Origin of the sequence: Halorubrum sp. Ea1, from assembly GCF_002252965.1 — an archaeon.
Taxonomy (GTDB): Archaea; Halobacteriota; Halobacteria; order Halobacteriales; family Haloferacaceae; genus Halorubrum.
Genome location: NZ_NHPG01000146.1, coordinates 1 through 40,870 on the forward strand (window position 1 = coordinate 1; position 40,870 = coordinate 40,870).

At 69.9% G+C, this 40,870-nt stretch carries 33 protein-coding genes; 24 read left to right on the top strand and 9 right to left on the bottom strand.

Annotated features, from left to right (window positions below):
* Window positions 1–234: 234 nt before the first annotated feature.
* Window positions 235–1,125 (top strand): ATP phosphoribosyltransferase, encoded by an 891-nt coding sequence (hisG, locus tag DJ73_RS18390; RefSeq protein ID WP_094558697.1) that lies wholly within the window; start codon window positions 235–237, stop codon window positions 1,123–1,125.
* 50 nt (window positions 1,126–1,175) lie between these two features.
* On the opposite strand, the gene DJ73_RS18395 is transcribed toward hisG, so the two are convergent.
* The 3 genes from DJ73_RS18395 to larB form a co-directional block, all read right to left on the bottom strand.
* Complete coding sequence (locus tag DJ73_RS18395; protein ID WP_094522858.1) at window positions 1,176–1,448, bottom strand: GIY-YIG nuclease family protein; 273 nt, start codon at window positions 1,446–1,448, stop codon at window positions 1,176–1,178.
* A gap of 117 nt (window positions 1,449–1,565) precedes the next feature.
* Complete coding sequence (locus DJ73_RS20515; protein ID WP_170938278.1) at window positions 1,566–1,718, bottom strand: hypothetical protein; 153 nt, start codon at window positions 1,716–1,718, stop codon at window positions 1,566–1,568.
* A gap of 125 nt (window positions 1,719–1,843) precedes the next feature.
* On the bottom strand, window positions 1,844–2,629 hold the full coding sequence (gene larB / locus DJ73_RS18400; protein ID WP_094522856.1) for a nickel pincer cofactor biosynthesis protein LarB: 786 nt from the start codon (window positions 2,627–2,629) through the stop codon (window positions 1,844–1,846).
* Window positions 2,630–2,817: 188 nt separating this feature from the next.
* Between larB and DJ73_RS18405 the strand changes: the two genes are divergently transcribed.
* Window positions 2,818–2,985: a DUF1931 family protein gene (locus tag DJ73_RS18405; RefSeq protein ID WP_004047560.1), complete on the top strand. Its 168-nt coding sequence runs from the start codon at window positions 2,818–2,820 to the stop codon at window positions 2,983–2,985.
* 94 nt (window positions 2,986–3,079) lie between these two features.
* On the opposite strand, the gene rpiA is transcribed toward DJ73_RS18405, so the two are convergent.
* From rpiA to DJ73_RS18420, 3 genes are all read right to left on the bottom strand, one after another.
* Window positions 3,080–3,802 carry a ribose-5-phosphate isomerase RpiA gene (rpiA, locus tag DJ73_RS18410; RefSeq protein ID WP_094558698.1) on the bottom strand — a complete coding sequence of 241 codons (723 nt, stop codon included), beginning with the start codon at window positions 3,800–3,802 and terminating at the stop codon, window positions 3,080–3,082.
* 43 nt (window positions 3,803–3,845) lie between these two features.
* Window positions 3,846–4,973, bottom strand: coding sequence for an ORC1-type DNA replication protein (locus DJ73_RS18415; RefSeq protein WP_094522852.1), 1,128 nt, complete (start codon window positions 4,971–4,973; stop codon window positions 3,846–3,848).
* 168 nt (window positions 4,974–5,141) lie between these two features.
* Window positions 5,142–6,254, bottom strand: a complete 1,113-nt coding sequence (locus DJ73_RS18420) for a methyltransferase domain-containing protein (RefSeq protein ID WP_094558699.1) — start codon at window positions 6,252–6,254, stop codon at window positions 5,142–5,144.
* Window positions 6,255–6,341: 87 nt separating this feature from the next.
* On the opposite strand from DJ73_RS18420, the gene DJ73_RS18425 reads away from it, so the two are divergent.
* Window positions 6,342–6,899 (top strand): TATA-box-binding protein, encoded by a 558-nt coding sequence (locus DJ73_RS18425; RefSeq protein ID WP_094522848.1) that lies wholly within the window; start codon window positions 6,342–6,344, stop codon window positions 6,897–6,899.
* A gap of 72 nt (window positions 6,900–6,971) precedes the next feature.
* The gene (locus tag DJ73_RS18430) at window positions 6,972–7,331 is read left to right on the top strand and encodes a hypothetical protein (protein WP_094527294.1); all 360 of its coding nucleotides are present in this window, start codon (window positions 6,972–6,974) and stop codon (window positions 7,329–7,331) included.
* Between the two features lie 104 nt (window positions 7,332–7,435).
* Here DJ73_RS18430 and DJ73_RS18435 read toward each other — a convergent pair whose 3' ends face one another.
* A complete protein-coding gene (locus DJ73_RS18435; protein ID WP_094558700.1) occupies window positions 7,436–9,661 on the bottom strand; it encodes an ATP-dependent DNA helicase in 2,226 nt (741 codons plus the stop codon).
* Between the two features lie 201 nt (window positions 9,662–9,862).
* On the opposite strand from DJ73_RS18435, the gene DJ73_RS18440 reads away from it, so the two are divergent.
* The 15 genes from DJ73_RS18440 (at window position 9,863) to DJ73_RS18510 (ending at window position 29,266) form a co-directional block, all read left to right on the top strand.
* On the top strand, window positions 9,863–10,342 hold the full coding sequence (locus DJ73_RS18440) for a histidine kinase (RefSeq protein WP_094522842.1): 480 nt from the start codon (window positions 9,863–9,865) through the stop codon (window positions 10,340–10,342).
* 86 nt (window positions 10,343–10,428) lie between these two features.
* Window positions 10,429–10,929 carry an ACT domain-containing protein gene (locus DJ73_RS18445; protein WP_094522840.1) on the top strand — a complete coding sequence of 167 codons (501 nt, stop codon included), beginning with the start codon at window positions 10,429–10,431 and terminating at the stop codon, window positions 10,927–10,929.
* A 200-nt stretch (window positions 10,930–11,129) separates the two neighbouring features.
* Window positions 11,130–12,161 carry a DNA repair and recombination protein RadA gene (gene radA / locus DJ73_RS18450; RefSeq protein ID WP_094522838.1) on the top strand — a complete coding sequence of 344 codons (1,032 nt, stop codon included), beginning with the start codon at window positions 11,130–11,132 and terminating at the stop codon, window positions 12,159–12,161.
* A 505-nt stretch (window positions 12,162–12,666) separates the two neighbouring features.
* Window positions 12,667–14,385, top strand: a complete 1,719-nt coding sequence (locus tag DJ73_RS18455; protein ID WP_176451168.1) for an ammonium transporter — start codon at window positions 12,667–12,669, stop codon at window positions 14,383–14,385.
* Between the two features lie 184 nt (window positions 14,386–14,569).
* Entirely contained in the window at window positions 14,570–15,907 is a 1,338-nt protein-coding gene (locus DJ73_RS18460) for a glutamate-1-semialdehyde 2,1-aminomutase (RefSeq protein ID WP_094558701.1), read from the top strand.
* Window positions 15,908–16,288: 381 nt separating this feature from the next.
* Window positions 16,289–17,518, top strand: a complete 1,230-nt coding sequence (locus DJ73_RS18465; protein ID WP_094527290.1) for an argininosuccinate synthase — start codon at window positions 16,289–16,291, stop codon at window positions 17,516–17,518.
* Window positions 17,519–18,991 carry an argininosuccinate lyase gene (gene argH / locus DJ73_RS18470; protein WP_094558702.1) on the top strand — a complete coding sequence of 491 codons (1,473 nt, stop codon included), beginning with the start codon at window positions 17,519–17,521 and terminating at the stop codon, window positions 18,989–18,991.
* A 223-nt stretch (window positions 18,992–19,214) separates the two neighbouring features.
* Complete coding sequence (lysW, locus tag DJ73_RS18475) at window positions 19,215–19,403, top strand: lysine biosynthesis protein LysW (RefSeq protein WP_094522830.1); 189 nt, start codon at window positions 19,215–19,217, stop codon at window positions 19,401–19,403.
* 41 nt (window positions 19,404–19,444) lie between these two features.
* Window positions 19,445–20,353, top strand: a complete 909-nt coding sequence (gene lysX / locus DJ73_RS18480) for a lysine biosynthesis protein LysX (RefSeq protein ID WP_094522874.1) — start codon at window positions 19,445–19,447, stop codon at window positions 20,351–20,353.
* Complete coding sequence (gene argC, locus DJ73_RS18485; RefSeq protein WP_094558703.1) at window positions 20,350–21,438, top strand: N-acetyl-gamma-glutamyl-phosphate reductase; 1,089 nt, start codon at window positions 20,350–20,352, stop codon at window positions 21,436–21,438. Before lysX ends, argC begins: the two co-directional genes overlap by 4 nt.
* The gene (locus DJ73_RS18490; RefSeq protein WP_094558704.1) at window positions 21,435–22,361 is read left to right on the top strand and encodes an acetylglutamate/acetylaminoadipate kinase; all 927 of its coding nucleotides are present in this window, start codon (window positions 21,435–21,437) and stop codon (window positions 22,359–22,361) included. The genes argC and DJ73_RS18490 overlap by 4 nt, the downstream gene beginning before the upstream one ends.
* Window positions 22,358–23,485, top strand: coding sequence for an aspartate aminotransferase family protein (locus tag DJ73_RS18495; RefSeq protein WP_094558705.1), 1,128 nt, complete (start codon window positions 22,358–22,360; stop codon window positions 23,483–23,485). Before DJ73_RS18490 ends, DJ73_RS18495 begins: the two co-directional genes overlap by 4 nt.
* On the top strand, window positions 23,485–24,678 hold the full coding sequence (locus tag DJ73_RS18500; protein WP_094558706.1) for a [LysW]-lysine hydrolase: 1,194 nt from the start codon (window positions 23,485–23,487) through the stop codon (window positions 24,676–24,678). The genes DJ73_RS18495 and DJ73_RS18500 overlap by 1 nt, the downstream gene beginning before the upstream one ends.
* Before the next feature lie 75 nt (window positions 24,679–24,753).
* Window positions 24,754–25,653, top strand: a complete 900-nt coding sequence (gene argF, locus DJ73_RS18505) for an ornithine carbamoyltransferase (protein WP_094522820.1) — start codon at window positions 24,754–24,756, stop codon at window positions 25,651–25,653.
* Between the two features lie 532 nt (window positions 25,654–26,185).
* The gene (locus DJ73_RS18510) at window positions 26,186–29,266 is read left to right on the top strand and encodes a hypothetical protein (RefSeq protein ID WP_254921712.1); all 3,081 of its coding nucleotides are present in this window, start codon (window positions 26,186–26,188) and stop codon (window positions 29,264–29,266) included.
* A 382-nt stretch (window positions 29,267–29,648) separates the two neighbouring features.
* Here DJ73_RS18510 and DJ73_RS18515 read toward each other — a convergent pair whose 3' ends face one another.
* Window positions 29,649–30,863, bottom strand: a complete 1,215-nt coding sequence (locus DJ73_RS18515) for a twin-arginine translocase subunit TatC (RefSeq protein ID WP_094558708.1) — start codon at window positions 30,861–30,863, stop codon at window positions 29,649–29,651.
* A gap of 124 nt (window positions 30,864–30,987) precedes the next feature.
* On the opposite strand from DJ73_RS18515, the gene DJ73_RS18520 reads away from it, so the two are divergent.
* The 4 genes from DJ73_RS18520 (at window position 30,988) to DJ73_RS18535 (ending at window position 37,833) form a co-directional block, all read left to right on the top strand.
* On the top strand, window positions 30,988–33,234 hold the full coding sequence (locus tag DJ73_RS18520) for a twin-arginine translocase subunit TatC (RefSeq protein ID WP_094558709.1): 2,247 nt from the start codon (window positions 30,988–30,990) through the stop codon (window positions 33,232–33,234).
* A gap of 179 nt (window positions 33,235–33,413) precedes the next feature.
* Window positions 33,414–36,365 (top strand): excinuclease ABC subunit UvrA, encoded by a 2,952-nt coding sequence (gene uvrA, locus DJ73_RS18525; RefSeq protein WP_094558710.1) that lies wholly within the window; start codon window positions 33,414–33,416, stop codon window positions 36,363–36,365.
* 97 nt (window positions 36,366–36,462) lie between these two features.
* Window positions 36,463–37,335 carry a hypothetical protein gene (locus DJ73_RS18530; protein WP_094558711.1) on the top strand — a complete coding sequence of 291 codons (873 nt, stop codon included), beginning with the start codon at window positions 36,463–36,465 and terminating at the stop codon, window positions 37,333–37,335.
* A 117-nt stretch (window positions 37,336–37,452) separates the two neighbouring features.
* Window positions 37,453–37,833, top strand: a complete 381-nt coding sequence (locus tag DJ73_RS18535) for a RidA family protein (protein ID WP_094522808.1) — start codon at window positions 37,453–37,455, stop codon at window positions 37,831–37,833.
* Between the two features lie 17 nt (window positions 37,834–37,850).
* On the opposite strand, the gene DJ73_RS18540 is transcribed toward DJ73_RS18535, so the two are convergent.
* On the bottom strand, window positions 37,851–39,860 hold the full coding sequence (locus tag DJ73_RS18540) for a helix-hairpin-helix domain-containing protein (RefSeq protein WP_094558712.1): 2,010 nt from the start codon (window positions 39,858–39,860) through the stop codon (window positions 37,851–37,853).
* A 104-nt stretch (window positions 39,861–39,964) separates the two neighbouring features.
* Here DJ73_RS18540 and larE point away from each other — a divergent pair.
* Window positions 39,965–40,870: ATP-dependent sacrificial sulfur transferase LarE (larE, locus tag DJ73_RS18545; RefSeq protein ID WP_094558713.1), on the top strand; the 906-nt coding region annotated here is incomplete at its 3' end.

The following is a 40,870-nucleotide window of genomic DNA, read 5'->3' on the forward strand; positions in this document are numbered from 1 at the left end:
CCTCCCCAGCCTCGTCACCGGCGCTACGCGCCGGTTGCAAGCGAGAGCTTTGCTCTCGCCCTGTCGCTGGCGCGTCCCACGCCAGCGACTCCCTCGCGCGCGCTGACTCACGGCCTGTCGGCCGCTCGTCGGCACGCGCCGCCGCCACGGTGTCTAATTAGTCGGCTGCGCATGGATCCCGTCCGCCGCTCACCGGACGAAAACGTTTCCCCGTCGCCCCGCGACGCTATCCGTATGCGCATCGCCGTCCCCAACAAGGGCCGCCTGCACGACCCGACGCTCTCGCTGTTGGAGCGCGCGGGGCTCCACGTCGAGGAGACCGCCGACCGTCAGCTGTACGCCGACACCGTCGACCCCGACGTGACGGTGCTGTTCGCGCGCGCGGCCGACATCCCCGAGTACGTCCGGGACGGCGCGGCCGACCTCGGGATCACGGGGCTCGATCAGGCGGCGGAGTCCGGCGGCGTGGCGGACGGCGCCGCGTCCGCGGCCGACGGCGACCTCGTCGACCTGCTCGATCTGGGGTACGGCTCCTGTAAGCTCGTCCTCGCGGCCCCGGAGGACGGCGCGGTCGAGACCGTCGGCGACCTCGCCGGCGGGACCGTCGCCACCGAGTTCCCGGCGGTCACCCACGACTACCTCGATCGGGTGGGCGTCGACGCCGACGTGGTCACCGTGACGGGCGCGACGGAGCTGACGCCCCACGTCGACATGGCCGACGCCATCGTCGACATCACCTCGACGGGGACGACGCTGAAGGTGAACCGCTTGGCCGTGATCGACGACGTGCTCGACTCCTCGGTGCGGCTGTTCGCGCGCCCCGACGTGGTCGACGACCCGAAGGTCGAACAGGTGTTGACCGCGTTCGAGTCCGTGCTCGCGGCCGACGGCCGGCGCTACCTGATGATGAACGCGCCGACGGAGCGGCTCGACGAGGTCAAAGACGTGATCCCCGGGCTCGGCGGCCCGACGGTGATGGACGTCGAGGCCGACGAGGACGGGAACGGGATGGTGGCGGTCCACGCCGTCGTCGAGGAGCGCGACGTGTTCGCGACGATCTCGGAGCTGAAGGCTGTCGGCGCGAGCGGCATCCTGGTCACCGAAATCGAACGGCTCGTGGAGTAGCCGGGAGCCGACCGACACCGGCCGAGCCCCCGCGGATCGGCCGCCGTGACTCAGTCGTTCTCCGCCCCGATCAGCGCCTCCTTCTGCGCGCGGGTGAGCGACTTGATCTCGTGTTCCCGCGACATCGCCGCCGACTTCGAGTCGAACGACTCAACGTGCCGTAAGGTCACGGGCGTCCGTCCCCTGGTGTACTTCGCGCCCTCTCCGGCGTCGTGCTCGGCAACGCGCCGCTCCACGTCGGTGGTGTAGCCGGTGTACAGCGTCCCGTCCGCGCACTCGATCACGTAGACGTGGTGCGGCGCGTCCTGACTCGGCGTCGACACGGCGCCCGGTCGGCGCGGGCGCGAGGAATACCTGTCGGTCTCGGCGCGGTCGGGGAAGCCGGACGCGCGGGCGGCGCGAACGCGGTCGGGTGCGGTGTCGCGGCGGGATCGACCGGGTCAGTCCCCAGTACGAGCGCGTTCTCGGGAGACTTCGGCGATCCCGGCGTTCGCGGAACAGTCCGGACAGGCGTTCAGGTCGCCGTACTCGTCCGCGAAGACGCGTGCGAAGCGGTCCGAGACGTGCGACCCGCAGTGGTCACAGAGTGGCATTCGGTACCGGTGGTTGCCGGCGATAGATCGTAAGGTTTCGACGGACAAATACCCTTTCTCACCCCCGCCAGCTTCCGGAAATCTACATATAAAGCCCCGTCATGAGACGGGTGGGGAGCCGGCGGTCAGTCGCGCCGCGCCGCGTCGACCGCGCGCGCTATCAGCCCCGCCTGCGCCCCGGCGACGAAGCCGGCGTCGACGTTCACCGTCGTGAGCACCGAACAGGACTGGAGCGCACCGTGGAGCGCGGCGACGCCCTCGCCGCCGACGCCGTATCCCGTCGACACCGGGAGCGCGATCACCGGCGCCGCGACGAGTCCCGCGACGACCGTGGGGAGCGCCCCCTCGCGGCCCGCCGCGACCACGACGACGTCGGCCTCGCGGACCCGGTCGCGCTGGTCCAGGATCCGGTCGAGGTTCGCGACGCCGACGTCGTCCACGCGGTCGACGGTCGCGCCGATCTCGCCGGCGACCACCGCCGCCTCGCCCGCGGCCGCCGCGTCGGCGGTGCCCGCCGCGACGACCGAGAGCGTCGCGTCGAGCGCGGGCGGGTCGAAGTCGGCGGCGTGGACGACGACGGTCCCGGCCCGCTCGTCGTGGTCGACGGTGGGGTCGAGCGACGCCGCGGTCTCGAGATCGAGGTCCGCCATCGCCGTCCGGATCGCCGCCGCGTCCTCGGCGTCGGCCCGGGTGACGAGCGCGCGGCCGGTCGTCTCGACCGCGGTCGCCGTCAGCGCCGCGACCTCCGCCGGCGTCTTCCCCTCCGCGAGGATCGCCTCGGGGATCCCTCGTCGGTGCTCGCGGGCGGCGTCGAACCGGCCGGCCGCCGTCGTCGCGTAGCCCGCGAGCCGCGATTCCGCCTCCGCGACGCCGATATCGCCGGCGTCGAGCGCCTTGAGCGTGTCGCGCATGCGTCCCCGTCAGGGGCCGAACGGGTCGAACCTATCGGTCCGCGGCGGGCGAGCGGCCCCGCTCGCCGAGCGGTCTCACAAAGCTTATAAGGAAGCATTCCGGCACCCCCTCGCGAACGGGCCGCAGGGCGCCCCTCGCGGTCGAATTCAGGAACTCTTATTAACTGTCGATGGATATCACCGATCGCATGGCAGACCTTATTGTCAAAGCGGCCGTCAAGGAAGCGCTGGACGACAAGAACGTCGCTTCGGACTTCTACGACGCGCTCGACGACGAAGTGGACGAGCTGCTCGAAGACGCCGCGCGCCGCGCCGAGGCCAACGACCGGAAGACGGTCCAGCCGCGCGACCTCTAAGGCGGACGCGACTCTCGACCCGATTTTTTGACCGCGCGCCGACCGCAGAGCGGCGCGACCGCCGCGCACGTCGGTAGCGACCGCGTCCCGGAGATCAGCGCGTGAGCACCCGAACCCCGGAGTCCGTTCCGACGTGGACCTCGTCGGCGAGGCCGACGAAGAGGCCGTGTTCGACGACGCCCGGCGTCGCGGAGAGGGTCGTCGCGAGCGCCGAGGGCTCCGCGATTTCGCCGAACGAACAGTCGAGCACGAGGTTCCCGTTGTCGGTGACGACCGGGCCGTCCTTCCGCTCCGCGCGGCGGAGGGTCGGCTCGCCGCCCGCCGCGCGGACCGCCTCGGCCACCGCGGATCGGCCGGCGGGAAGCACCTCTACCGGAACGGGGCGGTCGAGAGCCGCGGCCTCCTTCGACGGATCGGCGACGACGAGGAAGCGGTCGGCCGCGGCGTCGACCAGCTTCTCGCGGGCGTGCGCGGCGCCGCCGCCCTTTATGAGCGGGCCCGCGGTCGGCCCGCCGTCGCCGACCGCGACCTGATCGGCGCCGTCGATCGCGACGTCGATCCCGGGCGCGTCGGGCCCCGTCGCCTCGTCGAGGTCGAGCAGCGGGATCCCGCGGTCGGCGGCGAGCTCGCGGCTCGCGAACGAGGTCGGAACCCCGCGGACGCCCAGCCCGGCGTCGACTCGCTCGCCCAGTCGCCGGATCGCGTGGGCCGCGGTCGAGCCCGTCCCGAGGCCGACGACGTCGCCGTCGTCGACCGCCGCCGCCGCCGACTCGCCGGCGCGTCGCTTCGCCGCGTCGCTCCCGCCGCTCGTCTTCATACCACCGACTCGACGGGGAGGACCGAAAAGGCGTCGGCGCCGATCACTCCAGCCGGTCCAGCACCGCCTCCGCGTCGTAGGCCAGGGAGAGCTCGCGGGAGCGGCCGCGACCCTCGACGTCGGCGTACTCGGCCTCGATCACGCCGAGCTGGTCGAGCTTGTTGATGATCTCGGAGTAGCGGGTGTAGCCGAGGTCGGTCTCGTCGCGGAACGCCTCGTACACCGTCCCGGCGCGCTCGCCGTCGTTCTCCGCGAGCACGCGGACGAGGGCGCGCTCTGATTCCGAGAGCCCGCGGAGCGACCGCGAGAGGTGGACGTGCTTCGACTTGTCGTACGCCGACTCCACATCCTCGTCGGCGATCGTCTTCGAGGCGCGCATCTCGGCGTTCAACCCGGCGCGGCGGAGCAGGTCGATCCCGACCCGGAGGTCGCCGCTCTCGGCGGTGAGGTCGGCGACGCGCTCCAGCTCGGCGTCGGCGATGACGCCGTCGTGGAAGCCGCGCTTCGCGCGCTCGAAGAGGATGTCGTAGATCTCGGTGGCGTCGTAGACGGGGAAGTACACCTCCTCCGGGCGGAACACCGACTGCACGCGGGTGTCGAGGTCGTCGATCACGTCGAGGCCGAGGTCCGAGGAGACGACGATGACGCCGATCTTCGCGCCCGAGTGCGCCTCGTGGGCGCGCAGCAGCGAGTAGAGGGTGTCCGACGCCTCGTTCTCGTAGAAGAGGTAGTTCACGTCGTCTAAGGCGACGACGAGCACGTCGTCCTCCTCGACGAGCCGGTCGGTGATCTGACCGAACAGCTTCTTGAAGGAGATCCCCGAGGAGGGCGGCTCGTAGTCGAATATCCCCTCGAACAGCCGCGAGAAGACGGCGTACCGCGTCGAGTCGACTTGGCAGTTGACGCGGACCGTCCGGACGTCGGTGCGGGCGCCGAGCTCGCCGAACAGCTTCTGGACCGCGGTCGTCTTGCCGGTGCCGGGCGGGCCGCGCACCATCGTGTTGAGGGGGCGAGAGCCGCGCACCGCGGGGCGGAGCGCGTACTTCAGGCTCTCCAGCTGGCTCTCGCGGTGGCGGAACGTCTCGGGGACGTGGTCGATCTCGAACACCGACTCGTCGCGGAACACCGACTCGTCCCACGAGAGCATGTCGCCGCCGGCGTCCCCGGTCATATGCACACCACGAGAGGCCGTCCACTTAACCGTTGCCCGGAGGGAGAGTGAAACTGAAACTTGTCGGCTGCGACGCTCAGCTGCCGAGTATCACCGACCGGTCGTTCACTCTCGGGACGGTCCAAACGCGGCGTGATCGCGTCGGTCGCGGTCCGGGATCGGACGCGCTCACGCCCGATCGAGCACCAGCACGTGTCGGGTGAGCGACCGGTGGACGCGGCGCTCGAAGGCGGCGTCGACCGTCCAGCCCGCCGCGCGGGCCGACCCGCGCCAGTCCCGGTCGGCGACGACGACGGCGCGGGGCGCGACCCGGGCCGCCTCCGCGAGCGCGCCCGAGACGAGGTCGGCGAGGTCGTGGGTGGCGACCTTCGACTGGCGGCCGTACGGCGCGTCGAAGGCGACGCCGTCGACGGCGTCGTCGCGGAGCGGGAGGGCCGTGGCGTCGCCGCGGGCGACGTGCCAGCTCGGGTGCTCCGGGGAGTCACCCACGTACTCGCGGAGGTTCTCCCGCGTCCCGCGGACCATCTTCCGCTGGGCGTCGCAGGCGACGACGTCGGCGCCGACGAGCCCGGCCTCCAGCGGGAGCCCGCCGGTCCCGCACATCGGGTCGAGCAGGGTCCGGCCGGGCGCGGCGCCCGCGAGGTTGGCGTACGCGCGGGCGTCGGCCGGCGCCATGCTCCCCGGCTGGAAGAACGGGCGGTCGGTCGGTTTGGGGGCGAAGTCGCGAGCGGCCTCCGCGGCGACCCAGCCGAGCGCGCAGACGGACGCGTCGCCGCCGTCGGCGCCGGGGATCGCGTCGTGAGCGGCGCGCTCGCCCGCCGCGAACAGCGCGCGCAGGACGTGGTCGGGGTCGTCGAGGTCGACGTCGAAGCCGCGGTCGACGAGGACGCCGCCGAGGGCGCGCTCGGCGTCGCTCGTCGAGACGGTCGCCGTGTTCCGGACGTTCCGGGCCCGCACCGCGACCGTCCCCGAGCGGTCGAGCGGCGCCGCGTCGAGCGCGGCGACGGCGGCGGCGAGGTCGGCGTCCGTGCGGGCGACCGCCTCGTGGGCGGCGCGGGTGTAGGCGAGCCGGCGCACTCCGGCGCGATCGGTCGCGGCACTCGCGGCGCCCGGGGCGTCGCCGCCGGCGCGTGGGTCGTCGCCCGCCGCGTCGCTACGGGTGAGTCCGACGCTGCCGGCGGCGGCGACCCCGGGCGCGAGCAGCTCCACGCCGGTCGCGGCGGTGGCGGCCTCGCGGGCGGCGAAGGCGTCCGTCTCCCCGGCGAGTTCGAGCCAGTACACGCCCCGGAGTCGGGGAGCCGCTCGCAAGAGGATAGCGGTTCCGACCACGCACCTTTTTAAATGAATCAACCGATCGTGTTAGTAGTAATGGCCGATCCGAAGGAGACGATCACGATAGAGAACGTCGTTGCCTCCACGGGGATCGGGCAGGAGCTCGATCTCCAGAGCGTCGCGATGGACCTGGAGGGCGCCGACTACGACCCCGAGCAGTTCCCCGGGCTCGTGTACCGCACCACGGACCCGAAATCGGCCGCTCTGATCTTCCGGTCCGGGAAGATCGTGTGCACGGGCGCGAACTCGATCGACGCCGTCCACGAGAGCCTCGCCATCGTGTTCGACGAGCTCCGCGCGCTCCAGATCCCGATCGAGGAACCCGAGATCACGGTCCAGAACATCGTCACGTCCGCCGACCTCGGCGAGAGCCTCAACCTCAACGCGATCGCGATCGGGCTCGGGCTCGAACACATCGAGTACGAGCCGGAGCAGTTCCCCGGGCTCGTCTACCGGCTGGACGAACCGGACGTCGTGGCGCTGTTGTTCGGCAGCGGGAAGCTCGTCGTCACGGGCGGGACGAGCCCGGACGACGCGGCGGCCGCCGTCGACGTGATCGTCGAGGAGCTGGACGGCCTCGGGCTGTTGGCGTAGGCGGGCGACGCCGCGCCGCTCGCGACGGACCGATCCCGCGACCACTTTTACCCGCCGTCCCGTAGGTCGGGTATGCTTCTTCAGACGGTGACGCCGATCACGGTGCTGGGGACGACCATCCTGTTCGCGCTGTTCCTCTCCGTGACCGCACACCTCGCCGCCCGGAACGTCCTCGGCGACGTCGACCCGCGCCGCGCCCTCTACGTCGGTCCGCTCCCCGCGGTGATCGGCGTCGTCGGTGGGGCGTTCGCCGTCTCCGAGGCGCTCCTCGTCCCGGCCGCGCTCCTCGTCGACGGCGCGATGTTCGCGTGGAGCTACGACCAGCCCCGGCGGGTCGTGGCCGGGATGACCGTGATCCACGCCGTGATCACGACGCTGCTGTCGATCGTGCTGTTCGGGATCACGGCGCTGCTCGCGACGATGCCGGGGTAGCCGACGTCCGGTGCGGATCCGGCACGGCCGCGGCCCCACAGCCTCACCCCCGGCGCGGCGGCGGCCCCACAGCCCATCCCCTGCTCGGCGGCGGCCCCACAGCGTCACGGCTCCGGTGGCGACCCGTCGTACGCGTCGTGGTCACCGTAGAAGTTGAGCATCGCGAACTTCAGCTTCTCGGGGTCGACGTCGAGCAGCTCCTCCCGCTCCTCCGGCGGGAACGCGCTCCGGACCGAGTACTTGCCCATGTCCGCCGTCGTGTACCGGCGGTCGGCGAGGATCCGGACGCCGAAGTCGTCGGGACCGCGGACCACGCGGCCGAGCGCCTGTCTGGTCTTGCGGATCGTCGGGATCTCGACGGCGTACGCCCAGCCGGGGTCGCGGGCGCGGTCGCGATCGGCGAACGCCCGGTCATAGGCGTCCTGAACCGCCTCCATCCGGTCGGAGAGGTACGGGTAGGGAACGCCGACGACCACCACCGTCCGGGCGTCGTCGGCGTCGAAGCTCACTCCCTCCGCGAGCGTTCCCCACAGCGAGGTGAACAGCGCGGCGTCGTCGCTGTCGACGAACGTCCGGCGCAGGTCCTCCTCGTCCTGATCGGGCCCGTCGAGGTAGAGGGAGCCGAGGTCGGCGCCCGCGAGTCCGGCTCCGGCCCCGACGTCGCCTCCGGCACCGGTCCCCGCCGAGCCGCCGAGCCGCTCGTAGTACCGTTCGGCCTCGGCGTACGAGGGGAAGAAGGCGAGCGTGTTGCCCGGAGTGAAACGGATCGCGTCGCGCAGCAGCGACGACACCGCCTCCTGGGTCTCCGGGTCGTTGCGCTCGGAGGCGAACAGCGGCGGGGCGTCGACCGCGAACGTCCGACGGTTCTCCTCCGGGTACCCCATCTCGTACGCGAGCGACACCGCGTCCTCCAGCCCGAGCACGTCCTCGGTGACATCGAAGGGGCGGAGCGTCGCGCTCATCAGCACCGAGGCGGCGACCTCGTCGAACAGCGCCTCGGTCACTCGACGGGGGATGCAGGTGTACAGCTCGGCGCGGCCGTACACCTCGTCGGTGGCGCCGTCGCGACGCACGGAGACGACCGGGTACTGACCGAGCTCGGTTCCCTCCTCCATCCACGTCGAGACGAACCGAGCGACCTGCAGGGTCTGACACTCGGTCCGGGTCGTCGTCTCGCCGTCCCGGTAGCGCCGCTCGTACTCCTCGTCTAACGCCTGCCCGAGCTGGACGGCGAGCTCCGTCTCCGTGTCGATCCCCTTCCCCTCGTAGTTCCGGAGGAACGCCAGCGTCAGGTCGTCGCGGCGGTCGTCGTTGGCGACGGAGAGGTCCTCCCAGTTCTCGCCGACCGACTCGCGCTCGCCGAACCCGAGCGCGTCGTCGTACGTCTCGACCACGGCGTCGCGGAACGCGTGGACGACGTTCTCGGCGGCCTCGGCGCGGGAGTCGTCGCTGTCGGCGAGCTCCTCCAAGGCGGCGTCGAGGGTGGTCTCCGTGAGCGTGCGGGTGGCGTGGTCGCGGGCGGCGTCCTCGACGTTGTGCGCCTCGTCGAAGACGGTGATTATCTCCGACGGGTCGCGGTCGATCCACCGGAAGAACTGCTCGCGGATGTTCGGATCGAGCAGGTGGTGGTAGTTGCAGACGACCAGGTCCACTCCCTCCATTCCCTCCTTGAGCAGCTCGTAGCCGCAGAGCTCGCGCTCGTCCGCGTACGCGTACACGTCCTCTGGGGTGCGGACGTCGTCGAACAGCCACCCGAAGAACTCGTCGGTGTCCTCGACGAGGTTGTTCCGGTAGTGCGCGCAGACGTTCGCGGCCTCGTACTCGTCGATCGCCGTCTCCAGCTCGTCGAGCTCGTCCATGATCGCCTCGCGGGCCTCGGCCGCGCCGGCGTCGCCCTCGCGGCTCTCGGCGAGCAGCTCGCGCTGGCGGGTCTCCAGCTCGCGGACTTCGCTCTCCGTTTCGACCAGTTCGCGGGTGGTGTCGCGGAGGGTCTGACACTCCTGGTAGTCGACGTCGATGTGGCACATCGACGACTTCCCCTTGAACACGACCGCGCGGATGGGCTCTTCGCCGGTGATCGCGCGGGCGTCCTCGACGAACTGCCGCATCTGCTGGTGGACGTTAGTCGTGATCACGACCGTGCGGTCGTGCTCGCGGGCGTGCTCTAAGGCGGGCACGAGCGCGGAGAGGGTCTTGCCCGTTCCGGGCGCCCCCTCGAACAGCACGTCCTGTCCCCGGTCCAGCGCGTTGGCGATCCTGTCCATCGCCTCGCGCTGGTTCGGATACGGCTCCTCGTACGGGAAGAACCGCAGATGCGGCGACTCTGACACGGGCCGAGGTTCGTCGCCATCGGCTAAAAGGGGTGGGGTGCCGCGGCGGAAGTGGTCGAGGGACGATCGGCGTCGCTGACGGGGTATCGGAGTATTAATTTACTAACGAAAACCTAACGAAGATATAAGTTTGGGTCGAGTGTACGGCGAACGCATTTTACCAGCACGTATTACCGGTTCTTTCGCGAGGTAGGAGACGACATGGCGACTGAAACCGCGACAGCGACGAGCGAAGTATCGACCGAGGCCGGTAACTGGAAGGCGGGCGTGGCGAGCGGGCTCGTCGGCAGCGTCGTCTTCGGACTCGTGATGACGTACGTGATCCCCGCGCCGCTGTTGGAGGTCGTGATCCCGTCGATGTACGGGCTCGCGCCGCCGGCGGCGCCGTTCCTCGGCTGGGTGGTCCACATGTCCCACGGTGCGGTCATCGGCGTCGGCTTCGCCGCGCTCGTCGGGGTGCGGCCCTCGATCGGCGAGAGCACCGGAGCGTCGCTCGGCGCCGGCGCGGCGTACGGGCTCGCGGTCTGGGTCGCGCTCGCCGTGCTGGTGATGCCGGTCTGGCTCTCCGCGGTCGGTTCCCCGGCGAATCCCCCGCTTCCCAACGTCAGCGCGCTGAGCGCGATCGGTCACCTCGTGTACGGCGTCGCGCTCGGCGGCGCGTACGCCGGGCTGGTCGACTGAGGCCGGTCGTCGCTCCCGCGACGCGAGCCGACGGGCGCGACGCACCGTCATTTATACCGGCGCGCCGCGACCGCCCGTAGTAACGAATGTTCGACGAGATCCTCGAGAAGTTCGAGGGGTCACCGAGCCAGCAGGCGGTCATCCGGCTGTTCTTAGAGCGCGGTTTCTCCGTCAACGAGGAGGGCCGCGTCGTCTCGGGCGGAATCGAGATCCCGTACACCGGGATCGCGCGCGAGCTCGACGTCGACCGGCGGGTGGTCGACTCGACGACCGACGCCATCCTGGACGACCCCGAACTGAAGCGCATCTTCACCAACATCTCCTCGGTGCCGAGCCTGATGGACCTGGCGCCGGTCCTCGACCTCACGGTCCTCACCATCGAGGTCGCCGCCGCCGACGAGGCCGGGATCGTCGCCGAGGTGACCGGCATCCTCGCCGACCACGGGGTCTCGATCCGGCAGGTGCTGAGCGAGGACCCCGAGTTCACCGACGACCCGAAGCTGTACGTGATCACCGACGCGGAGCTGCCCGGCGAGCTGCTCGTCGAGATCCGCGAGCTCGGGTACGTCCGACGCGTGGGCTTCTGACCGGCCGGCGGCGCGTCGCCGACCGCGACCGGCGGTGCCGGGTGCGAAACGATCAGTTTCGCCCGCCGGGAACCGACTCGTTTCGGCGCGGACGCTTATGTACGGAGCCGACGCATTCCGGAGTGCGTCCCGGCCGTCTTTTCACTTTCACTCAGGTGTAAACCAGTCTTTATACGGGATGGCGAACAAGAGTCGTGTACATGCCAGAAGACGAACTCGAGGACCTCCCCGGAGTCGGCCCAGCGACCGCGGACAAGCTCGTCGAGAACGGGTTCGAGAGCTACCAGTCGATCGCCGTCGCCAGCCCCGGCGAGATGTCGAACACCGCGGACATCGGCGAGTCGTCCGCCAGCGACATCATCAACGCCGCCCGCGACGCCGCCGACGTCGGCGGCTTCGAGACGGGCGCGACCGTGCTCGAACGCCGCGAGGAGATCGGGAAGCTCTCCTGGCAGATCGACGAGGTGGACGAACTGCTCGGGGGCGGCATCGAGACGCAGTCGATCACCGAGGTGTACGGCGAGTTCGGGTCCGGGAAGTCGCAGGTGACCCACCAGATGGCCGTCAACGTCCAGCTCCCGCCCGAGCACGGCGGCCTCAGCGGCGGCTGTATCTTCGTCGACTCCGAGGACACGTTCCGGCCGGAGCGGATCGACGACATGGTCCGCGGACTTGACGACGAGATCCTCGCCGACGAGATGGAGCGGCGCGAGATCGAGGGCACGCCGAGCGACGAGGAGGCGATGGAGGAGCTGATCGGGGCGTTCCTCGACCAGATCCACGTCGCCAAGGCGTTCAACTCCAACCACCAGATCCTGCTCGCGGAGAAGGCCAAGGAGCTCGCCGGGGAACACGAGGAGAGCGAGTGGCCCATCCGGATCGTCTGTGTGGACTCGCTGACCGCCCACTTCCGCGCCGAGTACGTCGGCCGAGGCGAACTCGCCGACCGCCAGCAGAAGCTCAACAAGCACCTCCACGACCTGATGCGGATCGGCGACCTGTTCAACACCGCCATCCTCGTCACCAACCAGGTCGCGTCGAATCCAGACTCTTACTTCGGTGACCCGACGCAGGCGATCGGCGGCAACATCCTCGGTCACGCCTCCACGTTCCGGATGTACCTCCGCAAGTCGAAGGGCGACAAGCGGATCGTCCGCCTCGTCGACGCGCCGAACCTCGCCGACGGCGAGGCCGTGATGCGCGTGCAGGGCGAGGGGCTGAAGCCGGAATAGCGGAACCCGATCCCGGTCCGGCGCCGTCTGTACCCGATTCGAACGCGAACGTGCGGCCCTGCTCCCGGATCCGGAATTCGAATGCGGATCCGGTTGACAAACGTAAACTTCCTTTCGGAACGCCCGAACTGCTCGAAATCGGGGGTCTGACACCCCCACGACGGTAACGGCGGAGATCCCGCGTGGCAAAAATCGCCAGAAGCGGCCGCGCCCGGCGCCACGCACCCCGATATCGCCCGATCCGTCGCTTATTGCCAATAATTTTACAAAACGTCCGTCCGATTCGATCGCAAGGATTGCAATAGATCCGCCGAGAATATAACCTTATACACCATGTATCCGTCCTTATATCTGACATCCGCCGTATTATCAAAGCGGTTTTTTGTGAAACCCAACTCAAACGTTTATATATCCCTGTTACTCCATGCCAGAACGTGATTCAGCACATGAACACGGACGAAACGCGCAGTTCGAAGGACGTATGTTCAGTTGAGGTGGTCAAATCGTGACGACCAGCGTACTCGCGACGATCGATCCGAGCACGTTCGCGTCCGCGATGAACGGGACGTGGATCCTCATGGTGACGTTCCTGATTTTCTTCATGCACGCGGGCTTCGCCATGCTCGAGGCCGGGCAGGTTCGCTCGAAGAACGTCGCCAACCAGCTGACGAAGAACCTCCTGACGTGGAGCGTCGGAGTGGCGGTGTTCTTCCTGATCGGGACCGCGTTCACGAGCGTCATGAGCGGCTCCGGCGGCCCGGTCTCCGCCGCGGGGACGCTGTTCTCCGGGGGCGAGCTCGCCGTCGAGTCCGGCGCGGTCGGACCGTACGTCAACTGGCTCTACGGCGCGGTGTTCGCCATGACCGCCGCGACGATCGTGTCCGGCGCGGTCGCCGGTCGCGCGAAGCTCCGCGCGTACGTCACGTACACGTTCCTGCTGGCCGCGGTCATCTACCCAATGGTCATCGCGTTCACCTGGTCGGCGTCGGGCGACGGGCTCGTCGCGCAGCTGACCGGTGTCGCGTTCCACGACTTCGCCGGCGGCATGATCGTCCACGGCATGGGCGGTATCGCGGGTCTCACCGCCGCCGCCGTGCTCGGTCCGCGGATGGACCGCTACGCCAAGGACGGCTCGACGAACGTCATCCCCGGCCACTCGCTGACGTTCGCCGTGCTCGGGACGCTCATCCTCGCGTTCGGCTGGTACGGCTTCAACGTCGGGACGGCCTCCGTGGTCAGCGGCGGCGTGTTCAACACGCTGACCGTCAACCTCGTCGCGATGGGCACGACGATCGCGATGGCGGCCGGCGGAATCGGCGCCGCCCTCGTCGTGTGGCTCCGCACCGGGAAGGTCGACACGCTGTACGTCGCCAACGGCCTGCTGGCCGGGCTCGTCGGCATCACCGCCATCCCCGACACCACGGCGTGGTGGGGCGCGCTGGTCGTCGGTCTCCTGGCGGGCGGACAGCTCCCCCTCGTCTTCGAGTTCGTCTCGGACACGCTCAAGATCGACGACGTCTGCGCGGTGTTCCCGGTCCACGGCAGCGCCGGCGTGCTCGGGACCCTGCTGTTCCCGTTCGTCGCCGCGCCCGGCGCCCTCAGCGCCGGCGTCGGCGCCCACTTCGTCGCCCAGCTGACCGGCGTCGTCATCATCGGCGGCTGGACGCTCACCGCGACCGCGGCCGTCTGGTACGCTCTCAAGCTGAGCGGCGAGGCCCGCGTCACGCCCGAACACGAACAGGAGGGGCTCGACATCTCCGAGCACGGCGTCGAGACCTACCCCGAGTTCGGCGGCGACCGCGTCGCGACCGACGGCGGCCCCGCCGTGGTCGACACCACGGACGACTCCCCGCGCGCCGACGGCGGCGAGGAGGCGGGCTCCCAGATCAAGATGGTCACCGCGGTCGTCCGCCCGGACAAGCTCGGGGCCATCAAGCAGTCGCTCGCGGAGGTCAACGCGCCCTCGCTCACCGTGACGAACGTCTCCGGCCGCGGCAGCCAGCCCGCCAAGAAGGGCCAGTGGCGCGGCGAGGAGTTCACGGTCGACCTCCACCAGAAGGTGAAGGTCGAGGTCGTCGTCGCCGACATCCCGGCCGACGAGGTCGCGGACGCGATCGCGGACGCCGCGAAGACCGGCGAGCCCGGCGACGGGAAGGTGTTCATCATGCCGGTCGAGGACGCGCTGCAGGTCCGCACCGGCGCGACCGGCCCGGAGGCGGTGTAGTCTGGTAGCGGCGCGACCGGCCCGGAAGCGGTTCGGAGCGGCGAACGAGCGGTTTCGACGCGCGCTTTTTCGACGACGCCACGGCGCCGAGCCGCGGCGCCCTTCAACGCGGGGTCCGACGGCGCGTCGCCGATCTCGGGGGCGGTCGGCAACTACTTTCATCCCGCCGTCCCAACCGATCGGTATGAACCACGAGCGCTCCCGCGGGCTGTACGACCGCGCGCTGTCGGTCATGCCGGGCGGGGTCAACTCCTCCGTTCGAGCGACGATGCCGCACCCGTTCTTCATCGAGCGCGGGGACGGCGGGCACGTGATCGACGCCGACGGGAACCGGTACGTCGACTGGGTGATGGGGTACGGCCCGCTCCTGTACGGCCACGACCTGCCCGGCCCCGTCGAAGCGGCGATCCAGTCGCACGTCGCGGAGGGGCCGATGTACGGCGCGCCCACGGAGATCGAGGTCGAGCACGCCGAGTTCGTGGCGCGGCACGTCCCGAGCGTCGAGTCGATCCGGTTCGTCAACTCGGGGACGGAGGCGACCGTGTCGGCGGTGCGGCTCGCGCGGGGCCACACCGACCGCGACAAGATCGTCGTCATGCGGGGCGGCTACCACGGCGCGCAGGAGTCGACGCTCGTCGAGGGGTCGCCGGGGGACGCGCACCCGTCGACGGCGGGCATCCCCGAGGAGTTCGCGCGGCACACGCTCCCGATCCCGTTCAACGACCCGGAGGCCGCCAAGGAGGTGTTCGCAGAGCACGGCGACGAGATCGCCGCCGTCCTCGTCGAGCCGATCCTCGCCAACACGGGGATCGTGATGCCCGTCGACGGCTACCACGAGACGCTCCGGGAGCTGTGCGACGGCCACGATTCGCTGCTGATCTTCGACGAGGTGATCACCGGGTTCCGCGTCGGCGGCCTCGGCTGCGCGCAGTCGAAGTTCGGCGTCACGCCGGACGTGACCACCTTCGGTAAAATCATCGGCGGCGGGTTCCCGGTGGGCGCGATCGGCGGGCGCGCCGACGTGATCGAGGGGTTCACGCCCGCGGGCGACGTGTTCCAGTCCGGCACCTTCTCCGGGCACCCGGTGACGATGGCCGCCGGGAAGGCGAACCTGGAGTACGCCGCCGAGAACGACGTGTACGAGCACGTCGACCGGCTCGGCCGGAAGCTCCGCGAGGGGATCGCCGAGATCTGCGCGGAGCGCGCGCCCGAGTACACCGTCGTCGGCACCGACTCGATGTTCAAGACGATCTTCACCCGCGAGGCGCCCGACGACCCGGACGCCTGCTGCGCGGGCGGCTGTCGGCAGGACCCCGACTGCGCCCGGTACGACAGCTGTCCGAAGACCGGCGCCGACGTCGCCAGCGCCGCGACCGACCGCTGGGAGCGCGTGTTCTGGCAGGAGATGAAAGAGCGCGGCGTGTTCCTCACCGCCAACCAGTTCGAGTGCCAGTTCACCTCCTACGCGCACACGGAGGAGGACGTCGAGCGGACGCTGGAGGCGTATCGGGAGGCCTTGTAGGCGCGGTCGGTCCGCTCGTCGACCGACGCGGCCGGACCTCGCCGCGGGCGGCAAGGCTTGCGATCGGGCCGCCGGTGCGGAACGTTTTTATCTCGGAACGAAACTAAGTACTGGTGATGACCGCGGAGGCTCGTCTCGACGCCGCCCTCTTCCGAGGCCGACGAGCCCCGCGACCGCGACGAGGCGTCCGACCGCCGCGACCGGCTTCCGGCGCGGCGCGACGACGGGCCCCCTCGGGCCAGTAATCTTCATCCCTCGTCGCGTTCGCGCCGTTTCGTCCCGTAGAGTGACAGCTGTGTCCGCCGATAGCGTCGCCGCTGCCTTTTTCTTACTATATCTAAAGCGGTGAATTTAAGAGTGTGAACCCAGTGTACTCCTGTAATGGCAACCGTTGCACTCGCGTTCAGTGGGGGACTCGACACCACAGTCTGCGTGCCGCTGTTGAAAGAGGAGTACGGCTACGACGAGGTCATCGGCGTCAACGTCGACGTCGGGCAGCCGACCGAGGAGTTCGACGAGGCCGAGGAGACCGCCGAGGCGCTGGGGCTCGACCTCCACGTCGTCGACGCGAAAGCGGAGTTCGCGGACCTGTGTTTCGACGCGGTGAAGACGAACGCGACGTACCAGGGCTACCCGCTCGGGACCGCCCTCGCGCGCCCCGTCATCGCCGAGGCGATCCTGGGCGTCGCCGAGGATCAGGGCTGTGACGCCATCGCGCACGGCTGCACGGGGAAGGGGAACGACCAGCTCCGGTTCGAGGCCGTCTGGCGCGGCTCGGATCTGGAGGTCATCGCGCCCGTCCGCGAGCTCGGGCTCACCCGCGAGTGGGAGATCGACTACGCGGCCGAGAAGGACCTGCCCGTCGAGGCCGGCGACGGCGGCGTCTGGTCCATCGACGAGAACATCTGGTCGCGCGCGGTCGAGGGCGGCAAGCTGGAGGACCCGGACTACGAGCCGCCGGAGGACATCTACGAGTGGACCGCCGAGCCGGAGGGCGAGACCACCATCGAGGTGACGTTCGAGGAGGGCGTCCCCGTCGCCGTCGACGGCGAGGCGATGGACCCGGTGCCGCTCATCCAGCACCTCAACGAGTACGCCGGCGGCTACGGCATCGGCCGCACCGACGTGATGGAGGACCGCATGCTCGGGCTGAAGGTGCGCGAGAACTACGAGCACCCGGCCGCGACCGTCCTGCTGACGGCCCACCAGGCGCTGGAGGACCTCGTGCTCACGAAGAACGAGCGCTCGTTCAAGAAGGGGATCGAGCAGGAGTGGTCCGAGAAGGCGTACCAGGGCCTCGTGTTCGCGCCCGTCGTCGACGCCCTGAACGCCTTCGTCGACGAGACGCAGGACGTGGTGACCGGCACGGCCACGGTGAAGGTGTCGGGCGGGAACTGCCGCGTCGTCGCCCGCGACTCCGAGTACGCCGTCTACTCCGAGGAGATGGCCTCGTTCAACACCGAGGACGTCGCCGGCATCGCGCAGGCCGACGCCACGGGCGTCGCGAAGTACCACGGGCTCCAGGAGCGCCTCGCAAACGACGTGAAGAAAGCGGTCTCGAAGCCCGAACTGGCGACGGACGGGAGCGGAACCGACGACGAGTCCGAATAGATGACCGACGACGATCCTGGCACCGCCGTCCGGCGCGACCGCTTCAGCGGCGGCCCCGCCCGCGAGTTCCTGTCGAGCCTCGCGGCCGACGCGGCCATCTTCGAGGCGGACCTCGCGGTCGACCGCGCGCACACGGTGATGCTCGCCGAGCGGGCGATCGTCGACGACGCGGTCGCCGGCGAGATCCTCGGCGCGCTCGACGACGTGGAGGCCGCCGGTCACGGCGACCTCCCGGACGGCGAGGACGTTCACGAGGCGATCGAGACGGCCGTCATCGACCGCGTCGGGCCGGACGGCGGGCGGATGCACACCGCCCGCTCGCGCAACGACGAGGTGGCGACCTGCATCCGGTACCGGCTCCGTGAGGACCTGCTCGCGGCCGCCGAGGCCACGGTCGCGCTCCGCGAGGCGCTCGTCGAGGTGGCGAGCGAGCACGCCGAGACCGTGATGCCCGGCTACACGCACCTCCAGCCGGCCCAGCCGACGACGGTCGCGCACTACCTGCTGTCGTACGAGGGCGGGGTCGCGCGCGACACCGAGCGCCTGCTCGACGCGTACGACCGGGTCAACCGGTCGCCGCTCGGCGCGGCCGCCTTCGCCGGGACGCCGTTCGATATCGACCGCGACCGCACCGCCGAGCTGCTCGGGTTCGACGGTCAGGTCCGGAACTCCACGGACGCGGCGTCGGCCCGCGACTTCCTCGCGGAGGGCGCGACCGCCTGCGCCACGCTCGCGACGACGCTGTCGGGGCTCGCGGAGGACCTCATCCTCTTCTCGAACAAGGGGTTCGTGGAGCTGTCGGACGCGTATTCGTCCACGTCGTCAATCATGCCGCAGAAGAAGAACCCCGACACGCTGGAGCTGACCCGCGGCGTCGCCGGCGACGCGATCGGGGAGGCGACGGGGACGCTGAGCCTGCTCAAGGGGCTCCCGCGCGCGTACAACCGCGATCTCCAGCGCGCCCACGCGGGCGTGTTCGAGATCGCCGACGACGTGCGGGAGGCGACCGAGGTCGCGGCGGGCGCGGTCGCGACGGCCGACTGGGACGCGGCGGCGCTCGCGGGCGCCGCGGGCGACGGCTTCTCGACGGCGACGGGGGTCGCCGACCTGCTCGCGATGAGCGGGCTGCCGTTCCGGACGGCCCACGAGATCGTCGCGACGGCCGCGGAGACGGTGGGTGACGACGACTCGCCAGACGCGGCGGCCGCAAAAGTTGACGAGGCCACTCGAAACGTGACCGGTGAGCCCCTCTCGGCGTACGTGAGCCGCGAGGAGTTGGAGTCGGCGCTCGACCCCGCGGCCAGCGTGGCGAGCCGCGACTCCGCCGGGGGACCGGCCCCCGAGGCGGTCGCCGAGGAACTCGCCGTCGTCGAGTCCGGGATCGAGGCGGACCGCGACGCGCTGGCGGCGGAGCGCGACGCGCTCGCCGCCGCGAGCGAGGCGCTGGGCGCGGAGGTCGATCGCTATGTCTGAGCCGCGACGACCGCTCGGCGTTCGTCGCCTCGGTCGGCGCCCCCCCGACCGACGTCGACGACCGTCCCCGTAAGGGGAACACATTTACTACCGAGATCTGACATCCGATCTCGATACGGCCCGATTTCGCCGAACTGCTTCCGTTAGCGGCCGATCCATTTTATGTAAACTATCCAATAAGTTCGAAGCCTTTATCACCGTTCGCAGTCGAGTGTCTGCCACGATGACGACCGACACCGACACGCTGCTGGCAGAGGACCCGATCACGGGCGAGGAGATCGAGCTTCCGGCCGACGTCGAGGTCGGCGAGATCATCGACAGCCCGGTCACCGGGACCGAGCTGGAGGTCATCTCGCTGGACCCCGTCGTGTTAGAGGAGGCCCCCGAACTCGAGGAGGACTGGGGCGAGTAGATGGCGACGATCGCCGCGACCGCGACTCCCGAGTGGTCGACATGCGCGTAGGGATCCTCTACTCCCGGATCCGGAAGGACGAGAAGCTCCTGCTCAACGAGCTCCGCGACCGGGACCACGACGTCGAGAAGATCGACGTACGCAAGGAGCGGTTCGGCCTGGAGTCGACGACCGCGAACGTCGACGGCCTCGATCTGGTCGTCGACCGCTGCCTGTCGACGAGCCGCTCGCTGTACGCGGCGCGGTTCCTCGACAGCTACGGCGTCCCGGTCGTGAACGGCCCGGAGACGGGCGACGTCTGCGCCGACAAGGCGAAGAACTCGCTCGCGCTCGCCGAGGCGGACGTCCCGACCCCGGCGACCGAGGTCGCGTTCACGAAGGAGGCCGCGCTGGAGGCGATCGAGTCGTTCGGCTACCCCTGCGTGCTCAAGCCCGTCGTCGGCTCGTGGGGCCGGCTGATGGCGAAGATCGACACCCGGGACGCGGCCGAGGCGATCTTAGAGCACAAGGAGACGCTCGGCCACTACGAGCACAAGGTGTTCTACGTGCAGGAGTTCGTCGACAAGCCCGGCCGCGACATCCGCGTGCTGGCGGTCGACAGCGAGCCGATAGCCGCGATGACTCGGTCGTCTGACCACTGGCTCACGAACGCCGCGAAGGGCGGCGAGACGGCGTCGTTCGACCTCGACGACCGCGCGCTGGAACTGGTCGAGCGCGCGAGCGAGGCGGTCGGCGGCGGGATGCTCGGTGTCGACCTGATGGAGGTCGGCGGGACCGACTCCGGCGAGTACACCGTCCACGAGGTGAACCACACCGTCGAGTTCAAGGCGCTCGACGCGGCCACCGACGTCGACGTCCCCGCGGAAGTCGTCGACTGGCTGGAGGCGAAGGCCGCCGCGGCCGCCGACGGCGACGCCGCGGACGACGACGCCACGGAGGCGACCGCATGACGGCGGAGTCCGGAGCGACCGCCGCGGACGACGCGACGCCCGACGAGACGTACACCGCGAGCGTCGTCGGCGGCACCGGGTTCACCGGCGGCGAGCTGCTGCGGCTCCTCGCCGGCCACCCCGCGTTCGACGTGGTGCAGGCCACGTCGCGGTCGGCGGACAACATGACCGTCGGCCGGTCGCATCCGAACCTGCGCGGACTCGACCTGCGCTTCTCGGACCCGGGCGACCTCGAGTCGGTCGACGTCCTCTTCTCGGCGACGCCGCACGGCGTCTCGATGGGGCGGATCGACGAGTACTTCGAGGTCGCCGACACCGTCGTCGACCTCTCGGCCGACTTCCGGCTGCCCGAGGCCGACGCCTACGACGAGTGGTACGACGGCCACGAGTCGCCGGAGTACCTGGAGCGCGCGGAGTACGCGCTCCCCGAGATCAACCGCGAGAACCTCCCCGGCGCCGACCTGATCGCCGGCGGGGGCTGCAACGCGACGGCGACGATCCTCGGGCTGAAGCCGCTCGTGGACGCCGGCGCGCTCGGCCCGGACGCGGGCGAGGTCGTCGTCGACGTGAAGGTCGGCTCCTCGGAGGGCGGCGCCGGCGGCGGCGCGGCCTCCTCGCACCCGGAGCGCTCCGGCGTGGTCCGCCCGTACGCCCCGACCGGACACCGCCACGAGGCGGAGATCGAGGCGTACCTCGGACTCGACGTCTCCTTCACCGTCCACGCGGTCGACATGGTGCGCGGCGCGAGCGCGACCTGCCACGTCTTCCCCGACGAGCCGGTCTCGAAGGGGGACCTGTGGACGGCGTACCGCGGCGCGTACGCCGACGAGCCGTTCATGCGGATCGTCTCCGGCGGGGGCGGCGTCTACCGTTACCCAGAGCCGAAGTCGGTCGCGGGCACGAACCACGGCGAGGTCGGCTTCGAGCTCGACCCCGGCAACCGGCGCGTCGTCGTCTTCTCGGCGATCGACAACATGACCAAGGGGTCGGCGGGCCAGGCGGTCCACGCGGCGAACGTCGCGCTCGGACTGCCGGAGACCGCCGGTCTCGAGTTCGGGGGACTCCACCCGGTGGGATCGCCATGAGGGGCGGGCGCGACGCGACGGTCGCGGTCGCCGACGGCGGGGGCGACCCCGCCGACGAGCCCCCCGTCGTCGTCAAGATCGGCGGCGCGAAGGCGGTCGACCCGGCCGGCGCGGTCGGCGACGTCGCCCGCCTCGCCGCCGACGGGCGGCGGATCGTCGTCGTCCACGGCGGCTCCACGGTCGTCGACGAGACGATCGAGCGGCTCGGCATGGAGCCGGAGTACGTCGAGTCCGCCTCCGGCGTCACGGGCCGGTTCACCGACGCGGACGCGATGGAGGCGTTCACGATGGCGATGGCCGGGAAGCTCAACACGGAGCTGACCGCCCGGTTCCGCGAGGCCGGCGTCGACGCGGTCGGCCTCTCGGGCGTCGACGGCGGGCTCCTCTCTGGGCCTCGCAAGTCGGCGGTCCGCGTGGTCGAGGACGGCAAGAAGAAGATCCGCCGCGGCGAGCACTCCGGGCGGATCGAGTCGGTGAACGCCGGTCTCCTCTCGGGACTGCTCGGCGACGGCTACACTCCCGTCGTCTCGCCCCCGATGGAGGGGAGAGAGAGCGACGGCGGCGTCACGCCGGTCAACGCCGACGCCGACCGGGCGGCCGCCGCGGTCGCCGGCGCGCTCGGCGCCGACCTCGTCCTGCTGACGGACGTGGCGGGCGTGTACGCGGACCCCGACGATCCCGACACGCTGATCGAGTCGGCGTCGACGCCCGACGAGCTGGCGGCGGTCGAGGACGCCGCCGAGGGGTTCATGGGCAAGAAGGTGATGGCCGCGACGGAGGCGCTCTCCGGCGGCGCCGGGCGCGTCGTCGTCGCCGACGCCAACGTCAACGACCCGATCGTCGCCGCGCTCGGCGGCGAGGGGACGGCGATCGAGCGGTCGGCGGTCGCAGATCAGGCCGAGAGCGGAGGTGAGACCGCGTGAGCGGCTTCGTCTTCTCGGAGAAGCCGATCGAGATCGCCTCGGGCGACGAGGTGTACGTCACGGACACCAACGGCACCGAGTACCTCGACTTCGGGGCGAGCTACGCCTGCACGCCGGTCGGTCACTGCCACCCCGAGGTCGTCGACGCCGCGACGAGCCAGCTGGAAGAGCTCATGTACGTGCAGGCGTCGTACCCGCACGCGGCGCGGACGGCGCTGTACGAGCGGCTCGCCGAGACTGGGCCGGTCGACGTCGACAACGTCTGGCTCTGTAACTCCGGCACGGAGGCCAACGAGGCCGCGCTGAAGTTCGCCCGGCACGCGACGGGCCGCGAGAAGATCGTCGCGACGACCCAGGGGTTCCACGGTCGGACGATGGGCGCGCTCGCGACCACCTGGAAACAGAAGTATAAGAACGGGTTCGAGCCGCTCGCGGGCGGCGTCGAGTTCGTCGAGTACGGCGACGCCGAGGCGATGCGCGAGGCCGTCGACGACGAGACCGCCGCGGTGATCCTGGAACCCCTCCAGGGCGAAGGCGGGATCAACCCCGCCGACACCGAGTACCTGCAGGCGGTCCGCGTCGCGACGGCGACGTCGGGCGCGGCGATGATCCTCGACGAGATCCAGACCGGGCTCGGCCGCACGGGGTCGCTATGGGCGGCCGATAAGCACGACGTCGTCCCGGACGTCCTCACGACCGCGAAGGGGCTCGGCAGCGGGCTCCCGATCGGCGCGACGCTGTGCCGCGACTGGATCGCCGAGAACGCCGGGAACCACGGCTCGACGTTCTCGGGCGGGCCCGTGGTGTCGGCGGCGGCAGGCGCCACGCTCGACGTCATCGAGCGCGAGGGGCTCCCGGACCACGCCGCCGAGGTCGGCGCGTACCTCCGCGGGCAGGTCGAGGAGCGCCTCGGCGACGAGGTCCGCGACGTGCGCGGCGACGGCCTGATGATCGGCATCGAGGTGAAGCGCGGCTCGAACCGCCTGCTTCGCGACCTCGCGATCGACCACCAGATCCTCGCGCTGCCGGCGGGCCGGACCGTGTTGCGCCTGCTCCCGCCGCTGACGATCGAGCGCGAGCACGCCGACGCGGTCGTCGACGCCCTCGCGGAGGTGATCGGGTGATGGCGACCGGGAAGGGACGCGAGAGCGGCGCGGAGTCGGACGCCGAGGACGCGGCGGCCGAGTCGTCCGCGGCCGGGACCGACGTCGTCGCCGGCGGGGGCTACCCCGCCGCCTGCGACACGCCGGCCCGGAAGCTGCTGTACGACATGGTGTCGATCCCCTCGCCCTCGGGCGAAGAGGAGCGGGCCGCGGAGCGGCTCGTCGACTTCTTCGAGGCGAACGGTCGGGACGCGTGGGTCGACGACGGCGGGAACGTCCGGGCGCCCGCCGACGACGCCGTCCTCCTGACCTCGCACGTCGACACGGTCCCGGGCGACATCCCGGTCGAGGTGCGGGCGGCGCCCCCCGAAGGCGAACTGCCCGAACCGTCCGACGTCCGCGTCGGCAAGCCCGGCGAGCCCGTGCTGTGGGGTCGCGGGGCGGTCGACGCGACGGGACCGCTGGTCTCGATGGCGGTCGCGGCGGTGAAGACGGGCGTCTCGTTCGCGGGCGTCGTCCGCGAGGAGGTCGACTCCGGCGGCGCGAGACACCTCATCGACGACCGCGACGCGCCGGAGGCGGTGATCAACGGCGAGCCCTCCGGCTGGGCCGGGATCACACTCGGCTACCGCGGCCTGCTTGAGGGGACGTACGTGAACACGAGCGAGTCGGGCCACTCCTCGCGGCCGGAGCCGAACGCGATCCAGCACGCGATCGACTGGTGGCACGGCGTCGAGGAGGCGTTCACCCCCGAGGACCCGGAGACCGCGGTGTTCGATCAGGTGACGACCAAGCCCATCTCGATCGACGGCGGGCTGAGCGACGACGGGCTCGCGGTGGAGACGACGATGGACGTCCAACTGCGGGTGCCGCCCTCCCGACCGGTCGACGAGATCCACGAGCTCGCGGAGGCGGAGCTGTCGACCGGGTCGGTCCACTGGGGCGACCCGATGCCGCCCGTGATGGAGAGCCCGCGGACCGGCCTGGCGCGGGCGTTCCGCGTCGCGATCCGGGGCGCCGGCGGCGACGTGCGCCTGCTCCGGAAGACCGGGACGAGCGACATGAACCTCTTCGCGGCGGCGTGGGACTGCCCGATGGTCACCTACGGCCCCGGGAACTCGGACCTGGACCACGCGCCGGACGAGCGGCTCCCGCTCTCCGAGCTGGACCGCGCCGTGACCGTCCTGACCGACGTCTGTCGGAAGCGACTGTAACCCGACGCCTCGCGAGCACCGACACGCGACCGTTTTCGAACGACACCACGGACCACACGCACCACACACCACACGATGCCACTCGCCACCGACGACTTCCTCGACATCGACGACGTGACGCCCGCCGAACTGGACGCCCTGCTCGACCGCGCCGCCGCGATGAAGGCGGGCGAGACCGACCCCCGACTGGGCGACGCGACGCTCGGGATGATCTTCGAGAAGCCCTCGACGCGCACGCGGGTCTCCTTCGAGACGGGGATGACCCGGCTCGGCGGCCACGCGATGTTCCTCGGGCCGGACGACATCCAGCTCGGCCACGGTGAGCCGCTGAAGGACACCGCGCGCGTGCTCGGCCGGTACGTCGACGGCGTGATGGCCCGGCTGTTCGACCACGAGGACGTCGAGACGCTCGCCGAGTACGCCGACTGCCCCGTGATCAACGGGCTCACCGACGAGGCGCACCCCTGCCAGACGCTCGCCGACCTGCTCACCATCCGCGAGACGGTCGGAGAGGACGCCACCGTCGCGTGGGTCGGCGACGGCAACAACGTCGGGCAGTCGTTCGTCGTCGGCGCCGCGATGGCCGGCGTCGACGTCTCCGTCGCCACCCCAGCCGACTACGGGATGGACCCCGACGTCTTCGACCGCGCCGCCGAGTTCGGGGCGGACGTGGAGCCGACCACGGACCCCGAGGCCGCGATCGACGGCGCCGACGTCGTCTACACCGACGTGTGGATCTCGATGGGGCAGGAGGACCTGCGCGAGGAGAAGCTCGCCGCCTTCGACGGGTTCCAGCTGAACGCGGACCTGCTGGCGGGCACCGACGCGAAGGTGATGCACTGCCTGCCCGCGCACCGCGGCGAGGAGGTCACCGACGACGTGCTGGAGTCAGACCGCGCCCTCGTCTGGGACCAGGCCGAGAACCGGATGCACGCGCAGAACGCGCTGCTCGTCGAACTGCTCGGCGGGGAGTGAGGAGGAGCGGAAGCCGAGCGTGGCACAGGACTATTGATAAGTGATGTGCGGTGGCGCGTGCCTGCGAGCGCCCCACGGCCGCGAGCAGCACGCACGAGGGAGGCGGCGAACGTAGTGAGCCGCGGGGTAGGGGGGCGTGAGGTACGGGGCGGTGCAGTCGGGTGAGACTCAAGGAGACAGCGGCGAGGACGAGGCGCAACGAATGAGATTGCTGGCGGTCAAACCAAGAGATCAGCCACTGGTTTCTCGCCATTGCGCTGGTCGAACCCGGTTGCCAGAGCCGGTCTGTGCAGCCGAAAATTCGTTAAGCGATTTACCAAACGCTCCTCTATCACCGAATCGGGTGAAAGCCGGGTATCCACCGGTTAGCACGTTTCTAACAGCGGGCGTTCTCTGAACGCTCCGATTAGCTTAAGACGGATAGGTGCACAATTGAGGTTCTTATCACATGAATTATCTGATGAAGTGTCAAATAATTATATAATGTGCGACAGTGTCGTTTGTTAACATGGTAGAACAGCTATCAGGGCGAGTGCCAGCTTCGCACGAATGGGGCGAACTCGAGCTACCGTCGGCAGCATCCGACCGGGTCGTGCTCGCGTCGATCGACACGTACGCCGGCCACAACACCGCCGACGTCCGCATGCGGAACGCCGAGTCCGAGACGATGGAGCTGTTCGTCGAGGAGGAGCGGTCGGCGGACGACGAGATCAGACACAACGTCGAAGAGATCGGCTTCTTCGCGACCGAGGCCGGCCCGATTACTGACCAATCGGGGACGACCATCGGCGAGGCCGGAGTCGTCACGACCGACCAGACCGACGAGGGCGAGTGGCACACCGTTAGCCTAGAACGGGAATTCACGAGCCCGGTCGCGTTCGCGCAGGTGATGAGCTACAACGGCTCGGACCCGTGTCACGTCCGGCTCCGATCGGTCAGCGGCGGCTACGGTTCCGAGTTCGAGTTCCAGATTGAGGAGTGGAATTACCTCGACGGCCAGCACACCACCGAGCGGATCGGGTACGTCGTGCTGGAGTGGGGGACCCACCAGCTCGACGGCGGCGTCCCGCTCGTGGTCGGGACGAGGTCCGAGACGGATGCCTGGTCGGACGCCCTCTTCGGCGAGGACCTCGGAACAGACCCGGTACTCATTACGCGGTGTCAGACCCGCAACGGAAGCCACGAGGTCGTCACGCGGAACCGCCGCGTCTCCGGGTCCGGTGCGGCGGTCCGGCTGCAGGAGGAGGAGGCACGCGGCGGCGCCCACGTGAGCGAGACGGTCGGCTACCTCGCGATGCCGCAGCTCCGCTCGGCGATGCCCGCCGAGCACGTCGCCACTACGCACGAGAGAGCGGGTGTCCGTTTCTCCGGGTCCAGACCGTCCGACCCCGTCGTGCTCGCGTCGATCGACACGTACAACGGGACCGACACCGCCGACGTTCGGCTGCGAAACGTCCACCGCGGCGGGATGGAGCTGTTCATCGAGGAGGAGGCCTCGAAGGACGACGAGATGAACCACAACGAGGAGGCGATCGGCTACCTCAGGACCGGGACCGGACCGCTGTACGACGACGCCGGCTCCCGGATCGGCGAAGCGGGCGTGCTCAGAACCGACCAGCCGGGGCGCGGAGAGTGGCATGCGGTCGATCTCGAGGGGAGCTACGCGAACCCGGTCGCGTTCGTGCAGGTGATGAGCCACAACGGTTCGAACCCGTGTCACGGCCGCATCCGAAACGTCTCCGCGGACCGGTTCGAGTTCCAGATCGAGGAGTGGGATTACCTCGACGGCCGACACGACGAAGAGGAGATCGGGTACGTCGTGCTCGAGGAAGGCGTCCACGACCTCGCCGGCGGTGAGACCGTCGAGGTCGGGACGACACGGGGCGACGACGGCTGGACGAACGTCGGCTTCAGCGGCCCGGTCGGACACAGCCCGGTCTTGGTGTCGCGATCGCAGACGTATAACGGGACGAACGAGATCGTCACGCGACACCGGAACGTGTCGGCGAGCGGCGCGGAGATCCGCGTGCAAGAAGAACAGGGTCGTGACGATGAACACAAAACCGAGACGATAGGATACGTCGCCGCACCGCGGAGCACGCCCCCTGTCACGACGGGGCTCGTGGAGGCGACCGAGGAATGGGTCGACAGCAGCCTAGCCGGCGTGCCGTCGACCGACCCGGTAGCGCTCGCATCGGTCGAGACGTTCAACGGCGGTAATCCTGTGGGGGTTCGGATGCGCAACGTCGGTTCCAGCGGGTTCGAACTGTTCCTCGAGGAGGAGCAGTCCGCTGACGACGACATGGCTCACACGATCGAGGACGTCGCGATCTTCGCGACAGCCAGTGGGCGGATCCACGACGACGCCGACACGCTCATCGGCGAGGCCGGCGTACTCGCGACAGACCAACCCGATCGTGAGACGTGGCACACCGTGTCTCTCGATGGCAGTTACGCGAACCCGGTCGCGTTCGCGCAACTCATGACGTACAACGGGGAGAACCCGTCGCACACCCGCATACGGAACGTCGACTCGGGCTCGTTCGACGTCAAGATCGAGGAGTGGAACTACCTCGACGGCAGCCACGATCGAGAGGAGATCGGGTACGTCGTACTCGAGGAAGGCGTCCACGAGCTCGAGGGCGAGCTCCCGATCGAGGCCGGCACCACGGTCGCGGACCACGAGTTCGACGACGACGAGGACAACAACGACTACTCGTACGCCGAGACGTTCGAGTGCAACCCGGTCCTCGTCAGTCACTGCCAGACGTACAACGGATGGCACGAAATCGTCACGCGAAATCGCAATGTGAACAGGCGCGGCGCCGATGTCCGGGTTCAAGAGGAGGAGAACCGCGACGGCGCCCACAACGACGAGACGATCGGCTACTTAGTCGCGCCGCAGCTCGTGCTCGGCAATCGCCGCCCGATCGACGAGTTCCGGCCGAGCTGTCACGGCTTCGAATTCGGCAACTCGTTCAACGAGATGCCGAACATCCCGGATCTGCCGGCGAACATCGACAACCAGATCGAGAACATCGACCGAGAGTACGGGCTGTGCGGCGGAATGGCGCTGGCCGCCAAGGACTTCTTCATGCACGACCGGGCGATTCCGGAGGGAGTAAGGACGCCCCAGTCCGGTCGGCTGTTCAACTACCTCTGGGAGCGCCAGCTCGATACGTTCGACCACGCCAGCGGATGGAACGACCTCGCGAAGTTCCTCAAGTTCTACCTCCCGTCGACGTTCACACGCGCCAAGTCCGTCTCGGAGTTCCGCCGGGTGAAGGACGCGCTCGACACCGGCCGGCCCGTCGTGGTCGGACTCGTGTACGTCCGCGCGGGTGACGGCCAACTCTGGGACAACCACCAGGTGCTCGCGTACGACTACACGGAGTCGGGCGGCAAGACGTATATCAATATCTACGACCCGAATCACCCCGGCGCTAACGACGTCGTCATCCGCGTCGACGTCGAGGACCAGAACTGGTACGACCCGGCGCCCGGCGGTGCCAAGATCAGCGCCGAACAGCGGCGCGGTAACACCAAACAGCACAACGTCATCGGGATGATCTACATGGACAAGCCGGCACAGAACCCGCCACAGAGCCTGTGAGATCGAGCCGCACGGGGCGGCGGCAAACCGACTGAACCGGATCTCAAGGGGCATCGGGCCCCACCGGTCACGGCTCCGTAAGCGACGGGAGCTCACCGACGTATCCCAGCCTCTCCCCCTTCGTCGATCGCGAATCAGCCATCGGAGAGCACGTCGACCGTGTCGTTTGGCGCCTCCAAGGCGATACCGACGAGGAGCGACCGCGTCCAGAGATAGGCGACGTCCGGGACTTATCTTCGGACTTATTTGCCTGATCGAACTTGCGAGTGATTCCGTCTGACACGCGCGCACCGTGTTCGCGTTCGACCGACACTAGGGATTCAGTACCGAAACCGATCCACCGTATGGGGGTACTAACGAGGCCAGAAATTCGAACCGCGATCTAGTTCCCGGTCCAGCGCAGTATCGCGAGCGTCCCCTCGTACAGGGCGATCATCGTGAGCGTCACGATGATCGGCGCCATCCCGGTCGGGTCGGGGCTGAACAGGAACGCGATCCCGAGGAACGCCCCCCAGAACAGCAGCCGCTTGGCCTCCAGCCACTGCCGGGTGACGAGGTTCATCATGATCGCGAGCATGATGAACAGCGGGATCTGGAAGACGATCGCCATGAACGCGAGCATGATGACGATGAGGTTGAACGTCTCCGCGAGCCCGAACGCGATCGTCGCGGCGTCGGAGGTGTAGGTGGTGAAATACGAGAAGATGGCGGGCAACACGAGGAAGTGCGCGAACGCGATGCCGATCCCGCCGAGAATGAGGCTCGTCGGGACCGCCGCGAGGTAGTAGCGCCGCTCGTTCTCGTAGAGGCCGGGCTTCATGAACCGGTAGGTCTGGTAGACGAACGCCGGGAGCCCGACGACGACGCCCGCGAGCCCGGCGACCTTCAGCCGCGTGAGCGGGAGTTCGAGGGGGCCGTACAGCCGCGGGCGGTTCTCCAGCGGCGCGGGGATGTGGTAGCTCCAGAAGTAGTTGATGAGCTCCGTCGACTCCGTCACCACGACGAGCGTCGCGAGCCCGCCGAAGAGGAAGACGACGGCGAGCCGCCGCATCATCTCCTCGATGTGGGCCGCCAGCGGCATCTCCTCGTCCGACTCCGGCGCCTCTAACCCCTCGAAGGAGTCGTCGGCGCCGTCGTCCACGATCGTCGCGTCCTCGACCGCACCGGCCGCGGCCGCGTCCTCGGCCGTCGCCGGCGTCCCGCCGTCGCCGAGGCTCTCCGCGGTCGCGGCGTCGTCGTCGGGGACGAAGGACGGATCGTCGGGGTCCTCGCTCTCGTCTCGCTCGCCCGTCTCACCGGTGGCGTCGTCAGCGCCGTCGGTCCCGCTCCCGTCTTCGTCGTCGGTCGCATCGGCGTCCTCGGCCGCGTCGTCGGTCGCATCGGCGTCCTCGGCCGCGTCGCCGGCCTCGTCCGTGTCCGAGGCGCCGTCGACTTCGGGCGTGACTTCCGGGGACACCTCGGGCTCGACGGAGTCCGTCCCGACGGAGTCCGGCTCGTCTCCGCCCGCGTCGGTGCCGCCGCCGTCGCTGGTGGCGTCGTCGACCGAGCCGTCCTCGGGGGCCGATGGCTCGTCGCGCGACCGGTCCGAGTCGTCCATTCACTTCACCTACGCGACCGGGCGACTATAGGCCTTTTCGGATGGAGCCGAGCGCGACCCCGCGGCTCGCGGCGCGCGGGGCGGGTCGAAAAGGTTGATAACGGGGACGGACATCCCCTTTCGTATGGCGAGTGCCCTCGACGAGGATACCCAGCAGTCGCTCGCGCAGGGACGCGAGTCGGCGAAGGCGTTCCTGCGGTCGATCCAGAAGGACCTTCAGAAGGTGTTCGTCGTCTTCCTGCTGGGTTTCCTCGCGACGTTCTGGGCGCTCCGCACGTACATCTGGGAGTTCCTGTACACCGTCACCAAGTCGAACATGTCGCCCGCGGTCGCCGCCGAGGCCGACGTCATCGCGACCACCCCGTTCGAGGTGATCCTCCTCCAGGCGAAGATCGGACTGATCGTCGGCGCTATCGTCGCGATCCCGCCGCTGATCTACGTCTCCCGCGACGAGCTCCGCGCCCGCGGCGCGTGGCCGCAGTCGCCGATCCCGCGCTGGAAGCTCGCGGGGATCGGCCTCCTCGGCGTCGGACTGTTCAGCGTCGGCGTCGGCTACGGGGTGTACGCGTTCTTCCCGATCATGTTCTCCTTCCTGGCCGGCTTCGGGCTGGAGGCGGGGATCCAGCCGACGTACTCCATCGTCATGTGGACGGAGTTCATCGTCTTCCTCTCGCTGTCGTTCGGCCTCGCCGGTCAGATGCCGCTCCTGATCACCGGGCTCTCGTACTCGGGGATCGTCCAGTACGAGACGTTCCGCGACAAGTGGCGCTACGCGGTCGTCGCCATCTTCGTCTTCGGCGCGGTGTTCTCGCCGCCGGACCCGTTCACGCAGCTGATGTGGGCGTTCCCGCTGATCGCCCTCTACGGCTTCAGCCTCTACCTCGCGAAGCTCGTCGTGACGGCCCAGCGGAGCTCCGACCGCATCGACGTGCTCGGCGCGGCCCGGAACCACTGGAACGTCGTCGGCGGCGCGGCCGTCCTCGGCGGCGGGCTCGTGTACGCCTTCTACGAGTACGGCGGTCGGACCGCGGTCAACGACCTCCTCCGGCTGGTCAACAGCGACTGGCGGTTCCTCGAACCGGGCGCCGGCCTCGGCGTCGACACCGCGACCGCCGCGGGGATCTACGCCGCCGTCTGGGCGCTGGTGTTCGTCGCCGTCGCGACGCTGTGGGCCGTCTACGCCGACCTCGACACGACGAGCGCGGGGTACCAGTACGGCGATCCGGCCGCGATCGACGTGGGCGAACTCGACGCCGCGGGCGTCCGGGCCGCGCCCGCCGCCGCCTTCGCGGAGATGGACGAAGAGGAGTCGCTCGCGCTCGCGCAGGCCGCCATCGACGACGACGACCCGACGAAGGCGCAGGCGATCCTCGACCGCTTCGACGAGGTGAACGGGGACGGCGACGGCGGAGACGAGAGCGCCGACGGCGACGAGAGCGGCGACGCCGACGCGACCGGGTCGGGCGGGACCGGCGGCGCGGGCGGCGGCGACCAAGGCGGGCTGATGGGGACGATGCAGGACCGGACCTCGCGCGCGAGTTCGACGTTCCTCTCCGAGCTCACCGACGGCGAGGAGGAGGAGGCCGAAGACGACATCGGGGGGTACTACACCGACCTCAAGTTCATCTTCGACTCGCTGCGCTCGCGGTCGTTCCGGCTCGTCGCCGTCTTCGGTTCGGTGATGGCGGCGGCGTTCACGTGGCTGTACCTCGGCGGGCTCGAGACGGTGCGCAACGACCTCGAACGGCGCGTCCCGGCCGAGGTCGAGGGCGGGATCAACATCATCACGCTCCACCCCGTCGAGGCGCTGATCTTCATGGTGAAGTTCTCGATACTGCTGGGGATCGTCGCGGTGTTCCCGGTCGCGCTCTACTACGCGTGGCCGTCCCTCCGCGAGCGCGGCTTCGTCGCCGGACGGATCTGGAAGGTGTACCTCTGGGCGGGCGCACTGCTCGGCGGACTCCTCGGCGGCTTCGCGCTCGGGTACGCCTACATCGCGCCGGGGCTCATCGGCTGGCTCGTGACCGACGCGCGGCTCGCGGACATGGTGATAACCTACCAGGTGAGCGACTTCCTCTGGCTCGTCGTCTACACGACGATCGGGATCGGCTTCCTCGCCGACATCCCCATCGCCATGATCCTGCTGAACAACGCCGGCGTCCCCTACCGCGTCTTCCGGAGCCGCTGGCGCGAGGTCACCGTCGGGATCATGCTGTTCGCGGCGGTGTTCACCCCCGCGGACGTGATCACGATGATCCTCGCGACGCTCCCGCTGATGGCGGCGTACGGGGTCGGCGTCGGCCTGCTGTTCCTCGTCACGTTCGGCGGGCGCCGGAACCTCTCGCCGCCCTCGCGGGTCATCGAGCCCTGACCGGCGCTGGCGTCGGGGGTAGCTGAGCGCGGGCGTCGGGTAGCTGGGCGCGGGCGTCAAGGGTAGCTGAGCGCGGCCGTCGAGGCCGACCGAGCGCGGGTACCGCGGCCCGCGAGACCGAGCGAGGCGCCGCCGCGACCGACGAGTATTCCCGCGCGCGCACGCTATGAGCGGACGAAATGAGTAAGGACTACATCGAGGTCCGCGGCGCCGAGGAACACAACCTCAAGGACCTCGACGTCCGGATCCCGCGCGAGGAGTTCACCGTCGTCACCGGGCTCTCCGGGTCGGGGAAGTCGTCGCTCGCGTTCGACACGGTGTACGCCGAGGGACAGCGCCGCTACATCGAGTCGCTGTCGGCGTACGCCCGTAACTTCCTCGGGCAGATGGACAAGCCGCAGGTGGAAGCCGTCGAGGGGCTCTCGCCCGCGATCTCCATCGACCAGAAGAACGCCGCGAACAACCCCCGCTCGACCGTGGGAACCGTCACCGAGCTGCACGACTACCTCCGACTGCTGTACGCCCGGATCGGGACCCAGTACGACCCCGTCACCGGCGAAGAGGTCGGCGAGCAGTCCGCGCAGGATATGGTGAGCCAGATCCTCGAACTGCCCGAGGGGACCCGCGCGAAGATCGCCGCGCCGGTCGTCCGCGACCAGAAGGGCGCCTTCGAGGAGCTGTTCGAGGAGCTGGTCTCTGACGGGTACGCCCGCGTCGAGGTCGACGGCGAGCCCGCCGACCTGACGCTCGACGACCCCGAGCTCGACCAGAACTACGACCACACGATCGACGTGATCGTCGACCGCGTGACCGTCTCGCCAGACGCTCGCTCGCGGATCACCGACTCCGTGGAGACCGCCCTCGAGGAGGCCGGCGGCGCGCTCAAGCTGATCGTCCCGGAGCCGCCGGCGGACGTCCCCTTCGCCTCCAACACGCGCTCGACCGGGTCGCTCGCCGAGGACGCCGACGGCGACGACCGACTGGTCGTCGAGTTCTCCGAGGAGCTCGGCAACCCCAACTCCGACTTCCAGTTCTCCGAGATCGAGACGCGCTCGTTCTCCTTTAACAGCCCGTACGGTGCCTGTCCCGAGTGCGAGGGGATCGGCTCCACGAAGGAGGTCGACGAGGACCTCGTAATCGACGACCCCTCGAAGCCGCTCAAACACGTCTTCGAGCCGTGGAGCTACGACCGCACCTACTACTCCCGGCAGCTCGACAACGTCGCCGACCACTTCGGCGTCTCGCTTGAGACGCCCTTCGAGGCGCTCGACGAGGCGATCCGGCGGCAGTTCCTCTACGGCACCGACGGCCTCGTCCACTTCGAGTGGAGAACGAAGAACGGCACCCGCGAGAAGACCGAGCGGTTCGAGGGCGTCATCCCGAACTTAGAGCGACGCCACGTCGAGACCGACTCCGAGCGCGCCCGCGACCACATCGAGGAGTTCATGGCCGTGACGACGTGCCCGGAGTGCGAGGGCACCCGTCTGAAAGAGCAGTCGCGCCACGTGCTCGTCGACGGCACGCCGATCACCGAAGTGAACCAAATGTCGATCGCCGACGCCCGGGCGCACTTCGAGGGGATGGAAGACCGGCTCGGCGAGCGCGACACGACGATCGCCGAGGAGATCTTAAAAGAGATCCGCGCGCGTCTCGGCTTCATGGAGGAAGTCGGCTTGGAGTACCTCACGCTCGACCGCGAGGCGTCGACGCTCTCCGGCGGCGAGAGCCAGCGCATCCGGCTCGCGACGCAGGTCGGCTCCGGGCTCGTCGGGGTGCTGTACGTCCTCGACGAGCCGTCGATCGGGCTCCACCAGCGCGACAACGACCGTCTGCTCGACACGCTCACCGGGCTCCGCGACCTCGGGAACACCCTCGTCGTCGTCGAGCACGACGAGGAGACGATGCGCCGCGCGGACGAGATCATCGACATGGGGCCCGGCCCCGGTAAGCGCGGCGGCGAGGTGGTCGCGCAGGGCGACTTCGACGACATCGTCGCGGCCGACGAGTCGGTCACCGCCGACTACCTCGCGGGCCGAGAAGAGATCCCAGTGCCCGAGGAGCGCCGCGAGCCGGACGGCGAACTGACCGTGCGGGGCGCCCGCCAGCACAACCTCACGGACCTCGACGTATCGATCCCGCTGGGCACGCTGACGACCGTCACGGGCGTCTCCGGCTCCGGGAAGTCGACGCTGGTCCACGACGTCCTTTATAAGGGGCTCGCCCGCGAGATGAACGACAACACTTCGGTCGACCCCGGCGAGCACGACGCGATCGAGGGGATCGAGAACGTCGAGACGGTGCGGCTCATCGACCAGTCGCCCATCGGGCGGACGCCGCGCTCGAACCCCGCGACGTACACCGACGTGTTCGACTACGTCCGCGAGCTGTTCGCGGAGACGAAGCTCTCCAAGCGCCGCGGCTACGAGAAGGGTCGCTTCTCGTTCAACGTGAAGGGCGGGCGCTGCGAGGAGTGCGGCGGCCAGGGGACCGTGAAGATCGAGATGAACTTCCTCTCGGACGTGTACGTCCCCTGCGAGCAGTGCGGGGGGGCGCGCTACAACGACGAGACGCTCGACGTCACGTATAAGGGCGCGACCATCTCCGACGTGCTCGACATGAGCGTCGAGGAGGCGTACGACTTCTTCGAGAGCCACCAGGGGCTCCAGCGCCGCCTGAAACTGCTGAAAGACGTCGGGCTCGGCTACATGGAGCTCGGTCAGCCCTCCACCACGCTCTCGGGCGGGGAGGCCCAACGCGTGAAGCTCGCCGAGGAGCTCGGCAAGAAGGCGACGGGGGACACCCTCTACCTCCTCGACGAGCCGACGACGGGGCTCCACAAGGAAGACGAGCGCAAGCTGATCGACGTGCTCCACCGCCTCGTCGACGGCGGCAACACCGTGGTCGTCATCGAGCACGAGCTCGACTTGGTGAAGAACGCCGACCGCATCGTCGACCTCGGGCCCGAGGGCGGCGAGGGCGGCGGCGAACTCGTCGCCAGCGGGACCCCGGAGGCCGTGGCCCGCGAGGACGACTCTCACACGGGGCGGTACCTCCGGGATCTGCTCCCCGACGTCGACATCGCCGGGCCGCGCGACGACCGTCGGAAGCCCGCGGCCGCGGACGACGACTGAGCGTCGGAGCGCCGAAGGGCGCGCGGGCGTCTCTGCGGTGAGATTCCGGGCGAAATTGGGAAAATCGTTTTGTTTCAACTATCCGTGGTGTCCCGGTATGGAACGACGTTCGTTCCTCTCTGCGGGCGGCGTAGCGGTCCTCGCGCTCGCGGCCGGACGCACCTCCATCGCCGGCGGCGTCGACACCGACGGTCCCACGACGGTCGTCGAGGAGTACTACCGGCGGGCGAGCGCGGCCGGAGACACCGAGGCCTTCGCGGACGACATCCGCGACCTCGCGCACGGCGCGTCTCCGCTCTCGCGTCTCGCCGAGGACGTGCCGATGGCGTGCGACGCCACTCTCCGCCAGGAGCTCGCGGACGCGGCGGTCGTCGCGGAGGACGTCTCGGCCGACCGGATCCGGTCGATCTCCGACTTCCTCGCCGCGTCGCTCGACGATACGGAGGTCGAATCGATCGCGGCGGAGAACGCCGTCGTCTCGGCGATCGTCGCGGACGACGGGGTCGACGGCGGCGAGTTCGAGCTCCGGTGGCTGGTCGCGACCGACGACGACGAGTGGCGGCTCGTGTGGCCCGGCGAACCCGAGGGGCCGGCGGCGGTCGTCAGGGAGTTCTACCGTCGGGCCGAGGCGGCCGAGAGCGCCGAGGCGTTCGCGGACGACGTCGACGAGCTCTCCCACCCCGTCTCACCGCTGTCCGACGTGGCGGCGGACGTTCCGGGCTTCTTCGACGGGGCTCGGCGACAGGACCTCGCCGACGCCGAGGTCATCTCGAGGGACGTCGGCGCCGAGCGAATCAGGGGCGTCTCCGACTTCTTCAACGCCTGGGTGGACGACGAGGCCGTCGAGGCGATCGCCGCGGAGAACGCCGTCGTTGCGGTGACCCTCGACGGCGACCGGAGCGCGAACGGCACCGAGTTGGAGTGGCTCGTCGCGACCGCCGGCGACGAGTGGCGCCTCGTCTGGCTCTGAACGGTCCCGCCGAGTCGGTCGCGGGTCGTCGGCCGGCGCCGGCGATACCGGTCATCGGGCGACCCGACCTGTGAGCGACCCGCATCTTGATACCTCGGCACGCCGTCGCTCCGACCGATGCGAGAGATAACGACAGACGACGTGCCGGAGGCCCTCGGCCCGTACTCGCAGGGGATCGTCTCCGGCGACACGGTCCACGTCTCGGGGAAGACGGGCGTGGACCCCGACACGGGCGAGGCGCCCGAATCGGTCGCCGAACAGACGACGCAGACGCTCGAAAACGTCGCCGCGATACTGGAGGCGGCCGGGACGACGCCGGACCGCATCGTGTCGGCGACCGCCTACCTCACCGACATGGACGACTACGACGCGGTGAACGAGGCGTACCGGTCGTTCCTCTCGGAGCCGTACCCGGCGCGGACCTGCGTCGAGGTGTCCCGGCTCCCCGCGCCGCTCGACGTCGAGATCACGGTCACGGCGGAGCTGGGCGACGACTGAGGACGACCGCTCCCTGGTCAGAACTTCTCCAGTAAGTCCCCGTAGAACTCGGTGTCGCGGTCGCCGGCGAGCTTCTCGACGATGAGCTCCGGGGTCGACCGCGCGAGGTGTCCTTTCCGCGGGGAGCGGTTCACCCGCAGTTCGCCGTCGACGAGCCCCTCGGCCTCGATCCCGTCGACGGCGACGTCGAAGTCGGCCGCGTCGCGGATCTCGCGGGCGAGGTGGGAGACGAAGACGGCGGTCGCGTTCTGCCCGTCGAGCGCCTCCAGGATGCCCGCGATGATCTTCGCGGAGGCGCCGGGCTCGGTGATCGACTCCAGTTCGTCGACGAGGACGAGCCGACCGTCGGCGCCCTCGACGAGGTCGCCGAAGTCGCGGAGAGTCGCCTCGAACGCGCCCGCGTCGAGGGTGCCCTGCGACTTCGCGTAGTAGTGGATCTCCTCGAAGCGCTCGACCCTCACCGACGCGGCGGGGACGGGCATCCCCATCTGGGCGAGCACGACCACGAGCGCCACGAGGTCCAGCGTGGACGTCTTCCCGCCGGAGTTGACCCCGGAGAGGAGCGTCGCGCCAGACACCGCGTAGTCGACCGGCTCGGCGTCGGCGAAGTCGACGTCGAGGAGGGGGGAGCGACCGCCCTCGATCCGGAAGCCCGAGTCGGACGACTCGGGGCCGACCACCTCGGGCAGGACGCAGTCGAAGTCGGCGGCGAACCGCGCGATCGCGAGCTCCACGTCGAGTTCGAGGGCGTCCCGGACGAGGTCCTCGACGGGCTCGCGGAGCTCGCCGAGGTCGCTCGCCAGCTCGGCCTTCAGCCGGGCCGCGCGCCGGTCGCGCGCGGCGGCGAGCTCGGTGCGGAGCCGCGAGACGGCGCTCTCGTCGTGGTCGACCGGAAACGAGGGGTCGCCGCCGAAGACGCGGTCTGCGAGCTCCGCCTCCTCGGGCGCCAGACGGAGCGCGTCGGCGAGGTGCTCGCGGGCGCGGGCCATCGCCTCGTCGTACTCGTCGGCGAGCTCGCGGTCAAGCAGGGAGTCGACGCGGGCGCCCTGCTCGACTAAGGAGAGGAAGTCGGTCCCCTCGATCGTCACGTCTCGCTCGCGGATCGCCTCTCGGAGGCGGTCGTCGGCGACCGACTCCGCGGTCGACACCGCGGCGTCGAGGTCGTCGACGGCGGCGGTCAGTCGGGTCAGCTCCTCGTCGCCCACGACGGTTCCGTCGTCGTCGAGCCGGGCGAGGGCGTCGCGGAGACGGTCTGGGTCCGCGGCGGGATCGCCGTCAGAGACGGGGTCGCCCGCGGTCGCGGCCGCCTCGTGGACCGCCGCGGCCGCCTCCAGCCGCTCGCGGTTCGCGGCGAAGAAGGAGAGCAGGCGCTCGGGCACGGTCTCGGCGGGCTCATCGAGCGCGTTCGGGCGAACGTGGACGTCGCCCTCGACGTCGAGCCCCGCGAACTCCTCGTCGAGGACGATCACGGTCGCGTACGACCGGGCGAGCTCGGAGACGTCGCGGGCGTTCTCGACGGTCTCGACCGACAGCTCCGGGGCGGCGGACTCCGCGCGGGCGAGCGTCTCGGCGTCGGCGGTCGCGAGACAGCGGTCTCGCACCCGGACCGTCGGCGGGTCGGCGAGGGGCTCGACGCCGGCGAGCGCCTCGCGGACCGCGGGGACGGGATCGCGCTCGATCGCCGCCTCGACGAACGACTGCGCCTCCTCGATCCGCGAGGCGGACGCGCTCGGATAAAAGGTCTCCAGCCGCTTGGCGGCGTAGTCGGTGACGGTGCGCTCGCGCAGCAGGTCGATCGCCTCCCGGTACACCTCGCGGGCGCGGTCGGTCGCCAGCACGCGGCCGTCGTCGCCGTGTCGCCGGCGGATCGCGCCGCGGGCGATCCGGGCCGCGCGGGCCTCGTTGACGCCGGGCGCGCGGGCGATCGCGGCGACGTCTCCCGACTCGACGGTCCCGGCGGGATCGTCGAGGTCGCGCAGCGCGTCCGCCGTTTTCGCCCCGACGCCGGGGATCGCCTCCAGATCCATCTACTCGCCGCTATCGCGGCGACGCGCAAAAGGATGGGGGGTCGCGATCCCGTCTCCGCGCCGCGGCCGACGCGCTTTTTCCCGCCGCCCGCGAACGCGGGGCCATGAGCCATCACACCCTCGCCGCCGACGGGGACGCGCTCGACCCGGAGACGGTGGCGAAGGCGGCGGCCGCCCGCGACGCCCTCGCCGAGCGCGACGGGGTCCTCGTCGCCTTCTCGGGCGGCGTCGACTCCGCGGTCGTCGCCGCGCTCGCGCGCGACGCCCTCGGCGACGACGCGGTCGCCTGCACGGCGCGGAGCGAGACCCTGCCCGCCGCGGAGCTCGACGACGCGAATCGAGTCGCGGGCGAGATCGGGATCCGCCACGAGACGGTCACCTTCTCCGAGCTCGACGACCCGAACTTCGTCGCCAACGACGGCGACCGGTGTTACCACTGCCGCACCATGCGGCTCGGCCGAATGTACGATGCGGCCAAGGAGCTGGGCATCGGCACCGTCTGCGACGGGACCAACGCCGACGACCCCGGCGAGGGGCATCGCCCCGGCCTGCGGGCGGTCGAGGAGCTGGACGTGTTCTCGCCGCTGTTGGACGCCGGGATTTCGAAGGCGGAGGTGCGGGCGATCGCGGACGCGTACGGTCTGTCGGTCGCCGACAAGCCGTCGATGGCGTGTCTCTCCTCGCGGATCCCGACCGGGCTGGAGGTGACGGAGGAGCGTCTCACTCGGGTGGAGAAGGCCGAGCGAGTGCTCCGCGAGTGGGGGTTCGAGGGGTTCCGCGTCCGCGACCACGACGGGCTGGCGCGCGTCGAGATCGCGCCGGACGAGTTGGAGCGCGCGCTCGACCCCGCGTTCGCCGACGCGGTCCACGAGCACCTGACCGACCTCGGCTTCGACTACGTCACCCTCGACATGGCCGGCTACCGGACCGGGAGCGTGAGCCCGGGCGGCGAGGAGGGAGACGAGGGGAAGGGCGGCGACAAGGAGGGCAGCGAGGGGGGCGGCGACGAC

Excerpts from the sequence above, each read along its gene's own strand:
- hisG (WP_094558697.1), top strand. The coding sequence starts at position 235 with ATGCGCATCGCCGTCCCCAACAAGGGCCGCCTGCACGACCCGACGCTC.
- DJ73_RS20515 (WP_170938278.1), bottom strand. The coding sequence starts at position 1,718 with ATGCCACTCTGTGACCACTGCGGGTCGCACGTCTCGGACCGCTTCGCA.
- larB (WP_094522856.1), bottom strand. The coding sequence starts at position 2,629 with ATGCGCGACACGCTCAAGGCGCTCGACGCCGGCGATATCGGCGTCGCG.
- DJ73_RS18405 (WP_004047560.1), top strand. The coding sequence starts at position 2,818 with ATGGCAGACCTTATTGTCAAAGCGGCCGTCAAGGAAGCGCTGGACGAC.
- rpiA (WP_094558698.1), bottom strand. The coding sequence starts at position 3,802 with ATGAAGACGAGCGGCGGGAGCGACGCGGCGAAGCGACGCGCCGGCGAG.
- DJ73_RS18415 (WP_094522852.1), bottom strand. The coding sequence starts at position 4,973 with ATGACCGGGGACGCCGGCGGCGACATGCTCTCGTGGGACGAGTCGGTG.
- DJ73_RS18425 (WP_094522848.1), top strand. The coding sequence starts at position 6,342 with ATGGCCGATCCGAAGGAGACGATCACGATAGAGAACGTCGTTGCCTCC.
- DJ73_RS18430 (WP_094527294.1), top strand. The coding sequence starts at position 6,972 with ATGCTTCTTCAGACGGTGACGCCGATCACGGTGCTGGGGACGACCATC.
- DJ73_RS18440 (WP_094522842.1), top strand. The coding sequence starts at position 9,863 with ATGGCGACTGAAACCGCGACAGCGACGAGCGAAGTATCGACCGAGGCC.
- DJ73_RS18445 (WP_094522840.1), top strand. The coding sequence starts at position 10,429 with ATGTTCGACGAGATCCTCGAGAAGTTCGAGGGGTCACCGAGCCAGCAG.
- radA (WP_094522838.1), top strand. The coding sequence starts at position 11,130 with ATGCCAGAAGACGAACTCGAGGACCTCCCCGGAGTCGGCCCAGCGACC.
- DJ73_RS18460 (WP_094558701.1), top strand. The coding sequence starts at position 14,570 with ATGAACCACGAGCGCTCCCGCGGGCTGTACGACCGCGCGCTGTCGGTC.
- DJ73_RS18465 (WP_094527290.1), top strand. The coding sequence starts at position 16,289 with ATGGCAACCGTTGCACTCGCGTTCAGTGGGGGACTCGACACCACAGTC.
- argH (WP_094558702.1), top strand. The coding sequence starts at position 17,519 with ATGACCGACGACGATCCTGGCACCGCCGTCCGGCGCGACCGCTTCAGC.
- lysW (WP_094522830.1), top strand. The coding sequence starts at position 19,215 with ATGACGACCGACACCGACACGCTGCTGGCAGAGGACCCGATCACGGGC.
- lysX (WP_094522874.1), top strand. The coding sequence starts at position 19,445 with ATGCGCGTAGGGATCCTCTACTCCCGGATCCGGAAGGACGAGAAGCTC.
- argC (WP_094558703.1), top strand. The coding sequence starts at position 20,350 with ATGACGGCGGAGTCCGGAGCGACCGCCGCGGACGACGCGACGCCCGAC.
- DJ73_RS18490 (WP_094558704.1), top strand. The coding sequence starts at position 21,435 with ATGAGGGGCGGGCGCGACGCGACGGTCGCGGTCGCCGACGGCGGGGGC.
- DJ73_RS18500 (WP_094558706.1), top strand. The coding sequence starts at position 23,485 with ATGGCGACCGGGAAGGGACGCGAGAGCGGCGCGGAGTCGGACGCCGAG.
- argF (WP_094522820.1), top strand. The coding sequence starts at position 24,754 with ATGCCACTCGCCACCGACGACTTCCTCGACATCGACGACGTGACGCCC.
- DJ73_RS18515 (WP_094558708.1), bottom strand. The coding sequence starts at position 30,863 with ATGGACGACTCGGACCGGTCGCGCGACGAGCCATCGGCCCCCGAGGAC.
- DJ73_RS18520 (WP_094558709.1), top strand. The coding sequence starts at position 30,988 with ATGGCGAGTGCCCTCGACGAGGATACCCAGCAGTCGCTCGCGCAGGGA.
- uvrA (WP_094558710.1), top strand. The coding sequence starts at position 33,414 with ATGAGTAAGGACTACATCGAGGTCCGCGGCGCCGAGGAACACAACCTC.
- DJ73_RS18530 (WP_094558711.1), top strand. The coding sequence starts at position 36,463 with ATGGAACGACGTTCGTTCCTCTCTGCGGGCGGCGTAGCGGTCCTCGCG.
- DJ73_RS18535 (WP_094522808.1), top strand. The coding sequence starts at position 37,453 with ATGCGAGAGATAACGACAGACGACGTGCCGGAGGCCCTCGGCCCGTAC.
- DJ73_RS18540 (WP_094558712.1), bottom strand. The coding sequence starts at position 39,860 with ATGGATCTGGAGGCGATCCCCGGCGTCGGGGCGAAAACGGCGGACGCG.